Raw genomic sequence first — 47,739 nt, 5'->3', positions numbered from 1 at the left:
CGGGTGGCTCAAGCGCTGGCGGCGCGTGGCGACGCGGGCCGAGAAGCTCGCCGTCACCTACCGCGCCGCCATCTGCCTCGTCCTCGCCGCCCGCTACGCAACGCGGTACTTCTCAGACACTACCTAGCGCCCAACCGAGTGTCCATTCGCGGCGTCTCGCTGCGCGCGCAAGCGCCAATTTCTTGGCTCTCCCTTTCCCCCTACAGGCCTCACGATGTCTGATGCAGCCCGCTCGACCCGCACGATCCTGCTCCCGCTGCTGCTCGCGGGGTGCACCCGTGCGTCCGTGCCGGTGCCGGCGGCGAAGGCCGTCGTCGCAGCCACGGCCGCGCCCGACACCGCGGCCGCGTCGCGCGAGCGCGCCCGCGCGCTGCTCGCCCGCGCCGTCGACGCGCTGGGCGGGCGCGACGCGGTCGCGACGCTCGCGGGCTTCGAGCTGGAGCTGGACGCGTACGCCGCGCGCGGCAACTGGCAGCAGGCACGCGTCTGGACCGACACGACGCCGAATCCGGTGCCCACGAAGCTGCGCCAGCTCGTCGACCTCGCGCGGGGGCGCGCCGTCAACGAGTTCCTCTCGACGTCGCCCGGGCCGATCCGGTTCCACTACCGCACGCAGCACGATCCCGCGGCCTCCTGGCAGGTGGACCTGATGCGCTGGCGACTCGGCGACGACCTGCAGCGCGGCAGCGCCGCGTCCGCGCGCACGAACGTCGCGTCGCTCGCGCGGCAGCTGCCGCAGGGCGTGCTGCGCCAGGCGATGGCCGCCGACACCGCGCTGCGCCACGCGGGCACCGCGACGCGCGACGGCCGCGCGCTCGAGCTGCTGACGTTCCCCGATCCCGGCGCGCCGCGCGCGGTGACGCTCGCGATCGACGCCGCGAGCGCGCGCCCCGCGTACGTCGCCGTCGCGGGCGCGGAGGTCGCGTTCGACGACTGGCGGTCCATCGACGGCGTGCCGGTGCCGTACCGCCGCGTGCAGCGCGCGGACGGCGTCGTCGCCGGCACGCAGCTCGTCACGCGCGTCGACCTGCGCCCCGCGCTCGACGACGCGCGCTTCGCGGTGCCCGCAGGATTCGCCGAGGCGCCCGCGCCCGGCGCGCCGCGGGCGACGCGCATCGCGGATCGCGTCTACCGCCTGGACGACCTGCCGGGCGGCTACCACGCGGCGTTCGTCGTCGGCGACGACGGCGTGTCGGTGCTCGAGGCGCCGGTCTCGCCCGCGCACGCGGAAGCCGCGCTGCGGCTGATCGCCGACTCGGCGCCGGGGCGCACGGTGGCGCGCGTGTTCGTCACGCACCACCACAACGACCACGTGGGCGGGCTCGCGCCGTACGTCGCGCGCGGCGCGGTCGTGGTGGTGGGCGCGGGGCTGGAGGAGGCGGTGCGGCGCCAGCTTCCCGACTCGCTGCGCGCGCGCGTGCGCTTCGAGACGGTCGCGGCGCGGCGCAGCTTCGGCGCGGGCACAGCGCGCATCGACGCGCTGCCCGTGGAGAACGGCCACGCCGCCGGCAACGTCGCGTACTTCCTGCCCGCGAGCGGCGTGCTGTTCCAGGGCGACCTGTTCTACATCCCCGAGCGCGGCGTGGTGCCGCCGGCCTTCACGGTCACCGAGGCGCTCGCGCGCGCGGTGCGCGACGCGGGGCTGCGCGTGCGGCAGGTCGTGGGCGTGCACGGCCGCACCGGCACGTGGGACGAGGTCGAGGAGTCGCGCCGCAGGGCCGCCGCGCGCTGACGCCGGTCGTGCGACGGCGCGCGCTCAGAGCCGGCAGTCCGTCCGCAGCCAGTCGATGACCGTGCGCGCGAGCCCCACGCGCCGGTCGCTGAACGAGTGGTCGGTGGGCCACACGTGCGTCGCGACGCGCGCGTTGCCCGCCTTCCGCAGCGCGTCGGCGAGCGGGGCGTGCGACGTGTTCGCCGTGTTGTCCAGCAGCAGCACGGGGCGCGCGCGCAGCGCGGGCGCGCTGGCGGCGAGCGCCCACTCGTCGCCGCGATCGAGCATCGCCTTCACCAGCGCGGCCGCGCCGCCAGCCGCCCGCAGCGGCGCACCGGGCGCGGTGATGTCGGTGGTGTACGCGAGGAACTCCGCGCGCGCCGCGGAGTCCTTCCGCATCGCCACGCCCTCGCGGCCGACGTCCCAGAACTCGAGCCCCGCCGCGCACGCGACCGTCGGGTCGGCGGCCGCGCCGCGCAGCGCGAGCCAGCCGCCCATGCTGTGCCCCACGAGCGCGAGGCGCCGCCGGTCGATGCGGTGGCGCGTCGCGTTCACGGAGTCGCGCAGGAAGCGCAGCGCGGCCGCGACGTCGGCCTGCGCGTTGTCGAACGAGAACTCGCCGCCGCTTCCCCACGCGCCGCGGTAGTGGAAGAAGAGGACGTTCAGCCCCGCGCGGCGCATCGCCTGCGCGAGGTCGAGGTTGCGCTCGTTGCCGGGATAGCCGTGCAGCAGCACGACCGTCGGGTGCGGGCCCTTTCCCGGCGCGAGATACAGCAGCCCATTCAGCCGCGCGCCGCCGCTCGGGAAGTGCAGCTCCACGAGCGCCATCGGGTTGGCGGTGTCGCGCGCGGGCAGGTCGAGCGTGACGGGATCGCGCGCGGGCACGCGCGGCTGCGCGTCGGCGCACGCGGCGGAGACGAGGACGGCGACGATGGCCGCGCCGGCCGCGCGCCTCACGGCCGCGCTCCCCGCTCGGCGTCGCGCAGGAAGGCGCGCAGCGAGTCCGCGGTGAGCTGCGGCTCGTCGACCATCATGCGGTGCGCGGCGCCGCGGATGATCGCCACGCGCGCGCCGGGGATGCGCTTCTGGACGTCGTACATCGTCTGCGGGCGCGCCTCGTCGAACTCGCCCGCCATCAGGAGCACCGGCAGGCGCAGCTCGCCGAGTCGCGCGGTGCGGTCGTAGTCGCGCAGCGTGCCGGTGGCGCTGAACTCGGATGCGCCCCACATGTGGCGGTACATCGCGCCGTTCCCCTGCACGCCGGCGCACTCGGGGTACGCGGCGGCGCGATCCGGGTGCCGCGAGTTGTAGCGCGCGAGGAAGCTGTCGTTGGCGGCGGTGAAGGCCGGCGTGTCGTACTGCTTCGACGCCTCCGCCTGCGCGATCACGCGCTGCAGCGTGTCGGGCATCAGCGCGACCAGCTCGCGCGCGTCCGCGAGCCACTCGGGCGTGCTGAGGAGCGGGCCGGCGAGCGTCACCGAGCGCACGCCGTCGGCGCCCTTCGTCAGCACGTACTCCGCGGCCACGGTCCCGCCCCACGAGTGGCCGAGGAGATGGACCTCGCGCAGGCCGAGCCGCTCGCGGATGGCGGTGATCTCGTCGACGAAGTGCGGGAGGTTCCAGTACGTCGTGTCGTTCGAGCGCTGCGAGCGGCCCGTGCCCAGCTGGTCGTAGAAGATCACCGGGCGCTCGTCGCCGAGCCGTCCGAGCTCGCGCAGCACGCAGCTGCGGCCCCCGGGTCCACCGTGGATGGCGAGGAGCGGCGTGCCCGTCCCCGTGCCGACGACGCGGTACCAGATGCGGCCCCCCGGCACCTCGAGCATTCCCTCGCCGGGCGCGAGCGGGCCGCGCGCGGTGCTGTCGCGGGCGGCCGTATCGGCGGGCGCGGCGTCCTTCGTGGCCGTGCAGGCGGCGAGCGTCAGCGTCGCGAGCAGGAGCGGGGCGAGGCGGCGGGGCATCGGGCAGGGGCGCGGGCGGAGTCGATCGCGGGTGGATCGCGCGAGCGCCTGCAAGGATGGCGGCCGGAGCCGCACGGGCAAGGTCCGACGCGTTCGGACTGTGATCCTCGTCGCCGTCGATCGTTCGGGCCCAGCGCGCCGGCCCTGTTGGCTTTTGGAGGGATACGGATGCTCGGGATCTCGACGGATCATTCGGATCGCTCCGCACCGGTGCATGGAACGTTGCCGCCACGCGGAGCGATCCGTCGGATCCGTTCCGATCCGCAGCATCCGTATCCCCCCAACAGGCGAATGGGGTCCGGCGCGACCGCGTAGGTGACTCTGCACGCAGCACGCAGCGGCCCCATCCGTTGGCTGTCGTCGCGGTGGCTCGCATCTCGCCATTGTCGGCTGGGTCCGGCGGCGCTCCGTGTGCCGCCTCCGCCATCAGCCGGAGTCCCACATGAGCCACCGTCGTCCCGCCCCGCGCTTCCTGCTCCCCCTCGTCCTGGCGGCCGCCGCGGCCGGATGCGACGTGAAGGCCTCCGCCGAGGACGGCGGGAAGGGGGCGGCCGCCTCGAGCGGGGAGGTCGACCGGAGCTGGACTGCGCCGACGGTCGCCGCGGTCGCCGGCGTCCCCTCCTCCGAGGTGAAGAGCGCCATCGAGCAGCGGCTCGGCGGCGCGCGCCCGGACGGGCTGGCCGACGACCAGTGGCGCCACGTGAAGACGCTCTACGGGCGCTTCGGCCGCACGCCGCTCTGGATGGACGAGGACGGCCCCGACAAGGCGCGCGCGACCGCACTGCTGCGCGCGCTCGTGGACGCCGACCAGGACGCGCTGCGTCTCGACGCCTATCCGCTGCCCGCGCTCGCCAACGCGCTGAACGCCCTCCGCAGCGGCAAGCCGACCGCCGCGCAGCTGGCCGAGACGGACGTGCTGATGAGCGCGGCCTTCACGGCGCTCGGCGAGGACCTCATCACCGGGCAGCTCAACCCGCGCACGGTGACCGAGGACTGGCACATCGACCCGAAGGAGGAGGAGGTCGACACCGCGCTCGTGCGCGCGATGCAGGAGCCGGCCACCGACCAGGCGCTCGACCGGCTGCGGCCGCAGGACCCCGACTACGCGGCGCTGCGCAAGGCGCTCGTGCAGTACCGCGACCTGTCGGCCAAGGGGAGCTGGGCGGCGGTGCCTGCGGGGCGCGCGCTCAAGCCTGGCGAGCCCGACGCGGCGACGCGCCTCCAAGCGCTGCGCGCGCGGCTGTCGGCCGAGGGGCTGACGAGCGACTCCGCCGCGGCGGCGCCGACGAGCGAGGGCGTGTCGCCCGCGAACGCCGCCGGCGCCGGGGACAGCGCGCAGCGGAAGCGCGCGGCGCGCGTGCGGCCGCCGCGCGCGGGTGAGGCGGTGTACGACGCGGCGCTCGCCGGCGCGGTGGCCGAGTACCAGGCGCGGCACGGCATCGTCGTCGACAGCATCCTCGGAGAGCAGACGGTGAAGTCGATGAACCTGTCGCCGTCGTACCGCCTGGGGCAGATCGCCGCGAACCTCGAGCGCCACCGGTGGATGCCGCGCGCGCTCGGCGCGAAGCACATCGCGGTCAACGTGCCGGCGTTCCGCCTGGAGGCGTGGGACCAGGGGAAGAAGGCGCTCGACATGAAGGTCATCGTCGGCGCCGAGTACGAGGACCGGCGCACGGCGGTGTTCAGCGACACGATGACGACGGTCGTCTTCCGCCCGTACTGGTTCGTGACCGACGACATCGCGACCAAGGAGCTGTGGCCCAAGCAGCAGGCGGACCCGGGCTACTTCGCGGCCAACAACTACGAGACGTTCCAGGAGGGGGGGCAGACGCGCATCCGCCAGACGCCGGGCGAGGAGAACTCGCTCGGGCTGGTGAAGTTCCTCTTCCCGAACGCGTACAACATCTACCTGCACGACACGCCGAACCGCGAGCTGTTCGGCAAGGACGTGCGCGCGTTCAGCCACGGCTGCATCCGCGTCGAGAAGCCCGCGGAGCTGGCGCAGTGGGTCCTCGGCTGGGACGCGGCGCGCGTGCAGGAGGCGATGAACAGCGGCAAGGACAACGTCGAGACGAAGGTCCCGCAGCGCGTGCCGGTGTACATCACGTACTTCACGGTCTACACGCAGGACGGCCAGCTGCGCTTCGGCAACGACCTGTACGACCGCGACGCGAAGATGATCCAGGCGCTGACGGCGGAGGCGGGCCAGAAGCCCGAGACGGTGGCGGCGGTGAAGGCGATCCGGACGCTGGTCGCGGAGCGCTGACCTGGGCTGCATGCTGCGTGAACGACGAACGGCAGCAGGGATGAACATCTGAGAAGATCGGATGACGACGGATGGCTCCGGTGGAGTGCGAGATCCCTCGCCGCCACACGGAGCCATCCGCCGTCATCAGACGTTATCCGATCTTCATCCTTGCAATGCCGTTGCCGTTCGGGTCCGGCACGCAAGAACCGAGAGCATTAGACAGGATCACAGGATTTGCAGGATTTACAGGATTGCGCTCCGCATGGCGAGACGGTCTCTCCCACCATGTGGAGCCGTGAATCCTGTCAATCCTGCCAATCCTGGTAATCCTGTCTGAAGCAGTTCGCTGTTCACGCAGCACGCAGCACGATGCACGCAGCGGTCGTCACGCCGCCTCGCGCCGCGCCACCTCGGCCCGCACGACGGGCGCCACCTCGGTGCCCAGGATCTCGATCGCGCGCAGCACCTGGTCGTGCGGCATCGTGCCGACCGTGAGCTGGATCAGCGCCCGCTGGTGCCCGAACAGCGCGTGCTCGTACAGCAGCTTGTCGATCACCTCCTGCGCGCTGCCGACGAACAGCGCGCCCTGCGGCGAGCGCTCGGCGTCGAAGCGGGCGCGCGTCGGCGGCGGCCAGCCGCGCTCGCGGCCGATGCGCCCCATCACCTCCTGGTAGGGCGGCCACGCCGCCGCGATCGCGGCGTCGGTCGTGTCGGCCAGGAAGCCGTGCGAGTTGATGCTCACCGGCAGCGTCGCCGGATCGTGGCCCGCGCGCCGCGCGCTCTCGCGGTACAGCTCCACCAGCGGCACGAAGCGCTGCGGCGCGCCGCCGATGATCGCCAGCGCCAGCGGGAGGCCCAGCGTGCCCGCGCGCGCCACCGACTGCGGCGTGCCGCCGACGGCGATCCACACCGGCAGCGGCGCCTGCACCGGCCGCGGATACACGCCGCGGTCCTCGATGCGCTGCGTGTGGCGGCTGCCGGGCCACGTCACGCGCTCGTCGTCGCGCAGCGCCAGCAGCAGCGCCAGCTTCTCCGCGAACAGCGCGTCGTAGTCGTCGAGGTCCTGCCCGAACAGCGGGAAGCTCTCGATGAACGAGCCGCGCCCCGCCATGATCTCCGCGCGCCCGTTCGACAGCAGGTCGACCGTCGCGAAGTCCTGGAACACGCGCACCGGGTCGTCGGAGCTGAGCACCGTGACCGCGCTCGTGAGGCGGATGCGCGACGTGCGCGCGGCCGCGGCGCCCAGCACGACGGCGGGCGACGACACCGCGTAGTCGGGCCGGTGGTGCTCGCCCACGCCGTAGACGTCGAGGCCCACGCGGTCCGCGAGCTCGACCTCCTCCAGCAGGTCGTGCAGCCGCTGCCGCGCATTGGTCGCGCGGCCGGTGCGCGGATCCAGCGACGTCTCGGCGAAGGTGTAGATCCCGATCTCCATGCGTGCGGGCGGTACTGGTGGCGTCGGACGGATGCGGAGCGCGCGACGGGCGCGCGGCACCGTGCAAGATGTTCGCTTGCCAGCCACACCGCGCGCCGAGCAGACTATGGGCATGTCCACTCCGACCGCACCCGGGCCCAGGCGCTGGACCGCGGACGAGGCGCGCGCGCTCCAGGACGAGTCGCGTCCGTGGCCGCGCTACGAGTGCATCGACGGGGCGCTGCTGGTGACGCCTGCTCCCCGGCCGGCACACTACTACGCGCAGATGGCGCTCTACGAGCGCGTGCGGGCGTACGTGCACGCCCAGCGGCTGGGCGAGGCGTACGTCCCACCGACCGACGTGACGCTCGAGCCGGACACGACGGTGCAGCCGGACCTCTACGTCGTTCCCGACTGGCCGCCGCGACGGCTGCGCGCCTGGTCGGACATCACCACACTGCTGCTCGCCGTCGAGGTACTCTCGCCGTCCACCGCGCGCCACGACCGGCTGGTCAAGCGCCGCTTCTACGCGCGGATGGGCGTGCCCGAGTACTGGATCGTGGACACGGACACGCGGCTCGTCGAGCGCTCGTACCCCGACGGGCGCGTGGCCGTCGTGGGAGACCGCCTGGAGTGGCTGCCACCGGGCACCACTGAGCCGTTCGTGCTGGAGCTGGAGCAGTTCTTCGCGGACGCGCTCGGCGATGACGACATGCCAAACCCTGAGGGCGAACTGCAGTAGACAGGATTGGACGGATTGAACGGACGAGAGCCGGATCACCTCCCATGTGGTGGCGACGTCGCGTGCGCCACACGGAGCATGATCCGGCTCTTGTCCGTCTAATCCGTTGTAATCCTGTCTGCTCTTGCAGTTAGGGGCCGGCGCGTCAGCGCGTGGACGTCGCGCGCCCGGCCGGCTTCGGCTGCGCCAGGAAGTCCGTCGCCAGCGTCACCAGCGCCTTCACCCCGTTCGGCAGCGCGGCCTCGTCGGCGAAGAACTTCGGGCTGTGGTTCGACACGAACGCGCTCTCCGGGCTCCCCTTCGGCCGCACGCCCAGGAAGACGAACAGCCCGGGCACCTGCTCCGCGAAGTAGCCGAAGTCCTCCGCTCCCGTCACCGGACGGCCCAGCGTGACGTTCTGCGGGCCCGCGACGCGCTGCAGCGAGGCGACCATGCGGTCCGTCAGCGCGGGGTCGTTGCTCGTCACCGGCGTGCGCTCCACGATGTCCACCGTCGCCGTCGCGCCCGACGCCGCCGCGATCTGCTCGGCCGTGCGCTTCACGCGCATCTGCACGTCCTTCCGCATCGCCGGGTCGAAGGTGCGGATCGTCCCCATCATCACCACCGAGTCGGGGATGATGTTGTTGCGCACGCCGCCCTGGAACGCGCCCACCGTCACCACGACCGGCGAGTTCGTGAGGTCCATCTGCCGGCTGACGATCGTCTGCAGCCCGGTCACGATCTGCGCGCCGACGACGATCGGGTCCACACCCGCCCACGGCGTCGCGCCGTGCACCTGCTTGCCGCGCACCGTCACCGTGTAGAAGTCCGCCGCCGCCATGAAGCCGAGCGGCTTGTAGGTGAGGTGGCCCGCCTCTGCCGCGGTGACGCCGACGTGCAGGCCGAAAATCGCGTCCGGCTTCGGGTTCGCGAGCGCGCCCTGCGCCATCATCTCGATCGCGCCGCCCTTCTCGTTCCCCGGCGGGCCCTCCTCCGCGGGCTGGAAGATGAACTTCACCGTGCCCGGGAGCTGCGCCTTCATCCCGGCGAGCACCTCGGCCGCGCCCATCAGCATCGCGACGTGCATGTCGTGCCCGCACGCGTGCATGACGCCGACCTCCTGCCCGTTGTACGTCGTCTTCACCTTCGACGCGAACGGCAGGCTCACCTGCTCGGTCACCGGCAGCGCGTCCATGTCGGCGCGCAGCGCCACCACGGGGCCGGGCTTCCCGCCCTTCAGCACCGCGACCACGCCCGTCGTCGCGACGCCGGTGCGCACCTCCATGCCCAGCTTTCGCAGGTGCTCGGCGACCAGCGCGGCCGTGCGCGTCTCGCGGTTGCCCAGCTCCGGGTGCTCGTGGATGTCGCGGCGCCACGCCACGACCTTGGGCAGGACCGCGGTCACCGCGCGGCCGATCTCGGCGTCCAGCGCGCCGGCGGCGGGCGATTGCGCGCGCGCGGCGGGCGCGGCGGCGAACGTGGCGAGCAGCGCGGCGGGCGCGGCGCGGCGGAGGACATGGGACGGATGCATCGGGATCACGGCGAGGGGCGGACGTGAGAGGAAGACCCGAAAGGTGGACGGCTGCACGGGCGCGGGAAAGCCGGACCGCGACGCGCCCGGCGCGGGTATCATCCCGCATCATGGCTCCGAGTCCCCGCTCCGTCGTGCGCGCCGCGTCCCGCTTCGCCGCCTACCTCGCCCTCTGCTGGGGCACGCTGCTCGCCCTCGCGTGGGGCGCCGTGCCCGGCACGCCGTGGCTCGCGCCCGCGCTGCTCGCGCTCGTGGCCGCGCACACCACGCTCCCCATCGTCGCGTTCCTCGTGCGCGGCGGCGGGTGGCGCCGCTACCCCACGGCGGCATTCCGGCTGTGGGTCGTGCGGCCCGCGCTCTACGCGCAGCTGGTGCTCCCGGTGACGGCGGGCGCGGGCGTGCTCGGCCTGCTCGCGGGCGCGCCGTTCGGGCACGCGCTGGCGACCGGACGCGTCGCGGCGGCCGGCGCCTTCGCGGTCGGCGCGGCGGTGCTGGCGCTCGGCTGGCTCGGGTCGCGGCGGCTGGTGGTGCGCGAGGTCGAGGCGCGCGTCCCCGGCCTCCCCGACGCGTTCGACGGGCTGCGCATCGTCCAGGTGTCCGACCTGCACGTGGGGCCGCAGACGTCGCGGCGCTTCCTCGACCGCGTCACGCGCACGGTGCGCGCGCTGTCGCCCGACCTCGTCACCGTCACGGGTGACCTCGTCGACGACCGCGTGGAGGATGCGCGCATCTTCGGCGACTGGGTGCGCGGCCTCGAGGCCGAGGGGCCGCGCGTGCCGCTCGGCGTCTACCTCATCCCCGGCAACCACGACGTCTACGCGGGCTGGACGGGCGTGCACGACGCGCTGCGCCTGCACACGCGCGCGCACGTGCTGGTGAACGACGCGCGCGTGGTGCACCGCGACGGCGCGTCGCTCGCGCTGCTCGGCACCGGCGACCCCGCAGGGCGCACGCGCGGCGCCGACGGCTGCGCGCCGGACCTCGGGCGCGCGTTCGCGCGCGTGCCGCGCGACGTGCCCATCGTCGCCTTCGCGCACAACCCCGCGCTCTGGCCCGCGCTCGCGGAGCGCGGCGCGGCGCTGACGCTGAGCGGCCACACGCACTGGGGCCAGCTCGCGCTGCCGCGCCTGGGGTGGAGCCTCGCGTCGCCCTTCCTGGAGCACGCGATGGGCGCGTACCAGGACGGCGAGGCGCTGCTCTACGTGCATCCGGGCACGGGCTTCTGGGGAATCCCGTTCCGCCTCGGCGCGTTCCCCGAGGTCGCGGCGATCACGCTGCGTAGCGCGGAGTCGGCGGGGATCTCGATGGGCGCGGCGACGGTCGCGCGCGCGGCGTAGCGTGGCGGAGCCCGTGCGCGTCGTCCCGTTCGACCCGGCGCGCGCCGACCACCGCGCCGCGTTCCGCGACCTGAACCTCGCCTGGATCGAGCAGCACTTCGTCGTCGAGGCGCGCGACCGGCGCGAGCTCGACGACCCCGACGCGCACATCCTCGCGCACGGCGGCGCGATCTTCATGGCCGTGGACGACGGCGCGAACGTGGGAGAGATTCTGGGCACGTGCGCGCTGCTCGCGGAGCCCGACGGCGCCTGCGAGCTGGCGAAGATGGCGGTGCACGCGGCGGCGCGCGGCCGCGGCGTCGGGCGCGCGCTCGGCGAGGCGGCGGTCGCGGCGGCGCGCGCGCGCGGCGCGCCGCGCGTCGACCTGCTCTCGAACACCGTGCTCGGGCCGGCGATCGGCCTCTATCGCGCGCTCGGCTTCGTCGAGGTGCCGCTGCCCGCGACCGACTACGCGCGCGCGAACATCAAGATGGTGCTCGATCTGTCTCGCATGCATGGTCGACCGACCGGTCCCACCCCGGACCCGAACGGCGAACGGCATTGCAAGGATAGGATCGGATAACGTCCGATAACGACGGATGGCTCCGTGTCGGACGAGATCCCTCGCCGCCGTGAGGAGCATCGGCGGTCATCCGATCTTCTCGGACTTTCATCCTTGCTGCCGTTGCCGTTCGGGTCCGGCACACCGGGCCCGGGTCGGCGAACCCTGGGCCACGGATGCTCCGGATGAGGCGGCGACCGACCTCACCGAAGCCGGGTGGAGGCGCGGTTAGGTTGAGGGGTCGTCCTCCCCGCCGCATGCCGTCCGCCCACCGTTCCCTCCTCGCCCGCCTCGCGGCGCTCCTGCTCGTCACCGCGTGCGGTGGCGAGCCCACGCCGCCGCCCGCGCCCGTTGCCCGCGTCGAGGGACTGCCCGCGCTCGTCGCGCTGCTGCCGGGCGACGACACGACGCTCACGGTCACCGCGTACGACGCCGACGGCCGGCGCGTCGACGCACCCGACGTCGCGTGGACGATGCACTCCGACGTCGACGTGAACCCGCTCTCGGCGCGCTTCGCGGATGGCGAGGGCAATGGGCGAACGGCACGCGGCGCGCGGCAGACGGTGCGCGCGCTGATGGCGGGCGGCGCCTACGCGACGCTGCACGCGCCCGGCGACACGAGCCGCCGCGAGCTCGCGCGCGTGGCGTTCGCGGTCGGGCGCCTCGCGGGCACCGCCGCGCAGACGACGATGGTGTACGGCCGCACGACCCAGCTCGCGCGCCTGCGCCCCACGGTCACGTGGCAGTTCGATCCCGAGGTGCAGCTGCCGAGGATCGGCGCGCTGACGCCGGAAGGGCGCTACACCGCGCCGCCCGCGCCGCCCGACACCACCTGGACCGTCTATCCGCCGCGCAGCAGCTCGCAGACGATCGTCGGCGCGCCGCCGCTCCGCACGAGCGTCGTCGCCACGCACCGCGGCGTGTCGGAGTGGGTCGAGCTGCGCCTCGTGCCCGCGGTCTGGGTGGTGCGCTCGAACGGCCGCTCGGTCTACGTGCCGCGGGGCGGCGCGCCCGACGTGTCGCTGGCGGCCGCGCAGGCCGTGGGCCTGATGGCGTGGGCCGAGGAGCCGGCGACGGGCCGCCTGCTCTCCGACGCGCCGACGTGGGTGAGCCCCGACACGACGCTCGCGACCGTCGATGCGGCCGGCGTGCTGCACTTCCGGCGCGCGGGCGGCGGCCAGCTGATCGCGCGCTTCCCGGCGTACGGCCTCGAGACGCGCGTGCCGATCATCTACGAGGGGCCGTAGCGCGCCACTCGCGTCAGCCGCGCGGCTCGAGCAGCCGGCGGAACGCGGCGTCCGCGTGCAGCGGCGCGAGCAGCGGATCCGCGTGCGGCAGCGCCTCGCCGTAGTCGAACTCCCGGGCGTCGTCGCGGTGGCCGGGATGGCCCTGCATGACGGGCATGCCGGAAGCCAGCGCCGCCTCCAGATGACGCAGCGCAGTCACGCGGTCTCCGCGCGCGACCGCGATGCGCGCGCGCCAGAGCGCGTCGCGTCCCAGCGCGAAGGGCAGCGGCGCGCGCGCGAGCACCGAGTCGGCGCGCGTAGCGCCCGCCGCGTCGCCCAGCCGCGCGGCGGCCACGCCGGCCACGCCCCACGCCGCCAGCGCCGACGGCGACGCGGCGGGCACGCGCGCCAGCATCCGCGTCGCCAGCGTGCGCGCCTCCGCCCACGCGCCCGCCTCCAGCGCGAGGATCGCGCGCGCCTCCAGCGTCACCACGTCGTCGGCGGGCCGCGCCGCGAACAGCGCGCGCGCCTCCGCGAGCAGCGCCAGCCCGTCGCCTTCATGGCCATGCGCGCGCAGCTCGCGACTCCCTTCGACCAGCGCGCGCCGGCGCACCGCCTCGCCGTCCCACCGCTCGGTGCGCGCGCGGCGCGACGCGTCGCGCACGCCGTCCGCGTCGCCCGCGGTGGCCAGCGCGCGCGCGAGGTTCAGGAGCGCGGCGTTGCGGTGCGGCTGCAGCCGTGCGCCGCGGCGCGCGGCGTCCAGCTCCTCCTCGTGGCGGCCGAGCGCGTGCAGCGCGGCGGTGCGCCAGTTCCAGTAGAAGGGGACCACCAGCAGCACGCCGCGCGTGGGGTCCATCGTCGCGAGCGTGCGCAGCGCGGCGTGCGGCCGTCCCGCACTCACCGCCACGTGCGCGACGTGCGCGTGCGCTTCGGGCGAGCCCGACGCCTGTCGCGCCAGCTCCGTGGCGCCGCGCAGCTCGGCCTCCGCGTCGCCGGCGAGCTGCGCGCGCAGCATGTCGAACGCCGCCTGCTCCAGCTGCGTCAGCGACCGCGCGTGCGGCGCCACCGCGCGCAGCGCCGAGTCCACGCCTGGCCACGCGCGCTGCTCGGCGTGGAAGAGCGCCTGCATCAGCAGCGGCAGCCGGTACGTCGAGTCGAGCGCGGCGGCGCGCGCCGTGTGCGCGAAGGCGCCGGGGAAGTCGGCCACGTAGTAGCGCTCCCACGCGCCGCGTACCTCGCGGTACGCGTCGTACGACGGCGGCGGCATGCGGCCGACGCCCGCCCCCGCCGCGGACGTGTCCACCGACGCCGCCACCAGCCCCGCGGCGCGGCGCGCCAGGCGCTCCGCGAAGCGCGACAGCTCGTCGCGTCCGCCGCTCATCGCGGGGAGCGAGCGCCGCACCTCGCCCGTCGCGACGTCGGTGAGCTGCGCGGAGACGCGCACGCTGTCGCCGTCACGGTAGTAGCGCCCGGCGATCACGGTGCCCGCGCCCGTCTCGCGCGCGAGCGCGATCGCGAGGTCGCCGCTGCGCAGCAGCCGCGGGAAGCGCTCGACCAGGCGCGCGGTCGCCGCGGCCGTGCGCGCGTCCACGACGTCCAGCTCGACGTCGCGCATCAGCTCCTGCGTCGTCCAGTCCGCGGCCATCTCGCCGAAGGCGGCCAGCTCGGGATCCCGCGTCGGGTCGTCGAGCGGCGCGACCACCACGCGCCGCGGGTCGAGCGCCGGGTCGTCGCGCGTCACGAGCGCGATCAGCGTCGCGCGCTGCGCGTCGGGCACGGTGGCGAGGCGACCGCCGGCGAGCGCGCACCCGACCAGGAGCAGTGTGCCGAGCAGGGCGCCGCGGCGCGGGCGCGATGGGAAGGACGACGGAACGGCGGAGGACGGTGCGGCGGAGGACGATGAAGCGTGAAACGATGGAGCGGACTGCTCCGCGACGACGGCGGAGGGCGCCGCAGCGCGGGGCGGGGCGCTCCGCAGCGACGCGGCGTAGCGCTCCACCGCGCCGTCCGGCTCCAGCTCGAACTCCTCCGCCAGCAGTCGCGCGTGCACGCGCGCGTGCGCGATCGCGCCCGCCCGGTCGCCCGACGCCTCCAGCGCCTGCATCAGCGCCAGCGCGGTCGGCGCGTCGGCGGGGTCGTCCGCCGCCAGCTGGCGCCAGAGCGCCACGGCCGCCGCGGCGTCGCCGTCGGCCAGCCGCCGCGCCGCCATGGTGCGCGCCGCCTCGCGCCACGCGCGCCGCAGCCGCGACCGCTCGTCCTCGACCCACCGCTCGAAGCCCGGCGCGTCGGACAGCACGAAGCCGTCCGCGAACGGGCCGCCGTACGCCGCCACCGCCGCCGCGTGGTCGCCCCGCGCCAGCGCCGCGCGGAACTCCGCGACGTCGCTCGGCACCACCCGCGGATCGAGGCGCAGGTCGTCGGTGCCGGCCACCGCACCCTCGGGCAGGTCGCGCCGCAGCAGGTGCAGCCACTGCGCGAGCGTGTGCCGCGCCCGCGCCTCGTCCTGCTCGGGCCACAGGCAGCCCACCAGCCGGTCGCGGCCGATCCCGGGATCGGCGGTCGCGAGCAGCGCCAGCAGCGCCAGGCGGCGCCGCTGCGACATCGGACCCTCCACCGGCCGCTCGTCGTCCAGCAGGACGAGCGCCCCCAGTGCGCGCAGCCGCAGCATGTACGCCGTTTGATCCGCGTTTGAGTGGGCTGTGAAGGGCCCCGGCGAGACTCACGCTACCCCGCCGCCGGTGACCCCACAAGAAAGGGAACGCAGCCGGCGGCCGCCCACGATCATCGGAGGCCCACGATGTCCGCGTCTTCCCGCCGGATCCGTCGCACCGTCTGTCGGTCCATTCATCTCGCGACGCTCGCGATCACGACCACGCTCCTCGGCGCCTGCGCCGACGCCGCGACCTCGCCCACCGCGACGCACGCGCTCCGTCCGACCGACCGCCGCGCCGGCGACGCCGCCGTCGTCACCGAGCCCGCGAGCGGTCCCTGGGCCCGCATCGTCGAGGGCGAGACCGGCCCGGGCGCCGAGTACGCGCTGCACGTCCCGCGGACGTGGAACGGCGCGGTCGTCTACTACGCGCACGGCTTCCGCGACGCCACCGCGCCGGTCGGCATGGCCGACCAGGACAGCTTCTACGCGGTCCGCGAGGCGCTCGGTGCGCTGGGCTACGCGGTGGCGGCCTCGTCGTACTCGCGCAACGGCTTCGCGGTGAAGGACGGCGCGCAGCGCACGCATCAGCTCCGCGGCCTGCTGAACGCCGAGCTGCCCGCGCCGGCGACGCGCAGCTTCCTCATGGGCCACTCGCTCGGCGCCGCGGTCGCGCTCGACCTGGCCGAGCGGTACCCGAAGCAGTACGACGGCGCGCTGCTGATGTGCGGGATGGTCGGCGGCACGCTGCTCCAGACGCAGTACCTCGGGCACGTGCGCGCGCTCGCGAACGTCCACTTCCCGTCCATCCCCGGCGGCCCGCTGACGCCACCCGACCAGCCCATCACCATCCCGATGGTCGCCGGCGCGGCGCAGGCGAACATCGCCGGCCTGTTCGCGATGGCGAGCACGCGGCAGACGCCGCTCCCGTACGCGCCCGGCGCGAACATGGTCCCGACGCTCATCGGCTCGCTGTACGCGGCGCTGTCGTTCCACCAGCGCGGCATCGCGGACGTCCTCGACCTGACGCACGGGCACACGCCGTTCGGCAACGCGGGCGAGACCTACACGCTGGGCACGCCGGTGGGCCCCATCCCCGCGTCGGCCCTCGCCGCGATGATCGCGCAGTCCGACGCGCTCGCCCCGCGCGTCACCATGGCGCCGTCGGCGGAGAACTACCTGTCGCACAACTTCACGCCGACGGGCGAGCTGCGGATGCCGGTCGTGTCGGTGCACAACCGCTTCGATCCCGCCGTGCCGTACTTCCACGTCGACGCGCTGCGCGCGAAGGCGACGGCCACGGGCACCGCGAACATGCTGCTGGAGCGCGCCCCGCTCGGTGCCGGCCACTGCGGCATCTCGGCCGCGCAGGCGCTGGACGGCTTCGCGGCGCTGGCGAGCTGGGTGGGCACGGGCGTGAAGCCCGCGTCGTGAGGGTGGCCGCGATGCGTCGCCTCCTCCCGGCGGCCGCGCTGGGCCTGATCCTGTGCGGCGGGCTGCCCGCCGCCGCACAGGAGCCGGCGCCCGCGACCGGATCGCGCGTCCTCATGCCCCTGCCGCACGACGGCCGCCGCCTCGCCGTACGCCCGAGCGCCGCGGAGGCGAAGCGCCCCCAGCGTACGGACGCCCTCCGGCTCCGCCCGCGCCTGTCGCCCACGCGCGTGCCGCGCCGCGACGGCACCTGGGCACGCGCGGTCGCCATCGGCGTGACCGTACGCCCGCGCTGAATCCCTGCATCCCCGACCCATGTCCATCACGCACATCGTGCGCGGTGCGCCCGCGCTGATCGCCGCCGTGCTCGCGCTGGCGCCCGGAGCGACGCACGCGCAGGACGCCGCCCCCAGACCGACCCGTCGCAGCGCGTGGAGCATCGTGCGCCCGCTGCTGGAGGGCGCCGCGAGCGGCACCGGGCTCGCGGCCGCGTACATCAGCTCGGGCGGCGAGGGGTGGCTCGTCTCCGACGCGACCGCCTTCAACGCCGCGCTCGCAGCCGGCATCGGCGGAGCGCTCGGCGTCTGGGCCGGGTCGGGCGGCCTCGCCGCCGATGCCCCGGACCGTCCGCGGCTGCGCGTCGCGGCCGGGCTGGCGAGCGGCGCCGACCACGACGTCTCGCTGGCGATCCGGGTGCCCGTGCGCGGGCGGCTGTCGCTGGAGGCGGCGGCGCTCGTGCGCAACGCCACGTCGGAGCGCTTCGCGGAGGAGACGCGCTGCGGCGGCTTCTTCGGCTGCGTCACGGCGACCTACCTCGTCGACCACCGCTACGAGCAGTCGATCGCGGGGCTCGTGCGCGCCGCATATCGCCTGCCGGCGATGGGCGCGGTGACGCCGGTGCTGAGCGCGGGCGGTGGTCCGATGGTGACGCACGTCGACCGCGAGGGCGTCCCGGCCGCGCGCCACGACGGCATGCTGATGGACGTCGGCCTCGCGCTCGAGCTGGGGCGCGTCAGTCGCTGGACGATCGAGGCCGACGCGCGCGGTCCCGTGCGGCGCGGCCTGGATGCCGCGCGCACGGGACCGGAGCTGTCGCTGCGGCTGGGCCGCGCGTTCGGATATCGATGAACGAGCGGAGCGGGCTCAGTACCAGGTGCGCCGGTACGCCCGCTCCCGCTCGCGCAGCGCCCGGTCGCGGTCGCGCGCGGCGCGGTCGAGGGCGCGCTCCCGCTCGCGGTCCGCACGCTCCAGCGCCCGCTCCCGCTCGCGCTCGGCCCGCTCGCGCGCGCGCTCGATGGAGCGGTGGTCCACCGGCACGCGCACCTGCCCGCGCACGTCGCGGTAGGTGACGCCGCGGCCGCGGCCGTCCTGGATCGTGAAGTCGCCGCCGACGTCGCGCACGTCCACGCCGCCGCTGCCGTCGCTCTCGATGACGACCGAGCCGCGCACGCCCGCCGCGTCGATGCTCCCCGAGCCGTCGTTGAGGCGCAGGTCGCCGCGCACGTCGCGCACGCGGATCTCGCCCGAGCCGTCGTCGATGCGCGCCGACGCCACGTCCTCGACGTCGATCTCGCCCGAGCCGTCCTTGAGGGAGAGCGCGCCGACGCCGCGGATCTCGACCTCGCCGCTGCCGTCGCTGACGTCGGCCGCGATGCCGCGCGGCACCTCGAGCACGAGGTCGAGCGCGCGGGAGTGGTTGCCGTCGCTCCAGCCGTACTCGCGGTCGGGGATGTCGGCGCGCACGACCACCGCGTCGCCCTCGCGGCGCGCGACGAGCCGGATCTCCTCCAGCCACTCGCGGCGCGACGCGCGTGCGGTGCCGCGCACGCGCACCTCGGTCAGCCCGTCCACGCCGCGGATGCGCAGCCCGCCGGCCTTCCCTTCGACCTCCAGGCGCCGAGCGCCGCGGGCGTCCACGGTGGCGGCGCGGGGCGCGGTGTAGTCGTCGGCGCCGTAGCGCTGCGCGACGAGCGACCGCGGCGCGGCCGCGACGACCGACGCGCCGGCGAGCGCGAGGGAGAGAACGACGGGGAGTCGGCGCATGGCACGGACGGGCGGACGTGAAGTCGCGGCGAGGCGCGCCCGGCGGGTCCGGGCGCTCCTCCCTGGGACAGGCGCGACCCGCGGATGGTTTGCCTAAGTTGGACGCGCGTCCCAGTCGCCCTGCCCCACTCCCCGCATCCGGAGCCCGCGTGAGAGCGCTCGCCGCCGCCGTCCTGCTGCTCGTCGCCGCCTGCGCGCCCTCCCCGGCACCGGGACCGTCGCCCGGGCCCGCCGCCGACGCCAGCCCGGCCGCCGCCGTCGTCCGTCCCGGGCTGGAGACCTTCCTCGCCGACGTGCCCGCGCGCTTCCGCGGCAAGCGCGTCGCGCTGCTCACGAACCACGGCGCCATCGACCGCAACCGCGTCCCGCTCGTGGACCTCGTCGCGGCGCACCCGCAGCTCGAGCTCGTCGCGCTGCTCGCGCCCGAGCACGGGATCCGCGGCACCGTGCAGGCCGGGGAGAAGATCGAGGACGAGGTCGACCAGAAGACCGGCGTCCCGATCCACTCGCTCTACAAGGCGGAGGACGGCGCCCCCACGGAGGCGATGCTGCGCGACGTCGACGTGATCCTCTACGACCTGCAGGAGGTCGGCGGGCGCACCTGGACCTACGTCTCGTCGATGGCGCTGGCGATGGAGGCCGCGAAGCGGAAGGGGATCCCGTTCGTCGTGCTCGACCGCCCCAACCCGATCGGCGGCGAGATCGTCGAGGGCGCGCTCATCAAGCCGGGCTTCTTCTCGTTCGTCGGCAAGTACCCGATCCCGGCGCGCCATGGTCTCACGGTCGGCGAGCTGGCGACGCTCTTCAACACGAGGTTCGGGATCGGCGCGGACCTGTACGTCGCGCGCGTGACCGGCTGGCGGCGCGGCCAGTGGCAGGACGACACGGGGCTCCCCTGGATCAACCCGTCGCCCAACCTCCGCTCGCTGGCGGCGCTCAACAGCTACCCGGGCACGGTCTACTTCGAGGGGACGAACCTCACGGAGGGGCGCGGCACCGACCGCCCGTTCGAGCAGTTCGGCGCGCCGTACCTCGACGCGCCGGGCGTCGCCGCGACGCTGAACGCGCGCAGCTTCCCCGGCGTCCGCTTCGAGGCGATCACGATGCCGGTGGCCGCGACCGCCGCCAAGCATCCGGGGCTGACGATCCCCGCGCTGCGCATCGCCGTCACGGACCGCCAGGCGTACCGCCCGGTGCGCACCGCGCTGCTCACGATCGACGCGATCCGCCGCCGGCACCCGACGGAGTTCGAGTGGCGCCCGTCGATCGACCGCCTGACCGGCTCCGACCAGGTGCGGAAGGCGATCGAGGGCGGGACGCTCCCCGCGCTGCTCGACGCGTGGGACCGCGAGGCGGCGGCGTTCGCGCGCGACCGCGCGTCGGTGCTGCTCTACCGCTAGGCTTCACCGCGTCCCGATCGCCCCCACCCGTCCCCACGCGATGTTCTCGCTCCCGTTCTACAAGGTCGTCCACATCGTCGGCCTCGTCCTCGTGATGTCCGCGCTCGGCGCGACCGCGATCCACGCGCTCAACGGCGGCAGCCGCCAGACGAACCGCGCCCGCGCGCTGGTCGCGGCGCTGCACGGCGTCGGCGTGCTGCTGCTCCTCGTCGGCGGCTTCGGCATGCTGGCCCGCCTCGGCTTCCTGCACGGCTCGGCCTTCCCGGGCTGGCTGTGGGTGAAGCTCGTGATCTGGGGGATCGTCGCCGCGCTGCTCTTCATCCCGTACCGGCGCCCGGCGCTGGCGAAGCCGATCTATGTCGCCCTTCCCGTGCTCGGCGGGATCGCAGCCTACATGGCGCTCTACAAGCCCATCTGAGCGCGCGAACGGCGGAGGACGGAACGGCGGAAACCGATACGGCGGAAACCGGTACGGCGTGAAACGAAAGAGCGGATCCTTCGAGCTTGAAGCTTCAAGCCTGAAAGATCCGCCTTTCCGTCTCACGCTCCATCGTCCTCCGCCGTTCCGTCCTCCGCCCTATCGTCCTCCGCCGTTCACGGGCGCGGAGAGCAGGACACGCACGGCGGCATCGAGCTGCGCATCGCGCCCCGTATAGGCTTCCCCGACCGGCCGCTTCACGCCCACGTCGACGCGCCGCGGATTCAGCTCCATGTCCGTCCCGTCCGCGCCCGTGATGCGCGTGCGCGGCAGCCGCAGCACCGAGCCGTCGAGCATCGGCATGTTCCACGTGTAGATGATCCACCCGGCCGTCGGCTCGCCCACGATCTTGCCGAGTCCGAGCGCGCGGTAGCCCTCGGTGAAGTCCTCGGCGTCGGAGAGCGAGTGCTGGTTCACCACCAGCACCGTCGGACGCTCCAGCGCGCGCTGGCCGAGCTGCGCGCGTGCGGGCGCGGGCTCGTCGCCGCGCAGGCGCATCGTCAGGTACGGGCGCCGCGTGAAGACGTCGAGCGCGTACGCGTTGACGAAGCCGCCGTTGTTGTTGCGCAGGTCCACGACGACGCCCTCCTTGCCGAGGTTCTCGGCGTCGAGGTCCGCGTACAGCTGCGCGAGCGAGCCCGCGCCCATGTCGGGCATGTGCACGTAGCCCAGCTTCCCGCCGCTCGCCTTCGCCACGTACTCGCGGCGCGACTCCACCCACGCGCGGTAGAGCAGCCCCTTCTCCACCGCCGTCGTCACCGGGCGCACCGCCACCTCGCGGCGCGCGCCGCCCTCGCCCGCGAGCGTCAGCGCGACGCGCCGGCCGGCCGTGTACGTCAGCAGCGAGTCGAGGCTCGTGCCGCGCGCGACCGCGACGTCGCCGACCGCGACGATCGCGTCGCCCACGCGCACGCCCGCGAGCGCCGCGGGGCCCAGCGGCAGCACCTCGGCGACGCGCAGCGTGCCGTCGCGCTCGTACGCCGCGCGGTCGAAGCGCACGCCGAGTCGCCCGGTCGTCGGCGGCGCGCCGCCGGGCGCCTGCACGCCCAGGTGCGACGCGTTCAGCTCGCCCACCATCAGGCTCAGCACGCGCCGCAGGTCGTCGGGCGTGCGCGCGCCGGCCACCGCGGGCGCCACGCGCGCGCGCACCGCGTCCCAGTCGGCGCCGTGGTACTTGTCGTCGTAGAAGTGGTCGCGCAGCCAGCCCCACGCCTGCGCGAACACGACGTCCTTCTCGCGCGTGAAGTCCACGTCCATCTCGGCCGCCAGCGCGATCGAACGCACCGCGCGCGACTCGACGGTCACCGCGTTCGGACGCCCGCTCTCGCGGTAGTAGATCTCGCGCCCGTCGGGCGACCACTGCGCGTCGCCCTTGCCGCCGCTGGTGGACGTGATCTGCCGGACGACCGGCTCGCCGGGCGCGAGCTCGTCGAGCGGCCAGAGCCAGAGGTTCGTCTGCCCCGCGGCCGACGCCACGAGCAGCAGCTGCCGTCCGTCCGGGCTCGGCGCGATCGCCTGCACGTCGAGGCCCGTCGGCAGCAGCGACAGGCGCGTGCGGATGCCGTCGAAGTCGATGCGCGTGGAGCGTCGAGCGTTGGGCGTCGAGCGTTGAGCGGTGGTCGACCGTGCGAGCGCCGAATCCGCACGCTCGACGCTCGCCGCTCGACGCTCGCCGCTCGAGTCGCGTACCACGGGGGCAGCCGGGGTCTGCGGAGTGCTGACGTCGAACAGGCTGCGGAACTGGTCCTCGCGGAAGCGCGGCGTGCGCGGCACGAGGTCGATGCGCGCCACCTGCGACTGCTCGGTGCGCTGGCCGCTGACGAGGAAGAGCGTCGTGCCGTCGGGGCTCCACTTCACGTCGCCCGTGAAGGCGTTCGGGAGGAAGCTCACCTGGCGCGGCTCGCCGGTGCCGTCCGCGCGCGCGACGAACGCGTTGGAGAACGCGCGATCGCCCGCGCGCGCGACGTACGCGATCCACTGGCCGTCGGGGCTCCACGCCACGGCGTCGGGATCCGCGAACGGCGGCCGGTCGAAGCGCGCGGTCGCCACGCGCCGCTCGCGCCCGAACGTCGCGCCCGGCGTCGCGTCCACCACGCGCAGCTCGCGACCCCCGCGCACGAACGCGATGCTCCTGCCATCCGGCGACCAGCGCGGCGCGACGTCGCCCGCACCGGGATCGCCGCTCTCGCCCGCGCCCGCGGTGAGCGCGGTCTCGCGGCGCGCCGCGAAGTCGTACACCCACACGCGCCACCGCCCGCCGCGGTCCGACGCGTACGCGAGCCGCCGGCTGTCGGGGCTCCACGCGAGCTGCTGCTCGGGACCGGGCGTCGCGGTCACGCGCGCCGCGTCGAGCGGTCCGCCGCCGCCCGCCGCACCCTCGGGCGCGCGCGACGCCGCCGCGAACACCTCGCCGCGCATCGCGAACGCCAGCTTGCGGCCGTCGGGCGAGAGCGCCAGCTCCTGCAGCCCCGCGCCCGCGCTCTGTCGCTCGACGCCGGGCGTCGCGGGCGCGCCGCGCAGCGTGACGGCCACCGCGCGCGCCGCCCCGCCGGCGAGATCGACCTTCCACACGCCGAAGTCGCGCTCGAACACGATCGCCCGACCGTCGTGCGCGATGCTCGGCCAGAGCACGCGGCCGTCGGTGAAGCGCGTCACCTGCCGCGGCGCGCCCGACGCGCGCCCGCCCTCCATCGGCTGCGCCCACAGGTTCTCGGCGCCCGAGCGGTCGCTCATGAAGTAGAGCGTGCGCGCGTCCGCGGCCCACATCGGCCACGCGTCCTTCGCGCCGCCGCTCGTGATCGCGGTGTACGCGGGCGCGTCGCCGGTGCCCGGGCGCACGAGCCAGATCTCGCTCTCGTCGATGTGGCTGTGCCCGCGCCGCCACCACTGGCCACTGACGGTACCGCGCGCGGTGATGGCGAGCGTCGCGCCGTCGGGCGCGGGCGCCGCCCAGTACTCGCTCGCGTAGCGATCGCCGGCGACCACCATCGGCGTGCCGCCGTCGGCGCTCACGCGCAGCACGTCCTGCATGCCGGCGACGTCGCGGCTCGACGTGGACAGGTAGAGCCAGCGCCCGTCGCGGCTCCACGCGTCCAGCGTCTCGGCCACGTCGTCGAAGGTCACGCGCCGCAGCGCGCCGGTCGCGAGCTCCAGCACGTAGACGTCGCCGTTGCCGGTGCGCGTCGACACGAACGCCAGCCGCTTGCCGTCCGGCGACCAGAGCGGCCGGCCCTCCGTCGCAGGGTGCGAGACGAGCAGCCGCGCCTCGCCACCGTCGGCACCGACGGTCCAGACGTCGCCGCCCGAGACGAACGCGATCTCGCGCCCGTCGGGCGACAGTGACGGTTCGGACAGTGCAGGCCGAGCCGGAACAGCGGAACCCTGGCCGCGCGCGACCACCGGCAGCGCGAACGACAGGGCGAGGAGCGTGCGCGCGCGAGCGAATGAGCGCATCGGGAGGCGGAGGACGGAGAGGCGGAGGACGGTGAAGCGGAGGACGATGAGGCGTCGAACGATGCGGCGGAAGCCGTCAGCGGTTCACGCGTCATCGTTTCACGCTTTTCCGTCCTCCGCCTCTCCGTTCTCCGCCGTTCCGTCCTCCGCCTTATCGAACCCGAAGGGGCTGCGTCCAGGCCGTGCGTCCGTCCGAGTCAACCACGACCGCCCGCACGTACCCCTCGTCGCCGCGGATCGCGTAGCGCGCGCGCGTGCCCGCCACCACGGCCAGGGTGCGCCCGCCGCGGCCGACGAAGCGCGTGCGGTAGCGCCGGTCGTCGCGCGGGTTCGTGGGGGCCGCGACGGTGACCTCGACCGCACGCGCGTCGGCCGCGACGTCGGCCAGCAGCACGCCCGTCGTCGCGTAGAAGCGGCCCGCGCGCATCGCGCCGACGATGGCCGCGGGCGTCAGCGTGTCCGCGCGCACCATGATCCACGCACCGCCCGGCCGCGTCGTCTCCGCGTCGTCGAGCGCGGCGAAGTTGTGCGCGTCGTCGCTGCCCACGGCCCACAGCAGCCGGCCGCGCGTCAGCAGCGAGTCCCACAGCGCCTCGGTCGAGAGCGACGTGCGCCCATGGCCGTCGTCCCCGCCGAGGTTGTTGATGCGCGGCTGCGCGTTCCAGAGCTCGAACGGCGTGGAGTCGGGGAGCGCGGCCATGTCCTCCAGCCGCACCGACCAGCGGAAGTTCGGGTGGTTCACCTGCGCCAGCCCGCCGGCCGCGCGCACGGCGGCGAGGTGAGACGCGTACATCGCCGCGACGGTGGTGCCCTGCGCGATCCCCTTCTCGCCCAGCGGCAGCACGACGCGCGCGGGCGCGATGGACACGACGTGCGCCTGGCGGATCCCCTGCGGATGCGACGCGTCCGCGACCTGCTGCGTGATCTCCTGCCCCGCGATCACCAGGAACGCGCCCGGCTTCCCGAGCTGCGCGTTCAGCGGCGCGGGATCGGTGATGCGCTCGTGGTCGGTAACGACGAGGAAGTGGTAGCCGTGGTCGCGGTACCAGCGCGCGACCTCCTCGGGCGGGCGGTTGCCGTCGGACTCGCGCGTGTGGACGTGCGTGTTGCCGCGGTACCAGCGCTGCGCACCGGCGGCGTGAACGGGCGCGACGACGAAGGAGGCACCGAGCACGAGGCGGAGGATGGGACGCATGGGGACGGACAGGCGGAGAACGGAACAGCGGAGAACGATGAAGCGGGGGACGGAAGGGCGTGAGACGAGAGGGCGGACCCTTGAGCTTGACGCGTCAAGCCCAGAGGTCCGCCTCATCGTATCGCGCAGCATCGTCTTCCGCGGTTCCGTTCTCCGCGTTTCCACCCTCCGTCCTCCGCCGCTCTACGCGACGAGGAGCGTTGCAGCCGGAAGGACCGCCGGCGCATCCACGGTGAGCCGCATGAGCGCCCACGCCCCCGCGTCGCACGCGCGGCCCGCGCCCGGCGCGAAGCGGAGCTGGCCCGCGCGGCGGGCGTCGAGGTACTGCTGGGCGTCGCGGCGTACGGACGCGGACACGGCGGCCTTGGCGCCCTGCTGGACGCTGGCCGCGGCCGCGCCGATCCGCTCGGCCAGGAGGTTCGCCTCGTCGCGGCCCAGGGGGGCGGCGGCGGGCAGGGAGAGCCCGAAGACGTTGAGCACGGAAGGGATTGCAGAGGGTGGGCGCCACCCAGGGCGTGAAGTCAGCCGGATGGCGGAAGCTGCCCTCCCACATGGCCAGTCCGGTGCCCGGTTTCCCCGCCACCCTGGCGCGTTTTTGCGGCCTCGCGGACGGTCGCCCCTGCCAGCGGCGCGGTCGCGGCTGCCGCTCTGACGCCTCTGACGGCCGCGTCAGGAACGCGGCGCGGAGTCCCGCCCGGCGACCCTGCCCGGCTAGCTTTCGCGCGGCGCCGGCGCGCTCCCGCCGGTGGCCCTCCTCTCCCCGTACCCGCTCCGCCCGTGGCCACCGCCACTGCTCCCTCGATCGCGATCGATCCGGCCCTCGAGAAGCGCTGCATCGACACCGTCCGCACGCTCGCCATGGACGCCGTGCAGCAGGCCGAGTCCGGCCACCCCGGCACGCCGATGGCCCTCGCGCCGCTGGCCTGGCTGCTCTGGACGCGCCACCTGCGCTACGACCCGAAGGACCCGCAGTGGCTCGACCGCGACCGCTTCGTGCTGTCGGCCGGCCACGCGTCGATGCTGCTCTACTCGGTCCTGCACCTCACGGGCTACGACCTGTCGCTGGAGGACCTGAAGCACTTCCGGCAGTGGGAGAGCCGCACGCCCGGCCACCCGGAGTACGGCTACACGGCCGGCGTGGAGACGACGACGGGTCCGCTGGGCCAGGGCATCGGCAACGCGGTGGGCTTCGCGGTGGCCGAGGCGCACCTGGCGGCGGAGTTCAACCGCGAGGGGCACGCGATCCTCGACCACCACACGTACTTCATCGCCGGCGACGGCGACCTGATGGAGGGCGTGTCGCACGAGGCGGCGAGCTTCGCCGGGCACTTCAAGCTCGGGAAGCTGATCGGCTTCTACGACGACAACCAGATCACGATCGACGGCCGCACGGACCTCACGTACAGCGACGACGCGGGCAGGCGCTTCGAGGCGTACGGATGGCACGTGCAGCACGTGGCCGACGTCAACGACCTGGCGGCGATGGAGGCGGCGATCGAGGCCGCGAAGGCGGAGACGGCGCGTCCGTCGCTCATCGTCGTGAAGACGATCATCGGCTACGGGAGCCCGAACCGCGCCGACACGAGCAAGGCGCACGGCGAGCCGCTCGGCAAGGAGGAGATCAAGCTCACGAAGGCGGCGTACGGCTGGCCGACGGAGGAGACCTTCTTCGTGCCCGACGACGCGCGCGAGGCGTGGCGCGCGGCCGGTGCGCGCTCGGCCGAGCATCATGCGGCGTGGCGCGAGCGCTGGGCGGCGTACGCGGCGGCGCATCCGGAGCTGGCCGCGGAGCTGGAGCGCCGCGTCGCCAAGCGCCTGCCCGAGGGGTGGGACGCGACGATCCCGACGTTCACCGCGGAGAACGGCGCGGTCGCGAGCCGCGCGGCGAGCGGCACGGTGCTGAACGCGATCGCGGCGAAGCTGCCGGAGCTGATCGGCGGCTCGGCGGACCTGGCGCCGTCGAACAACACGAACCTGAAGGGGCTGGGGACGTTCGCGCCCACGGACTACGCGGGCCGCAACTTCCACTTCGGCATCCGCGAGCACGGGATGGGCGCGATCATGAACGGGATGGCGCTGCACGGCGGGATCATCCCGTACGGCGGCACCTTCCTGGTGTTCGCGGACTACATGCGTCCGGCGATCCGCCTCGCCGCGATCATGCACCAGCAGGTGATCTACGTCTTCACGCACGACTCGATCGGCCTCGGCGAGGACGGCCCGACGCATCAGCCGGTGGAGCAGCTGACGGCGCTGCGGTGCATCCCGAACCTGACGGTGATCCGCCCGGCCGACGCGAGCGAGACGGCGGAGGCGTGGCGCACGGCGGTCACGCACACGACGGGTCCCGTGGCGCTGGTGCTGACGCGGCAGAAGCTGGGCTTCGTCGACCGCACGAAGTTTGCGGCGGCGAGCGGGCTGGCGCGCGGCGCGTACGTGCTGTCGGACGCGAAGGGCGGCGCGCCGCAGGTGGTGCTGATGTCGAGCGGCTCGGAGGTCGCGCTCTGCCTGTCGGCCCAGGAGAAGCTGGCGGCGGCCGGCGTCCGCGCACGTGTCGTGAGCGTGCCGTCGATGGAGCTGTTCGCGGCGCAGGACGCGGCCTACCGCGCCGAGGTGCTGCCGCGCGACGTGCCGCGCGTCGCGATCGAGGCCGCGCACCCGATGTCGTGGTACCGCCTCGTTGGCGACAGCGGGACGGTGCTCGGGATCGAGCGCTTCGGGGCGTCGGCGCCGTACCAGCGCATCTTCGAGGAGCTGGGGCTGACCGTCGACCGGCTCGTCGAGGCGGCGCAGAAGGTGGTCGCGCAGGGCTGAGGAACGGCGAACTGCATTTGCAAGGATAAGATCGGACAAGATCTGATAACGACGGATGGCTCCGCGTGGCGAGACGTTCCTCGCCGCCACGCGGAGCCATCCGTCGTTATCAGATCTTCTCAGATTTTCATCCTTGCTGGCCGTTGCCTCTCCAGTGTCCGAGATACCGGCGTCGCACCTCGAGGCGGGGCGCGCCGAAGTTCAGAAGCAGGCCGATCGGAATGCCGGTGGTCTTGAGATAGTTGATCAGCTGCGCGTCGTGCGCCGCGACGAGTCGTTCGACGGCCTTGATCTCCACGATCACGCGGTCGTCCACGATCATGTCCGGCACGAACACGCCCACCGCGCAGCCACGGTAGCGCACCGTGAGTCGACGCTCGGAGTCCACCGCGTGCCCCATGAGCCGCAGCTCCCACGCGAGCGCGCGCAGGTACACGGCCTCCACGTAGCCCGGCCCGAGCGTGCGGTGCACGCGCATCGCGCCGCCGATGATCGCGCCGGTGAGGGCCTCGTGCTCCATCGGCGTGACGGTCGCCCGGTCGGCGTGACGGCACCGACCCACGTGGGGGCGGCGCGTGCCGGCCGGGGCCCGTACCTTGGTTGCACGTCCGCCGCACGTCTCCCACCGCGTCTCCCATGTTCCGCAGCCTGCGCGTCCCGGAGCGGCTGTTCGCGCTCGCCGGCTGGGCCGTCTCCCTCCTGTTCGCGAGCTTCCTCATCGGCTTCGGCGGCAAGCTGGTCGCCGACCTGCCCGGCGTGCAGCAGCGCCTCGACGTCGAGCAGTTCGTCGATCCCGCCGTCGCCGCGCGGCTGCGCGCGACCCGCGACTCGCTGGCGCGCCTGGAGCTCGAGCGCACGGCCGAGCGCGAGCGCGCGCAGCTGACGCAGACCGCGTCAGAGAACGCCTACCAGGCCGGGCGCGCCAGCTTCCAGAGCTGGATCGCGACGCGCACCGCGACCACCGACCCGCGGCAGGACCCCGAGGTCCTCCAGCGCACGCGCGCGCTCGACCAGCTGGGCGCCGGCGCGCGCGCCGCGCAGGCCGACGTCGAGCGCCTCGACGCGGAGCTGCTGCGCGTCCAGCAGGCGCGCGAGCGGCGCGACCGCGAGGAGGAGACGGTCATGCGCGACGCGAGGGAGCGCCACGCGCGCGCGACCTTCTGGCAGGAGCTGCGCGTCTTCCTCGTGCGGCTGGCGCTGACGCTGCCGCTGCTCGTCGTCGCGGGCTGGCTCGTGGCGCGCAAGCGGAAGAGCGAGTACTGGCCGCTGGCGCGCGGGTTCGTGCTGTTCGCGCTGTTCGCGTTCTTCGTCGAGCTGGTGCCGTACCTGCCGAGCTACGGCGGCTACGTGCGCTACGGCGTGGGCGTGCTGGCGAGCGCCATCGCGGGCGTGTGGGTCATCCGCGCGATGCGCCGCTACGTCGCGCGCCGCGCGGAGGTCGAGGCGCAGACCGACCAGGAGCGCCGCCGGCATCTCGGGCACGAGGAGGCGATCCGCCGCATGGCCGCGGGCGTCTGCCCGAACTGCGAGCGGGCGATCGTCGGCGTCGCGGGCGCGAAGCCGGGCGCCGCGCCGGTGGGCGCCACGCCCGCGAACTTCTGCGTGCACTGCGGCATGCACCTCTACGACGAGTGCCGCGCGTGCGGGACGCGGAAGAACGCGTTCTATCCCTACTGTCCGACGTGCGGCGTGCCGGCCGAACCCGCGGACGCTTCAGTAGCGGCGTCGGCGACCTGAGGGCGCTGGACCCGAACGGCATTGCAAGGATGAACGTCTGACAAGATCTGATAACGACGGATGGCTCCGCATGGCGCGAGGCTCCTCTCCCTCACGCGGAACATCGGTGGTTATCGGATCTTGTCCGATCTTATCCTTGCTGCCGTTGTAGTTCGGGTCCGGCGCGTTTCACGCCCGCAGCTTTGGCTCCGGCGCGACGACGCCCGCGATCAGCAGCCCCGCCACCAGCGCGACCGCCGTCAGGATCATGCTGAAGGCCGTCTCGATCCCCGCGATCGTCTGCCGCTCCATCAGCGACGACAGGCTGCGGTAGCCGACGCTCCCCGGCACGAGCAGCAGGATCCCCGGCACCAGCACCACCGCCGACGGGCGGCGCTGCCAGCGCTCGTACGCGCTGCTCGCCAGCGCGACCGCGAACGCACCCGCGAACGTGCCCAGCTCGACGCCCAGGCTCGCCGCGCCCAGGCGCCCGCACACCACGCCCAGCACGCCCGCCGCGACGATCCACGCCGCGTCGCGCGGCGCGGCGCGCAGGATCGCCACCGACGCCAGCGGCGCGAGCAGCAGCGCCACGATCCCCGCCCATCCCGGCAGCGGCGGCGCGGGCACGCTCGCCGCCGCGCCGAACAGCGCCGCGCCCAGCCGCGTGCCGAGCGCCACGCCGAAGACGATGCCGAGCAGCGTCATGAACGCGCCGCTGATGCGCGCCGTCCCCGACGCGAGGTTGCGCGTCGCCAGCTCGCTGATCGCCGTCGTCAGCGTGAGGCCCGGCATCAGCACGATCAGCCCCGCCAGCGTCGTGACGAACATCGACAGTGGGCCCACCAGCCGCGCCAGCGCGATCGCGCTCGCGCTCACCAGGAACGCCGCCACCGACTCGAACACGCGCCCCAGCCGCGGATGTCGCCCCGCGAGCAGCGCGAACGCGCCCAGCCCGAGCCCCAGCAGCGTCGCGACGCCGATCTCGCGCCACCCGCCGCCCAGGAACTGGCACACCGCGCCCGAGAGGACGCCGTGCGCCAGCGTCACGAGCGCCGATCCGTACGCCGACGGCGCGGCGACGATGCGCACGATCGCCGCCATCCCCTCCTCCGGCGACGCGCGCCCCGTCGCGACCTCGCCCGCGACGTGCTCCAGCTCCGCGAGCTTGCCGAGGTTCACCTCGCCCGGCTCGACGCGCAGGAGGTGCGTGCGCTGGCGCTCCTCCGGGCCGAACGCCGCCATGATGGACGTCGGCGTCGAGAAGAAGCCGTGGCCGTGCAGCCCCAGGCGGTCCGAGATCGCGCCCAGCACGTCCTCCAGGCGCGGCGCCGAGTAGCCGTAGACGTGGAGCGCGCGCGCGAGCTGCAGCACGAAGCCTACCGCGCGCGGATCGGGCTCGCCGCGGCGGCGCTCCACGAACGGCGCGGGCGCCACGTGCGGCGATGCGACGGGAAGGTCGGGCAGTGGGTCGGACGGTGCGGCCACCAGGTCTCCGGCAGAGGGCGCCGAAGTGTAATCGGGGCCGGGGCGCGTCACGCGGCCGTCACTCGTGCAGCCGCAGCTCCAGCCACGCGCGCGCCCGCAGCCAGTCGCGGTGCACCGTGCGGTCGCTCACGCCCAGCACCTCCGCCGTCTCCGCCTCGTCCAGGCCGCCGAAGAAGCGGCACTCCACCACGCGCGGCAGCCGCGCGTCCACGAGGCCGAGCTGCACGAGCGCGTCGTCGAGGCCCAGCACCGTCAGCGCCCAGTCGTCCACCGGCGGCGCGTCGGCCGCGGGCGCGACCTGCAGCGCGGGCCCCGAGGCCTCGGGCGGCGCGGCGAGCGTGCGGCGCGCGAGGTCCACCAGCACGCGGCGCAGCACGCGCGAGGCGAGCGCGCAGAAGTGCACGCGGTCGCGCGGCGCGGCGTGGAGCGGGTCCACCAGCCCGCCCCACGCCTCGCGCACCAGCGCGGTGGGCGCGAGCGCGTGGCCGTCGCGCTCGCGACGCAGGTGGCGCGCCGTCAGCTCGTGCAGCGCGTCGTACACGCGCGACGCCAGCCGCTCCTTCGCCGCGCGGTCGCCCGCGCGCCACGCAGCCAGCAGGCCGACGATCTCGGGCGCGCCCGCGCCGTCCGGCATCGTCGCCGGGTGCAGGGCCGAGTCCGCGCGTCCAGGGAATCCGAGCATGCGCACCTGAGAGGCTGTCCCGCCGCGAGCTTCGCGCGCGATCGGCGGCTCCGCAAGGGCACGGCGCGAACGGGCACGTGTCTACGCCGTCACGCTCGGCTGCGCGGTCGCCTCGATGATCTCGCTGCGCGACGTGATGACGTGGTCGATGATGCCGTAGTCCTTGGCCTCGTCCGACGACATGTAGCGGTCGCGGTCGAAGTCGCGCTCGATCTCCTCGACCGCGCGCCCCGTGTGCCGCGCCATCAGCTCGTTGATGCGCGTGCGCGTGTAGAGGATCTCGCGCGCCGCGATCTCGATGTCCGCCGCCGTCCCCTCCGAGCCGCCCGAGGGCTGGTGCATCATGATGCGCGCGTGCGGCAGCGAGAAGCGCTTCCCCTTCGCGCCGCCGGCCAGCAGGAAGCACCCCATGCTGGCCGCGAAGCCCATGCAGATCGTGCTCACCGGCGACGACAGGTGCTGCATCGTGTCGTACATCGCCAGCCCCGCCGACACCGAGCCGCCGGGGCAGTTGATGTAGAGGTGGATGTCCTTCCCCGGGTTGTCCGCCTCGAGGAAGAGCAGCTGCGCGATCACGACGTTGGCGACGTCGTCGTTCACCGGCGTGCCGAGGAAGACGATGCGGTCGAGGAGCAGCCGCGAGAAGATGTCGTAGCTCCGCTCGCCGCGGCTGGAGCGCTCGATGACGGAGGGCGTGTAGATCGTGGGCATGGCGGGTAGCGGTCGGGACCGTGCGGGTCGGGCGCGGGCGGGCGCCCAGGAGGATGATACCTCCGTGCGCGGCTGGAGGCCGGGCTGCGTGCTGCCTGCTGCGCGCTGCGTGGACGGCCGCTCGGGAGGCGTCGGTGCGCCGGACCCGTTGGCCTGTTGGGGGGCGCGGATGCTCCGGATCCGAACGGATCATGCGGATCGCTCCGTGTCGCGCATGGGGCGTCGCCGCCACGCGGGACGATCCGGAGCATCCGTTCCGATCCGCAGCATCCGCATCCCTCCCAAAGGCCACAGGGCTCCGGCGCGACGTCGCCGGCCACGCAGCCCGCCGCCCGCCGCCCGTGGTCGGCACGCATCCTGCCCCCCGCGACCGCGACTCGATCCCAGGAGCGCATCCGATGGCCGTCAACGACCTGCAGGCCCTGCTGAAGCACGAACTCGGTGACCTGCTCTTCGCCGAGAAGACCATCCTGAAGGGGCTGAAGAAGATGACCCGCGAGGTCTCCAACCCCGAGATGAAGGCGCGCATGGAAGCGCACTACACGGAGACCGAGCAGCAGATCGGCAACATCGAGCGCGCGTTCGAGGCGATGGGCCTCAAGGCGCGCGCCCAGAAGTGCCCCGGCATCCTCGGCATCATGGAGGAGCACGACGAGTTCAAGACCGAGGAGGAGCCCTCCAAGCCGATCCTCGAGGCGTTCGACCTCGGCTCGGGGCTGCGCGTCGAGCACTACGAGATCGCCGGCTACCGCTCCGCGATCGCTCTCGCCCGCGCGCTGCGCCAGCGCGAGGTGGTGGACCTGCTCAAGCAGAACCTCGAGCAGGAGGTCGCGATGGCGAAGTTCATCGAGACCTCGGCCGCCGCGGCGCTGCAGCAGGTGCAGGGCACGCTGAACGGCGGTGGGAACGGCGCCGCGAAGTCGGCCGGTGCCGCGAAGAAGGCGGGCGCGAAGAAGGCCGCCGCCAGCGGCGGCGCGCGGAAGACGGCCGCCCGACGCGCCAGCGGCCGCACCAACGGCCGCGCCAACGGCGGCGGGTCGGACATGGAGGACGTCGAGGTCGAGCGCGAGCGCGCCGACTGACGCAGAGCGGGACCAGGTGGCGGACGGGCGGCCCGTGCTTCGGCACGGGCCGCCCGTCCAGCGTTCCGGCTGCGCTCAGAGCACGAAGTGGAAGCCGAGCCCCATCAGGCGCACGTCGCGGACGTAGAACTGCCCGTACGGCGACGGCCCATCGTGAAACTCGAACAGCAGGCTCCAGCGCCGCCCGCGGTCGCTGCCGTCGCGCGGCCGCCCGACCTCGATGCCCGCCCGCGCGCTGACCGCGGTCCGCCAGTCCTGCTCGGCCACCGACTTGAGGTCGAGCGCCGCGACCAGCCGCGCGCGCGCCAGCTCGCCGATGCGCGCCGCCGCCGTCGGCCGCAGCTCGACGCCGCCGTGCGCGACGCTGCGCCCCAGCGACTCGGGCGAGCGATTGAAGAGCCACTCGCCGCCCCCGTAGACGCGCAGCGGTCCGACGTCCTGCGACAGGATCGCCTCCGCCGACTCGAACGACAGGTTCTCGCGCTCGATGCGCTCGGACGGCTCGCCACGCAGCAGCAGCTCGTCGCCCAGGTGGGAGCTCTGATGGTACACGCGCAGCCGCGCCGAGAAGCCGCCGCGCCGCACGGTGAGCGGCAGGCCGACGATGTAGTCGGCGTTGATCAGGTCGTACGACGACGCGCCGAGGTCGAACTGCGCGAACACGCTGCCCGCGATGCCGAGCTGCACGCCGTCGCCGGGTCGCGCGCCGTTGACGCGGAAGAACCCGAACTGGTCGGCGACGCCCACCGACGCGATGTCGCGCGCGACGTCGCTGGAGTCGCCGCGCAGGTAGCTGACGAACGACTGCAGCCCCTTGGGATCCGCGATCAGCGGGCAGAAGACGTCGCCCGCGGGGATCGGCTCGTAGCCGCGCGCGCGTGGCCGAGGTGCGTCACGCCGCAGCGCACGGGATACGGCTCCGATGCCGGCGCCGCGGGCGCCTGCGCGCCAGTCACGGCCCCCGGCGCGGCGAGCGCGCTCGCGAGGAGGAGGATCGTGCGGGCGGCGCGGCGGAGCGGCGACATGCGGACCTCGTGGGTGGCGGTCGCCCCAATGTCCGGGCGTCAGGCCCCGTCCGCCAGCGTCGTCCGGCGCGCCGGCTCCCTTCGGCTCATGGCGAGGACGCGGATGCTCCGGATGCGGCGGATGCTGCGGATCGCTCCACGCGGCGGCGACGTCCCATGCACAGAGCGGAGCGATCCGGATGATGCGTATCAGATCCGGAGCATCCGCATCCCCCCAACAGGCCAGAGGTCCGGCGCGCCAAGGCAGGTCACACGCAGCACGCAGGACGACGTATTCTTGGTCATGCGCATCGTCAGCCTCTGCCCCTCCCTCACGGAGCTCGTCTTCGACCTCGGCCGCGGCGACGCGCTGGTGGGCCGCACGAAGTTCTGCGTCCACCCTGCCGACCGCGTGGCGGCGGTCGAGAAGGTCGGCGGCACCAAGAACCCCAAGCTCGCGCGCATCGTCGAGCTGGCGCCCGACCTCGTGCTGCTGAACGAGGAGGAGAACCGGCGCGAGGCCGCCGAGGCGCTGGCCGCGGCAGGGATCCCGCTGCACGTGAGCTTCCCGCGCGACGCCGCCGGTACCGCCGCCATGGTGCGCGACCTCGGCGCGGCGCTCGACGCGCGCGACGCGGCCGAGTCGATCGCCGCCGACATCGAGGCGCGGAGCGCGCGCGTGCGCGCCGCGGCCGACGCGCGCGCGGCCACGGGCGCGCCGCCGGTGCGCTGGGCCTACCTCATCTGGCGCCGCCCGTGGATGGCGGTGAGCGGCGACACCTTCGTGCACGCGCTGCTGGCGCAGGCGGGCGGCGCCAACGTCTTCGCCGACGCGGAGGCGCGCTATCCCGAGGTCACGCCCACCGCGCTCACGGCGGCCGACCCGGACGTCGTGCTGCTGTCGTCGGAGCCGTTCCCGTTCACCGGCGCGCACGCCGACGAGCTGGCGGCCGAGACGGGGCTGCCGCGCGAGCGCTTCGTGCTCGCGGACGGCGAGCTGCTGTCGTGGCACGGCTCGCGGACGCCCGCGGGCGTGGACTACGCCGCGCAGGTGCTGGGGCTGACACCGCAGTCATGAAACGCGATTGACGAGACGTTGACCGAGCGGGCGAAACCGGCCCGCCGATCCAACCGTCGGGCACTTCATCTTGTCGAAGTCCCGCCGGCACGTGGAGCCGGTGCTGATCCTCTCTCTCCAGCGCTCCCGGCGATGTCGCCGCTCAATCGATCCCTCGACGGCCCCGCGATCCGCGCGGCCGTCCTCGGCCTGTTCGCCAGCGTCGCGCCGACCATCGCGCTAGCCGTCGCGCTGCCCATCGCGGCCGCCGCGCAGACCGGCACCACCACGCGCACGGTCGTCGGCTCCCAGAACGACCCGCGCCCCACCGGCCGCCCCGCGCCGCGCCAGGGCAGCATCACCGTCGACGGCCGGCTGGACGACGCCGCGTGGGCGGCCGCGCCGGTCATCACCGGCTTCCGCCAGCAGCAGCCCGACCAGGGCGCGCCCGCCACGGAACGCACCGAGGTGCGCGTGCTCTACGACGCGACCACGCTCTACGTCGGCGCGCGCATGCACGACGCCGCGGGCCCCGGCGGCGTGCGCGCGCTGCTGGCGCGCCGCGACCAGCTGCTGAACGGCAGCGCGTCGGACAAGATCGCGCTCGTCTTCGACCCGTTCCGCGACCGCAACACGCGCGTCTGGTTCGAGCTCAACCCGCTCGGCGTGCGCGGCGACCACTTCAACGGCGACGCGTCGTTCGATCCCGTGTGGGACGGCGCCGCGCACGTGGACTCCGCCGGCTGGTCGGCCGAGTTCCGCATCCCGCTCTCGCAGCTGCGCTTCGCGCGCGACTCGATGCAGACGTGGGGGCTGCAGATCTGGCGCACCATCAGCCGCCGCAACGAGTACGACATGTGGGCGTTCTGGCGCGCGGACGAGGCGGGCGGGCCGCCCTACTTCGGCACGCTGGAGGGCTTCGCGCTCCAGACGCAGCCGCGGCAGATGGAGGTCGTGCCCTACGTCGTGTCGAGCAGCCGCCACTCGGCCGCGCCCGCGGGCGACCCGTTCCACGACGGCACCGAGATGAAGGCGCGCATCGGCGCGGACTTCAAGGTCAACATCACCTCCAACCTGACGCTCGACGCGACCGTCAACCCGGACTTCGGGCAGGTGGAGGTCGATCCCGCGCGCGTGAACCTGAGCGCGTTCGAGCAGTTCTTCCAGGAGCGGCGCCCGTTCTTCGTCGCCAACTCCAACGCGTTCAGCTTCGGCAACTTCAGCTGCTACTTCTGCAGCAACGTGTCGAACCTCGGCGTGTTCTACTCGCGCCGCATCGGCCGGCCGCCGCAGCTGCTGGGGCTCGTGAACGGCCGGGCGGACTTCGTGGACGCGCCCGATGCCTCGACCATCCTCGGCGCCGCGAAGCTGACGGGGCGCACGCGCAACGGCTGGACGGTGGGCGTGCTGGACGCGCTCACCAACCGCGCGACCGCACGCTACGTCCCGCGCGGCGCCCCCACCGACGGGCCGTTCGCCCGCGAGGAGGTCGAGCCGCTCACGAACTACTTCATGGGGCGGCTGCGGAAGGACCTGCGCGGCGGCAACACGCGCGTCGGCGGCATCACGACGTTCACCGTGCGCGACCTGCCCGAGCAGGCGGAGCGCGAGCGCCTGCGCCGCGACGCGGAGCTGCTGGGCTTCGACGTGCAGCACTACTGGCACCAGCGCACGTACTCGGTGATGGCGCAGGTCGCGGGCTCGCGCGTCGGCGGCGACACGGCGGCCATCCGCCGCACGCAGGAGACGAGCGCGCACTTCTTCCAGCGCCCCGACCGCGAGGTGCGGTCGGACGGGCTGTTCGGCGCCGGCTACGACCCGACGCGCCGCGCGCTGCATGGCTACGGGCTGTACGCGCGCATCGCCAAGGAGAGCGGCAGCTGGCTCTGGGAGACCGCGCAGAACTGGCGCAGCCCGGGCTTCGAGGTCAACGACATGGCGTTCATCAGCCAGGCCGACTACCGGTGGATGAACGCCAACGTGGTGCGGCAGTGGACCGTGCCCGGCTCCTGGTACCGCAACGTCTGGACGAGCCTCGGCGGACAGGCGCAGTTCAACTACGACGGCGACCGCACCGACGGGCAGGCGCAGCTCTACGGCAGCGCGACGCTGAAGAACTGGATGAACGTCTCGGCGTTCGTGATCCGGCGGCCCGTGTCGCTCGACGACCGGCTGACGCGCGGCGGCCCGGTGGTGGAGCGCGCCGGCTACGTGGACTACTCGCTCAACTACAGCACCGACTCGCGCAAGGCGCTGTCGCTCGACGTCGGCGCCGAGGCCGCGCCGCTGCTCGGCACCGACGGCTCGTTCCTGTCGGTGAACGCGGGCCTCACCTACCGGCCGTCGCCGCGCTTCCTGCTCAGCATGGGCCCCTCGTGGAACCGGAGCCTCGAGGAGCAGCAGTACGTGGACGTGGTCACCGACCCGACGGCGACGGCGTTCGGCGGGCGGCGCTACGTCTTCGGCGCGATCGACCAGCGCACGCTGTCGATGAACACGCGCTTCAACGCGACCTTCACGCCGAACCTGACGCTGGAGCTGTTCGCGCAGCCGTTCCTGGCGAGCGGCGACTACCGCGGCTTCAACGAGTTCGCCGCGCCGCGCACGATCGCGATGCGCCGCTACGGACGCGACGTCGGCACGGTGACGCCCGTCTTCGGCGACGAGGAGACGCGGCCGAGCAGCTACCGGATCGACCCGGACGGGACGGGGCCGGCGCAGCCGTTCACGCTCGAGAACCCGAACTTCAACCTCCGCTCGCTGCGCGGGACGGCGGTGGTGCGCTGGGAGTACCGGCCCGGCTCGACGCTGTTCCTCGTCTGGACCCAGCAGCGCGAGGGGAGCGCGGGCTTCGGCGACTTCGACGTCGGGCGCGACCGGGCGGCGCTGTTCCGGGACCGGCCGACGAACATCTTCCAGATCAAGGCCACCTACTGGCTCGGGCGGTGAGCCGCTGCGTGTGACGTGCTGCGTGCTGCGTGCCCGACCTCGGGACGCCCCTCACGCAGCACGAAGCACGCAGCACGCAGCTTCCAGGGGCACTCGGCCGCCGCTGCGGGGTAGCTTTCCGTCCCCATGCCGCCCCGCCGTACCCCCCGCCCGGCGCAGCTCCGCGCCCCTGCCCAGCCCGAGGACCTCCGCCACGCCGCGTACGCCGCCGCCCCGGTGACCCGGCGGCGGGCGCTGCGCGCGCAGGTGCAGGCGGACTGCCGCGACCTCCCCGGCGTCTACCGCATGCTCGGCGCGACGGGGCTGGTGCTGTACGTCGGGAAGGCGAAGCGGCTGCGCACGCGGCTGCTGAGCTACTTCCGCGCGGCGCGGAAGGGCGGCCGGCGCGACAAGCAGGCGCGCATCCTCCGGCACGCGCACGCGCTGGAGTGGGAGTACGCGCCCGACGAGTTCGCGGCGCTGCTGCGCGAGCTGCGGCTCATCAAGCTGCACCGCCCGCGCTTCAACATCATCATGAACGTGGACGAGGCGCCGCGCGGGTGGCTGATGGTCACCCACGGGCCCGTCCCGGCGCTGCGGATGGTGATGCGCAGCGACGACCCCGAGGCCGCGGTGCTGTACGGGCCGTTCCGCCGCATGTGGATGCTGGCCGAGGCGGCGCGCGCGCTCGCCGACGCGACGGGGGTGCGCGACTGCACGCTCGCCCCGTCGCAGCTGCCGTCGGCGCCGCAGCCGCTGCGCCGCGCGCGGAAGGTCGCGAAGCCCGCGAGGTCCGCGGCGGTCGTGACGGAGGCGCCGCGCGCGCCCGCGTGCCTGCGCGTCGAGCTGGGGACGTGCCCGGGGCCGTGCATCGCGCCGCGCGTGGGGCCGTGGGACGGCGCCGACGACTACGCCGCGCGCGTGCACGAGGTGCGCGAGTTCCTGGCCGGCCGCACGTCGCGCCCGATCGCGACGCTGCGCGCGGCGATGCACGCGGCGTCCGAGGCGTGGCACTTCGAGCGCGCGGGCGCGCTGAAGGCGCGCGTCGAGGCGCTGGAGTGGCTGGAGGGGCGCCTGCAGCGGTTCCACGCGGGCGCCGACCGGCTGTCGTTCGTGTACCGCGCGGCGGGGCACGACGGGACGGATCGCCTCTACCTGGTGCGCCGCGGCACCGTGCGGGCCGAGCTGGCGCCGCCGGCCACCCCGGAGGACGAGGCGGCGCTGCGGGCGCTCGTCGACCGCGTCTTCCACGCGCCCGACGGCGGCGAGGTCCCGACGCACGACATGGACGAGTTCTACCTCGTCGCGAGCTGGTTCCGCCGGCACCCCGGGGAGCTGGCGCGCGTGACGCCGATCGTGCCGCGCGCGCGCTGAGACGGGTCCGCGCCCTGACAGCAATGGGACGTCTGCACCCTGGCGCGGGGCGGCGGGCCCGGCCACCATGTAGCGCGGCGCGCCACCCGGGACCGTGCACGGCGCGCCGGACCTCCCTACAGCCCCGATCCGTCATGCGTCGTCCATTCCTCGCGGCCGCCGCCCTGCTGGGCGCGGCGGCGTCCGCCGCGCCCGCCCTCGCGCAGGCGCCCCAGAAGGTCAGCAAGAGCGCTCCCGCCGCCAGCGCGGCCGGCGAGGTCGGCGCGTTCGTCGTGCGCCTGGGCGCCGACACCACCGCGGTCGAGCGCTGGACGCGCACCACGACCGCGACCGGCGCGCGGATCGAGGGCGACGTCGTGAACCGCAGCCCGGTCGCGCGCGTCTCGCACTACGTGATCGACCTCGACGCGGCCGGCAACGCGACGCGCGCCGAGATCCGCACGCGCCGCCCCGACGGCACGCCGATGCCGAACGCCGCCCTCGGCGCCGTCTACACCTTCCGCGCCGACAGCGCGTTCGCCGAGCTGCAGATGCCGGACAGCGTGGCGCGCTTCCGGGCGCCGGCGGCGGCGGGGGCCATCCCGTCGATCACCAACTCGTACGCGCTGTGGGAGGTCGCGATGCGCGGCCTGCGCGCGGCGAAGCGGGACAGCGGCGCGATCGTGGTGTGGGGCGCGGGCGCTCCGCAGGCGCAGGCGCTGCCCGCGCGCTTCGACGGCGCGTCGGCGGCGACCGTGACGTACTTCGGCGACCCGGTGAGCGTGCGCTTCGACCGCGAGGGGCGCATCGTCGCCATCGACGGCTCGCGCAGCACGAACAAGGTGCTGGTGGAGCGCGTGCGCGACCTCGACGTCGCCGCGCTCGCGCAGAGCTTCGGCAGCCGCGCCGCGCTCGGCCAGACGTCGCCGCGCGACACCACCCGCGCCACGCTCGGCGCCGCGCAGCTGCTGGTGGACTACGGCCGCCCGTCCAAGCGCGGGCGCACGGTGTGGGGCGGCACGCTGGTGCCGTACGGCGCGATCTGGCGCACCGGCGCCAACGCCGCGACGACGTTCGTGACGAGCAGCGACCTGACCATCGGCGGCCAGCCGGTGCCCGCGGGCACGTACACGCTCTACACGTGGCCGACCGCGCAGGGCTACCAGCTGGTGATCAACAAGCAGACCAAGCAGTGGGGCACGGAGTACAAGCCCGAGATGGACCTCGTGCGCGTGCCGCTCACCAGCACGACGCTGAGCACTCCGGTCGAGCAGTTCACGATCGCGATCGAGCCGGCGGGCGCGAACGCGGGAACGCTGGCGCTGCGATGGGACAATCTGCAGCTCACGACTCCGATCGCCGTCAAGTAGCGGAGGACGGAACGGCGGAGGACGGAACGGCGGAAGACGATACAGCGCGATACGGAGAGGCGGACCTTCGCTTGAGGCTTCAAGCGCGAAGGGTCCGCCTCTTCGTTTCACGCCGTTCCGTCCTCCGCTCCATCGTTCTCCGCCGTTCCGTCCTCCGCGGTCACCGGCGCAACGACCCCCGGAACGTCAGCTCCACCGCCCCATTCGGGTGCGTGCGGCCGAAGCGCAGGAACTCCTCCGACTGCGTCAGGCGCTGGACGCGCACCAGCTCCCCCGAGCGCACGGTGCGCAGGAAGTCCCAGCCGCCCATGTAGTTGCCGTTGACGTACGCGCCCATCCCCTGGTCGCCGCCGAGCTGCACCGCGCGCGGATCGCCGCGCATCTGCGTCGGCCAGTAGGACGCCAGCACGTCGAGCAGCGGGCGCGCGGGATCGCGCGACAGCGCCTCGCCCTGGATCGTGCGCATCGACACGTCGCCGGGGCGCGGGCGGTTCAGACGGAAGTCGGTGGACGACGCGTCGCGGCTCGAGGGCGTCGACGCGCAGGCGGCGAGGGAGAGCGCGGCCGCGAGGACGGCGCTGGCGAGGGCGGCACGGGGACGGCGGTGAGCACGCATCGATTCCTCCGGTGCGACGGGCAGGGCGATCTCGGGAAGCCTTCTCGCGCGCCGACGCCCGCCCGGACGTCGCGACGCATCGCGACGCTACGATGCCGCGTGCCCCTGGGCTTGTACGTCCCGGCCGCGCACGGCACGGCGCGTCCCGGGACGGCGCGCCCGCCGCGACGTGCGACGCGCACGCGCGCTCGTCCTGCCCCGCGGCGCGCACGTCCGGTCCCAGGCGCGCCGCGCGTCGACGGCTCGTCCCGAACGCGTCGCACACATCTTCACACGCCGCACACACGCGCAGCGCGATTGCAACCATCGACGCGATCGCCGTGTCGGATCGTCACCGGCGCGCGCGGACGCTGCGGGATTGGCACCAGCGCGCGTCGGCCCCCGTATGGGGAAAGGCCCCGCATCGTCGTCGCGTCCACGCGCCTCTTCGCCGTGCCCGTCAGCCGCGAGTCCGCCACGCTCGTCCGCGTCGCGCTCCCCGAGCCGCTCGAGCTCCTGCACGCCACCTTCGTGCGTCACCGGTTCGCGCCGCACACGCACGACACCTTCGTGCTCGCCGTCGTCGAGTCGGGTGCCGCGTCCAGCCGCTATCGCGGCGGCGTGGCGCTCTACCGCCCCGGCGGCGTGGTGGTGATCGAGCCCGGCGAGCCGCACGACGGCGAGCCCGCGCCGGGCGGCTGGCGCTACCGCGCGCTCTATCCGCCGCCCGCGCTGCTGGCGCGCCTGGCCGACGGCGGTCCGCTGGCCGCGGCCTGCGCGACCGCGGGCGAGCACGCGCCGGGCACGCGCCGCCTGTTCGCGTCGAGCTTCCTCCCCGACGCCGCGCTGGCGGTGCGCCTCGCCGCCGCCCACACCGCGCTCGCCAACGCGCCCCGCGGCGACACGCTGCGCGGCGAGGTGCTGCTGGCCGACGCCCTGAGCACGCTCCTGCAGCGGCACGCGTGCGCGACCGCCACCGCGCGCCACGTCGTCGACAGCGCGACCACCGCGCGCGGCGTGCGCGCGGCGCGCGCGCTCCTGCACGACGGCTTCGCGCAGCCGCTCTCGCTGGCGACGCTGGCGGACGCGGCGCACCTCGCGCCGGCGCGACTCGCGCGCGCCTTCCGCGTCGCCGTCGGGCTGCCGCCGCACGCCTACCTGGAGCTGGTGCGCGTCGAGCAGGCGAAGCTGCGCCTGCGCCGCGGCGACCCGATCGCCGACGTGGCGTTCGCGACCGGCTTCGCCGACCAGAGCCACCTCACGCGCCGCTTCCGCCGCGTGGTGGGCGTGACGCCGGGCGCGTACGCGCGGGCGTGCGCGGCGATGCGGGTGGGACGGAGAGTCGCCTAACGGTGAAGCGGAGAACGGAACGGCGGAGGACGATACGGCGCGATACGGAAAGGCGGACGCTGCGAGCCTGGAGCTCAAGGCGTCCGCTTCATCGTTTCACGCATCATCGTGCTCCGCCGTTCCGTCCTCCGCCGCATCGTCCTCCACATCTGGTGCACCTGCACCATCCCCACGCCGCCACGCACCACTAGCATGCGCGCACGTTGTCGCGCGCCTCACCTCCACGGGAGATCGCCATGTACGAGCTCTATCGCCGCATCATCCTCTACTTCGTCTGAGCGCCGCTCGCATTCGGCGTCGCCGGCGTCCCGCGAGCGCGGGCGCCGGCGTTCGGCGTCGTCCCCCTCCTCCACGCCATGCGCTTCCGCATCGACTGCCTACTGCTGCTCGTCCTCGGTGCGACGACGGTCGTCCACGCGCAGACGCGCCAGGCGCCCACGCTGAGCCTCGACGGCGCGCGGCGGGCGCTCGCCGCATCGGAGGCCGAGTCGACGCGCATGAGCCTCAACGTCTGCATCGTCGTCGTCGACGCGGGCGGCGAGCCGGTGGCCATGGCGCGGCAGGACGGCGTGCTCCCCGCGCTCTGCGACGTCGCGCGCGCCAAGGCGCGCACGGCCGCGCGCTACGGCCGCTCCTCCCGCGCGTGGAGCGAGCTGCTCGGCCGCGGCAACGCGGGCGCGCTCATGAATCTCCCCGACATGTTCGCCGTCGAGGGCGGCGTGCCGGTGACGGTGAGCGCCGTCGTCGTCGGCGCGGTGGGCGTCAGCGGCGCGAGCGCGGCGCAGGACGGGCAGGTGGCGCAGGCGGGAGCGGCGGCGCTGGCGGCACCGCGATGAGGCGGAGGACGGAACGGCGGAGGACGATGAGGCGAGAGACGAAGAGGCGTGAGACGAGACGGCGGACGCTCCGAGCTTCAGGCTCGCGGCGTCCGCTTCACCGTTTCCCGCCGTATCGTCTTCCGCCGTTCCGTCCTCCGCCTCACCGTCCTCCGAATCTCACCGCACCGGCTCGAACCGTACCCCCAACGGCACATCGCGCCACCCCGGCCACCGCAGCGTGCGTCCGGTTCGTTCGCGCACCAGCAGCTGCCCCGACACGCCGCCGTCCAGCGCCACCGCGCGCTCGCAGCCGAGGGCGCCCATCAGCGCCGCGAGCTCGGGCACCGTGAGGCCGACGGGCAGCGGCACGAGGCGTCCGCCCGGCGCGCGGAAGCGCGTCAGCACGAGCAGCACGCGCCCGTCGCGATCGATCCCCAGCGCGAGCCGCGCGTCGCGGTGCGCGACGTCCACGCCGCGCCCCTCGGCGCGCAGCGCGTCGGGTACGCGCCCGCCCGCGTCCAGCAGCATCGGATACGACTGGATCGCCGCCGCGATGCCGCCCGCGGCGCGCACCGCGTCGATCGAGTCGGGCGGCACCAGGCGGATGCGGCCCGCGCTGTCGGCCACGACCGCCGGCGCGAGCGGCGCGTGACCCGGCGGCGCGACCTCGCGGCCCGCGTCCACGACCCAGCCCCACGGGCCCGCGTCGGTGAACTGACCCGCGTTGAACGCCAGCAGCGGCGCGCGCGTGGTGTCCGCGCGCTCGACGTTCCAGCTGCGCGTCGCCGCGCGTGGGCCCACCGCGAGCGCATCGCCGTCGAGGCGCAGCCGCGCGCGCCGCGGATCCACGCGCGCGACCAGCACGTGCACGCGCCACGCGCTGCCGTCGCCCGCGAGGTCCAGCGTGCCCCACGCGACGCCGTCGGCGCCGGGACGCCAGCGCACCGCGCGCGCGATCTCCGGCGCGGCCTGCGCCCACGTCGCGGGCGCGGCATCGGCGCGCCACCACGTCCGCCAGCCCGCGTCCGTGCGGAGCGCCAGCCGCGACGACGGAAGCGCGGGAACGAGCAGCGCGGCGGCGAGCAGCGCCGTGCGCCGCGTGCGCCCGATCACCGGCCCTTCACCAGCCCTTCTGGCCCTGCAGCTGCGCGCGGTAGCGCTGCAGCGCCGGCATCGCGGCGCGCAGCGCGCGCACCTCGTCGTCCGCGAAGCCCGCGGGCGCGACGTCGCGCGCGCTCGCCTCGAAGAACGCGATGAGCTTGTCGCGGACCACGCCCCACTGCCGGTCGTCGAGGCCCGACTCGCTCCGGAACACCGAGTCGGGATTCTGCTCGCCCGGCCGCGGGCCCTCGCGCGGCTTCTGCTCCGTCTCGTCGTCCTCGTCGCTCCCCAGGCGCCACGCGCTCTCGGGCGGCGGCGGGCACGACTTGCCCAGCAGGCGCGCGATCGTGTCCGTCGTCGCGAGCGCGGTGCGCATCGCCGCGCGCTCGTCGATGGGCCGGCCCGCGCGCTGCTGCGCCTCGAGGTCGCGGTTCATGCGCTCCGCGCGCTGCTGCAGCTCCAGCAGCCGGCGGCGCGTCGCGTCCGTCTCCGCGCCGTTGCGTCCCAGGCGCATCGCGGACAGCGCCGCGCCCACATCCAGCGTGCAGCGCGCGTGCGCCGCGGCCGCCGCCTCGTCGGCCGACGGCGCGCGCGTGCTGGGGCGCGAGGCCGCCGCCAGCAGCTCGCGGTTGCGCGCCGCGGCCGCGGTCGCGCGTTCGGCGCCGCGCAGGATCGCCGCCACGCGCGCCTCGGTGAGCGCGTACTCCGGCCGCGCGAAGCCCGCCGGCAGCCCACCCTTCCGCTCGTTGGCGCCGACGAGCGCCTCCTCCGCGCGGCGGCGCATGCGTCCCACCAGCCCGCCCTGCGCGTGCGCGGCCTCGGCGGCCGCGAGATGGACGAGCGTGAGCGTGGCGACGACGACGAGTGGGCGCATGACGGACCTCGGCGGGAAGATGGGAGCGATGGCGCGTCGCAGCATGCCCGTCGCGGGCGCGGGAGGCATGGTGCAGCTGCACCACGCGTCCGTGCGCGGCACTCGCGGCGGCAGGCGTGGTATCACGCGGATGTCCGTTCGACGCCTGACCGTGCTCGCGCTGCTGCTGCTCTCGAGCGTGCCGCTCGGCGCGCAGCCAGCGCGCGGGCGCCCGGCGCCGCGCCCCGCGCCGCAGCCGTGGTGGGCCGACTCGACGAAGTGGCCGCCGGGCACGTTCCGCCGCACCACGACGACGCGTGCGGCGCGCACCGTCGCCGTCGGCGACACGCTGCGCTTCGACGGGCCCGCGCTGCCCGCCGGGCTCCCCGACTCGATCGCGCGCGACGTGCGCTGGAGCGCCGAGGATCCGCGCGTGCTGGCGTTCGCGGGGCCGGGCGTGGCGGTCGCGCGCGCGGCCGGCGCCACGACCGCCGTCGCCTGGACGCGCGTCGGCCCGACGCTCACGCCGGTGCGCGTGGTGGCCGCCCTGCGCGGACGCCTGCACACGGCCGACGGCACCCCGCCGCCGCGCGCGCGCGTGATCGTGCAGCGCGTCAGCGGCCGCGCCGACACGCTGCGCACCGACGCCGCGGGACGCTTCGCGCTGCCGCTCACCGGCCCGCGCGCCGCCGACACGGATGCCCCGCGCGCGCTCCGCGTCGATCCCGACCCGTCGGCCGGGGGCGCGGCGTGGTTCGGCGCGGAGGCGCCGCTGCCGGCGCCCTTCGCGGGCGCGCGGGCCGACGTGGTGCTGCTGCCGCGCCGCTGGACCGTGCGCACGGGCACCTTCGCGGGGACGACGCTCGACGTGGACCTGACGGCCGCGCGCGCCAGCGCCGCCGACGGCTCGCGCTTCTGGCGCGCGGCGCGCCTGCGCCCCGACACGGCCGCGCGCGAGTCGGCCGGCGCGCCGGTGGGCTGGCCCGACGATCGGCGCCCGATCCCGCTCGCCGTCTGGAGCACGGGCGGCCGCGCGGCCTCGCCCGCCGATTCGGCCGGCTTCTGGGCAGTCGCGCGCGCGCTGGAGCGCGACTGGGGCGCGACGCTCTTCCGGCCCGTACCCGCCGACGCCCCGCGGCAGCCCGACTGGTGGGGAATAACGGCGCAGGTGACCCCCAACCTCCACGCCGCAGGCTTCGCGACGGTGTCGTGGAACGGCGACGGCGAGATCAGCGACGCGCTGGTCGAGGTGCGGACGCCGGCCCTCCTCCGCGACCGCCACGTCGTCGGCCACGAGTTGCTGCACGCCCTGGGCTTCGGGCACGTGTCGCGGTGGCGCTCGGTGGTGGGCGGCGAGGCCCACGCCCCCGACGCGGGCCCCACCGCCCTCTCGCTCGAGGACGCCGCCTATGGACAGCTGTTGGACGCGGCGCGGAGCGTCGCGCGGCGGACGGGGGCGGCGTTCGGCCTGGCCGAAGCT

The 47,739-nt window shown here is 74.6% G+C and carries 39 protein-coding genes (1 of these 39 cut by a window edge); 21 read left to right on the top strand and 18 right to left on the bottom strand.

Annotated features, from left to right (window positions below; translation table 11 throughout):
- The first annotated feature begins 214 nt into the window (after nucleotides 1–214).
- A complete protein-coding gene (locus rosag_RS24365) occupies nucleotides 215–1,732 on the top strand; it encodes an MBL fold metallo-hydrolase (protein WP_284352796.1) in 1,518 nt (505 codons plus the stop codon).
- Between the two features lie 24 nt (nucleotides 1,733–1,756).
- Here rosag_RS24365 and rosag_RS24360 read toward each other — a convergent pair whose 3' ends face one another.
- Nucleotides 1,757–2,668, bottom strand: a complete 912-nt coding sequence (locus tag rosag_RS24360) for an alpha/beta hydrolase family protein (RefSeq protein WP_284352795.1) — start codon at nucleotides 2,666–2,668, stop codon at nucleotides 1,757–1,759.
- Complete coding sequence (locus rosag_RS24355; RefSeq protein WP_284352794.1) at nucleotides 2,665–3,669, bottom strand: proline iminopeptidase-family hydrolase; 1,005 nt, start codon at nucleotides 3,667–3,669, stop codon at nucleotides 2,665–2,667. Before rosag_RS24355 ends, rosag_RS24360 begins: the two co-directional genes overlap by 4 nt.
- Nucleotides 3,670–4,111: 442 nt before the next feature.
- Here rosag_RS24355 and rosag_RS24350 point away from each other — a divergent pair, with 442 nt between their 5' ends.
- Complete coding sequence (locus tag rosag_RS24350) at nucleotides 4,112–5,935, top strand: L,D-transpeptidase family protein (protein WP_284352793.1); 1,824 nt, start codon at nucleotides 4,112–4,114, stop codon at nucleotides 5,933–5,935.
- A gap of 367 nt (nucleotides 5,936–6,302) precedes the next feature.
- Here rosag_RS24350 and rosag_RS24345 read toward each other — a convergent pair whose 3' ends face one another.
- Entirely contained in the window at nucleotides 6,303–7,352 is a 1,050-nt protein-coding gene (locus rosag_RS24345; protein WP_284352792.1) for an LLM class flavin-dependent oxidoreductase, read from the bottom strand.
- 112 nt (nucleotides 7,353–7,464) lie between these two features.
- Here rosag_RS24345 and rosag_RS24340 point away from each other — a divergent pair, with 112 nt between their 5' ends.
- Entirely contained in the window at nucleotides 7,465–8,073 is a 609-nt protein-coding gene (locus rosag_RS24340) for a Uma2 family endonuclease (protein ID WP_284352791.1), read from the top strand.
- A gap of 145 nt (nucleotides 8,074–8,218) precedes the next feature.
- Here the strand turns inward: rosag_RS24340 and rosag_RS24335 are convergent, their stop codons facing one another.
- On the bottom strand, nucleotides 8,219–9,583 hold the full coding sequence (locus rosag_RS24335; RefSeq protein ID WP_284352790.1) for an amidohydrolase: 1,365 nt from the start codon (nucleotides 9,581–9,583) through the stop codon (nucleotides 8,219–8,221).
- Nucleotides 9,584–9,693: 110 nt separating this feature from the next.
- Between rosag_RS24335 and rosag_RS24330 the strand changes: the two genes are divergently transcribed.
- The 3 genes from rosag_RS24330 (at nucleotide 9,694) to rosag_RS24320 (ending at nucleotide 12,708) form a co-directional block, all read left to right on the top strand.
- Entirely contained in the window at nucleotides 9,694–10,920 is a 1,227-nt protein-coding gene (locus tag rosag_RS24330; RefSeq protein WP_284352789.1) for a metallophosphoesterase, read from the top strand.
- A gap of 13 nt (nucleotides 10,921–10,933) precedes the next feature.
- Nucleotides 10,934–11,482 (top strand): GNAT family N-acetyltransferase, encoded by a 549-nt coding sequence (locus tag rosag_RS24325; RefSeq protein ID WP_284352788.1) that lies wholly within the window; start codon nucleotides 10,934–10,936, stop codon nucleotides 11,480–11,482.
- Between the two features lie 236 nt (nucleotides 11,483–11,718).
- Nucleotides 11,719–12,708 (top strand): hypothetical protein, encoded by a 990-nt coding sequence (locus rosag_RS24320; protein ID WP_284352787.1) that lies wholly within the window; start codon nucleotides 11,719–11,721, stop codon nucleotides 12,706–12,708.
- Nucleotides 12,709–12,721: 13 nt separating this feature from the next.
- Here rosag_RS24320 and rosag_RS24315 read toward each other — a convergent pair whose 3' ends face one another.
- Complete coding sequence (locus tag rosag_RS24315; RefSeq protein WP_284352786.1) at nucleotides 12,722–15,355, bottom strand: BTAD domain-containing putative transcriptional regulator; 2,634 nt, start codon at nucleotides 15,353–15,355, stop codon at nucleotides 12,722–12,724.
- Between the two features lie 129 nt (nucleotides 15,356–15,484).
- Here rosag_RS24315 and rosag_RS24310 point away from each other — a divergent pair, with 129 nt between their 5' ends.
- Genes rosag_RS24310 through rosag_RS24300 form a run of 3 tightly spaced genes read left to right on the top strand, consistent with a single transcriptional unit; the run spans nucleotide 15,485 to nucleotide 17,896 of the window.
- On the top strand, nucleotides 15,485–16,771 hold the full coding sequence (locus tag rosag_RS24310) for a serine aminopeptidase domain-containing protein (protein WP_284352785.1): 1,287 nt from the start codon (nucleotides 15,485–15,487) through the stop codon (nucleotides 16,769–16,771).
- An 11-nt stretch (nucleotides 16,772–16,782) separates the two neighbouring features.
- A complete protein-coding gene (locus rosag_RS24305; protein WP_284352784.1) occupies nucleotides 16,783–17,064 on the top strand; it encodes a hypothetical protein in 282 nt (93 codons plus the stop codon).
- Between the two features lie 19 nt (nucleotides 17,065–17,083).
- The gene (locus rosag_RS24300) at nucleotides 17,084–17,896 is read left to right on the top strand and encodes a hypothetical protein (protein WP_284352783.1); all 813 of its coding nucleotides are present in this window, start codon (nucleotides 17,084–17,086) and stop codon (nucleotides 17,894–17,896) included.
- Between the two features lie 15 nt (nucleotides 17,897–17,911).
- On the opposite strand, the gene rosag_RS24295 is transcribed toward rosag_RS24300, so the two are convergent.
- Nucleotides 17,912–18,811 (bottom strand): DUF4097 family beta strand repeat-containing protein, encoded by a 900-nt coding sequence (locus rosag_RS24295; RefSeq protein WP_284352782.1) that lies wholly within the window; start codon nucleotides 18,809–18,811, stop codon nucleotides 17,912–17,914.
- 149 nt (nucleotides 18,812–18,960) lie between these two features.
- Between rosag_RS24295 and rosag_RS24290 the strand changes: the two genes are divergently transcribed.
- Nucleotides 18,961–20,211, top strand: a complete 1,251-nt coding sequence (locus rosag_RS24290) for an exo-beta-N-acetylmuramidase NamZ family protein (protein ID WP_284352781.1) — start codon at nucleotides 18,961–18,963, stop codon at nucleotides 20,209–20,211.
- Between the two features lie 40 nt (nucleotides 20,212–20,251).
- Nucleotides 20,252–20,629 (top strand): hypothetical protein, encoded by a 378-nt coding sequence (locus rosag_RS24285; RefSeq protein ID WP_284352780.1) that lies wholly within the window; start codon nucleotides 20,252–20,254, stop codon nucleotides 20,627–20,629.
- Nucleotides 20,630–20,788: 159 nt separating this feature from the next.
- Here rosag_RS24285 and rosag_RS24280 read toward each other — a convergent pair whose 3' ends face one another.
- From rosag_RS24280 to rosag_RS24270, 3 genes are all read right to left on the bottom strand, one after another.
- Nucleotides 20,789–24,142 (bottom strand): S41 family peptidase, encoded by a 3,354-nt coding sequence (locus rosag_RS24280; RefSeq protein ID WP_284352779.1) that lies wholly within the window; start codon nucleotides 24,140–24,142, stop codon nucleotides 20,789–20,791.
- A gap of 151 nt (nucleotides 24,143–24,293) precedes the next feature.
- Entirely contained in the window at nucleotides 24,294–25,337 is a 1,044-nt protein-coding gene (locus rosag_RS24275; protein WP_284352778.1) for a CehA/McbA family metallohydrolase, read from the bottom strand.
- 183 nt (nucleotides 25,338–25,520) lie between these two features.
- On the bottom strand, nucleotides 25,521–25,817 hold the full coding sequence (locus rosag_RS24270; protein ID WP_284352777.1) for a hypothetical protein: 297 nt from the start codon (nucleotides 25,815–25,817) through the stop codon (nucleotides 25,521–25,523).
- A gap of 297 nt (nucleotides 25,818–26,114) precedes the next feature.
- On the opposite strand from rosag_RS24270, the gene tkt reads away from it, so the two are divergent.
- Complete coding sequence (tkt, locus tag rosag_RS24265) at nucleotides 26,115–28,151, top strand: transketolase (protein ID WP_284352776.1); 2,037 nt, start codon at nucleotides 26,115–26,117, stop codon at nucleotides 28,149–28,151.
- Nucleotides 28,152–28,278: 127 nt separating this feature from the next.
- Here the strand turns inward: tkt and rosag_RS24260 are convergent, their stop codons facing one another.
- Nucleotides 28,279–28,671: a GxxExxY protein gene (locus tag rosag_RS24260; protein WP_284352775.1), complete on the bottom strand. Its 393-nt coding sequence runs from the start codon at nucleotides 28,669–28,671 to the stop codon at nucleotides 28,279–28,281.
- Between the two features lie 116 nt (nucleotides 28,672–28,787).
- On the opposite strand from rosag_RS24260, the gene rosag_RS24255 reads away from it, so the two are divergent.
- Complete coding sequence (locus tag rosag_RS24255; RefSeq protein WP_284352774.1) at nucleotides 28,788–29,888, top strand: zinc ribbon domain-containing protein; 1,101 nt, start codon at nucleotides 28,788–28,790, stop codon at nucleotides 29,886–29,888.
- A 168-nt stretch (nucleotides 29,889–30,056) separates the two neighbouring features.
- On the opposite strand, the gene rosag_RS24250 is transcribed toward rosag_RS24255, so the two are convergent.
- The 3 genes from rosag_RS24250 to rosag_RS24240 form a co-directional block, all read right to left on the bottom strand.
- Nucleotides 30,057–31,355 carry a threonine/serine exporter family protein gene (locus rosag_RS24250; RefSeq protein ID WP_284352773.1) on the bottom strand — a complete coding sequence of 433 codons (1,299 nt, stop codon included), beginning with the start codon at nucleotides 31,353–31,355 and terminating at the stop codon, nucleotides 30,057–30,059.
- Nucleotides 31,356–31,413: 58 nt separating this feature from the next.
- Entirely contained in the window at nucleotides 31,414–32,037 is a 624-nt protein-coding gene (locus rosag_RS24245) for an ECF-type sigma factor (protein WP_284352772.1), read from the bottom strand.
- An 81-nt stretch (nucleotides 32,038–32,118) separates the two neighbouring features.
- Nucleotides 32,119–32,748, bottom strand: coding sequence for an ATP-dependent Clp protease proteolytic subunit (locus rosag_RS24240; protein ID WP_284352771.1), 630 nt, complete (start codon nucleotides 32,746–32,748; stop codon nucleotides 32,119–32,121).
- Between the two features lie 398 nt (nucleotides 32,749–33,146).
- Here rosag_RS24240 and rosag_RS24235 point away from each other — a divergent pair, with 398 nt between their 5' ends.
- Nucleotides 33,147–33,830 carry a YciE/YciF ferroxidase family protein gene (locus tag rosag_RS24235; RefSeq protein WP_284352770.1) on the top strand — a complete coding sequence of 228 codons (684 nt, stop codon included), beginning with the start codon at nucleotides 33,147–33,149 and terminating at the stop codon, nucleotides 33,828–33,830.
- 75 nt (nucleotides 33,831–33,905) lie between these two features.
- On the opposite strand, the gene rosag_RS24230 is transcribed toward rosag_RS24235, so the two are convergent.
- Together rosag_RS24230 and rosag_RS24225 are read right to left on the bottom strand one after the other, a co-directional pair.
- Complete coding sequence (locus rosag_RS24230; protein WP_284352797.1) at nucleotides 33,906–34,640, bottom strand: DUF1207 domain-containing protein; 735 nt, start codon at nucleotides 34,638–34,640, stop codon at nucleotides 33,906–33,908.
- A gap of 17 nt (nucleotides 34,641–34,657) precedes the next feature.
- Complete coding sequence (locus rosag_RS24225) at nucleotides 34,658–34,855, bottom strand: hypothetical protein (protein ID WP_284352798.1); 198 nt, start codon at nucleotides 34,853–34,855, stop codon at nucleotides 34,658–34,660.
- Between the two features lie 283 nt (nucleotides 34,856–35,138).
- On the opposite strand from rosag_RS24225, the gene rosag_RS24220 reads away from it, so the two are divergent.
- The 4 genes from rosag_RS24220 (at nucleotide 35,139) to rosag_RS24205 (ending at nucleotide 41,542) form a co-directional block, all read left to right on the top strand.
- Nucleotides 35,139–35,912 (top strand): helical backbone metal receptor, encoded by a 774-nt coding sequence (locus rosag_RS24220; RefSeq protein ID WP_284352769.1) that lies wholly within the window; start codon nucleotides 35,139–35,141, stop codon nucleotides 35,910–35,912.
- A 132-nt stretch (nucleotides 35,913–36,044) separates the two neighbouring features.
- Nucleotides 36,045–38,840, top strand: a complete 2,796-nt coding sequence (locus tag rosag_RS24215; protein WP_284352768.1) for a DUF5916 domain-containing protein — start codon at nucleotides 36,045–36,047, stop codon at nucleotides 38,838–38,840.
- Between the two features lie 126 nt (nucleotides 38,841–38,966).
- Nucleotides 38,967–40,193, top strand: a complete 1,227-nt coding sequence (locus rosag_RS24210; RefSeq protein ID WP_284352767.1) for a GIY-YIG nuclease family protein — start codon at nucleotides 38,967–38,969, stop codon at nucleotides 40,191–40,193.
- 134 nt (nucleotides 40,194–40,327) lie between these two features.
- A complete protein-coding gene (locus rosag_RS24205; RefSeq protein ID WP_284352766.1) occupies nucleotides 40,328–41,542 on the top strand; it encodes a DUF2911 domain-containing protein in 1,215 nt (404 codons plus the stop codon).
- Nucleotides 41,543–41,702: 160 nt separating this feature from the next.
- Here rosag_RS24205 and rosag_RS24200 read toward each other — a convergent pair whose 3' ends face one another.
- Complete coding sequence (locus rosag_RS24200; protein ID WP_284352765.1) at nucleotides 41,703–42,158, bottom strand: hypothetical protein; 456 nt, start codon at nucleotides 42,156–42,158, stop codon at nucleotides 41,703–41,705.
- A 432-nt stretch (nucleotides 42,159–42,590) separates the two neighbouring features.
- On the opposite strand from rosag_RS24200, the gene rosag_RS24195 reads away from it, so the two are divergent.
- Both rosag_RS24195 and rosag_RS24190 read left to right on the top strand, forming a co-directional pair.
- Nucleotides 42,591–43,487, top strand: coding sequence for an AraC family transcriptional regulator (locus rosag_RS24195; protein WP_284352764.1), 897 nt, complete (start codon nucleotides 42,591–42,593; stop codon nucleotides 43,485–43,487).
- Between the two features lie 356 nt (nucleotides 43,488–43,843).
- Nucleotides 43,844–44,323: a GlcG/HbpS family heme-binding protein gene (locus rosag_RS24190; protein WP_284352763.1), complete on the top strand. Its 480-nt coding sequence runs from the start codon at nucleotides 43,844–43,846 to the stop codon at nucleotides 44,321–44,323.
- A gap of 159 nt (nucleotides 44,324–44,482) precedes the next feature.
- Here the strand turns inward: rosag_RS24190 and rosag_RS24185 are convergent, their stop codons facing one another.
- Nucleotides 44,483–45,418, bottom strand: a complete 936-nt coding sequence (locus tag rosag_RS24185) for a phosphodiester glycosidase family protein (protein ID WP_284352762.1) — start codon at nucleotides 45,416–45,418, stop codon at nucleotides 44,483–44,485.
- 7 nt (nucleotides 45,419–45,425) lie between these two features.
- Complete coding sequence (locus tag rosag_RS24180; RefSeq protein ID WP_284352761.1) at nucleotides 45,426–46,280, bottom strand: hypothetical protein; 855 nt, start codon at nucleotides 46,278–46,280, stop codon at nucleotides 45,426–45,428.
- A 130-nt stretch (nucleotides 46,281–46,410) separates the two neighbouring features.
- Between rosag_RS24180 and rosag_RS24175 the strand changes: the two genes are divergently transcribed.
- Nucleotides 46,411–47,739, top strand: the 5' portion of a protein-coding gene (locus rosag_RS24175) for a hypothetical protein (RefSeq protein WP_284352760.1). 6 nt of this gene lie beyond the right edge of the window; the window shows 1,329 of its 1,335 coding nt (coding positions 1–1,329); it begins with the start codon at nucleotides 46,411–46,413; its stop codon lies beyond the right edge, outside the window.

It is taken from the genome of Roseisolibacter agri, from assembly GCF_030159095.1.
Lineage (GTDB): Bacteria > Gemmatimonadota > Gemmatimonadetes > Gemmatimonadales > Gemmatimonadaceae > Roseisolibacter > Roseisolibacter agri.
The sequence above is the reverse complement of the archived record's forward strand: the minus strand, read 5'-3'. Positions and strand labels throughout refer to the sequence as shown.

What these genes read in the sequence shown, in the direction of transcription:
- rosag_RS24365 (WP_284352796.1), top strand. Translation starts at nt 215, where the DNA reads ATGTCTGATGCAGCCCGCTCGACCCGCACGATCCTGCTCCCGCTGCTG.
- rosag_RS24355 (WP_284352794.1), bottom strand. Translation starts at nt 3,669, where the DNA reads ATGCCCCGCCGCCTCGCCCCGCTCCTGCTCGCGACGCTGACGCTCGCC.
- rosag_RS24350 (WP_284352793.1), top strand. Translation starts at nt 4,112, where the DNA reads ATGAGCCACCGTCGTCCCGCCCCGCGCTTCCTGCTCCCCCTCGTCCTG.
- rosag_RS24345 (WP_284352792.1), bottom strand. Translation starts at nt 7,352, where the DNA reads ATGGAGATCGGGATCTACACCTTCGCCGAGACGTCGCTGGATCCGCGC.
- rosag_RS24340 (WP_284352791.1), top strand. Translation starts at nt 7,465, where the DNA reads ATGTCCACTCCGACCGCACCCGGGCCCAGGCGCTGGACCGCGGACGAG.
- rosag_RS24335 (WP_284352790.1), bottom strand. Translation starts at nt 9,583, where the DNA reads ATGCATCCGTCCCATGTCCTCCGCCGCGCCGCGCCCGCCGCGCTGCTC.
- rosag_RS24330 (WP_284352789.1), top strand. Translation starts at nt 9,694, where the DNA reads ATGGCTCCGAGTCCCCGCTCCGTCGTGCGCGCCGCGTCCCGCTTCGCC.
- rosag_RS24320 (WP_284352787.1), top strand. Translation starts at nt 11,719, where the DNA reads ATGCCGTCCGCCCACCGTTCCCTCCTCGCCCGCCTCGCGGCGCTCCTG.
- rosag_RS24315 (WP_284352786.1), bottom strand. Translation starts at nt 15,355, where the DNA reads ATGCTGCGGCTGCGCGCACTGGGGGCGCTCGTCCTGCTGGACGACGAG.
- rosag_RS24310 (WP_284352785.1), top strand. Translation starts at nt 15,485, where the DNA reads ATGTCCGCGTCTTCCCGCCGGATCCGTCGCACCGTCTGTCGGTCCATT.
- rosag_RS24305 (WP_284352784.1), top strand. Translation starts at nt 16,783, where the DNA reads ATGCGTCGCCTCCTCCCGGCGGCCGCGCTGGGCCTGATCCTGTGCGGC.
- rosag_RS24300 (WP_284352783.1), top strand. Translation starts at nt 17,084, where the DNA reads ATGTCCATCACGCACATCGTGCGCGGTGCGCCCGCGCTGATCGCCGCC.
- rosag_RS24295 (WP_284352782.1), bottom strand. Translation starts at nt 18,811, where the DNA reads ATGCGCCGACTCCCCGTCGTTCTCTCCCTCGCGCTCGCCGGCGCGTCG.
- rosag_RS24285 (WP_284352780.1), top strand. Translation starts at nt 20,252, where the DNA reads ATGTTCTCGCTCCCGTTCTACAAGGTCGTCCACATCGTCGGCCTCGTC.
- rosag_RS24280 (WP_284352779.1), bottom strand. Translation starts at nt 24,142, where the DNA reads ATGCGCTCATTCGCTCGCGCGCGCACGCTCCTCGCCCTGTCGTTCGCG.
- rosag_RS24275 (WP_284352778.1), bottom strand. Translation starts at nt 25,337, where the DNA reads ATGCGTCCCATCCTCCGCCTCGTGCTCGGTGCCTCCTTCGTCGTCGCG.
- rosag_RS24260 (WP_284352775.1), bottom strand. Translation starts at nt 28,671, where the DNA reads ATGGAGCACGAGGCCCTCACCGGCGCGATCATCGGCGGCGCGATGCGC.
- rosag_RS24255 (WP_284352774.1), top strand. Translation starts at nt 28,788, where the DNA reads ATGTTCCGCAGCCTGCGCGTCCCGGAGCGGCTGTTCGCGCTCGCCGGC.
- rosag_RS24245 (WP_284352772.1), bottom strand. Translation starts at nt 32,037, where the DNA reads ATGCTCGGATTCCCTGGACGCGCGGACTCGGCCCTGCACCCGGCGACG.
- rosag_RS24240 (WP_284352771.1), bottom strand. Translation starts at nt 32,748, where the DNA reads ATGCCCACGATCTACACGCCCTCCGTCATCGAGCGCTCCAGCCGCGGC.
- rosag_RS24235 (WP_284352770.1), top strand. Translation starts at nt 33,147, where the DNA reads ATGGCCGTCAACGACCTGCAGGCCCTGCTGAAGCACGAACTCGGTGAC.
- rosag_RS24225 (WP_284352798.1), bottom strand. Translation starts at nt 34,855, where the DNA reads ATGTCGCCGCTCCGCCGCGCCGCCCGCACGATCCTCCTCCTCGCGAGC.
- rosag_RS24220 (WP_284352769.1), top strand. Translation starts at nt 35,139, where the DNA reads ATGCGCATCGTCAGCCTCTGCCCCTCCCTCACGGAGCTCGTCTTCGAC.
- rosag_RS24215 (WP_284352768.1), top strand. Translation starts at nt 36,045, where the DNA reads ATGTCGCCGCTCAATCGATCCCTCGACGGCCCCGCGATCCGCGCGGCC.
- rosag_RS24210 (WP_284352767.1), top strand. Translation starts at nt 38,967, where the DNA reads ATGCCGCCCCGCCGTACCCCCCGCCCGGCGCAGCTCCGCGCCCCTGCC.
- rosag_RS24205 (WP_284352766.1), top strand. Translation starts at nt 40,328, where the DNA reads ATGCGTCGTCCATTCCTCGCGGCCGCCGCCCTGCTGGGCGCGGCGGCG.
- rosag_RS24200 (WP_284352765.1), bottom strand. Translation starts at nt 42,158, where the DNA reads ATGCGTGCTCACCGCCGTCCCCGTGCCGCCCTCGCCAGCGCCGTCCTC.
- rosag_RS24190 (WP_284352763.1), top strand. Translation starts at nt 43,844, where the DNA reads ATGCGCTTCCGCATCGACTGCCTACTGCTGCTCGTCCTCGGTGCGACG.
- rosag_RS24180 (WP_284352761.1), bottom strand. Translation starts at nt 46,280, where the DNA reads ATGCGCCCACTCGTCGTCGTCGCCACGCTCACGCTCGTCCATCTCGCG.